Below are 56,729 nucleotides of genomic sequence, written 5' to 3' on the forward strand. Positions count from 1 at the left end.
ACAGGAGAAAGACCATGAGTATCGATCTTCCCGAAGTCATCGACGCCTATTTCAAGGCCGACAAGAAGGGCAATGCCCAGGCGATCTCTGAGTGCTTCACGCCGGACGCCGTGGTTGTCGACGAGGGCAATACCTATACCGGGCGCGACGCGATCCGGCAGTGGATGGCGAATGCCTCGACCAAGTACACCTACACGGTCGAACCCTTCGCGCTGGCGGAAGAGGGCGGGCGGTCCGTCGTCACCAGCCACCTCGTCGGCAACTTCCCCGGGAGTCCCGTGGACCTGCGCTATTTCTTCGCCCTGGAGGACGGGATGATCGCCGAACTGGAGATCGTGCCATGAACGCCTTCGTGACGCTTGAAGGCAAGCGCGCGCTCATCACCTCCGGCACACGCGGTGCCGGAGCCGCCACGGTGCGGCTCTTCGAGGACTTGGGCGCGCGGGTGCTGACGACGGCGCGGACACGGCCGCCGGAGATGCCGGAGGCGCAGTTCGTCGCAGCCGATCTCACCCGTCCCGACGGATGCGCTACAGTGGCCGAAGCGGTGCGCGACAGGCTCGGTGGCGTGGACGTGGTGGTGCACATGCTGGGCGGCTCCTTCGCCCCTGCGGGCGGTTACCGTGCGTTGGATGACGCGGAATGGCAGAGGGAGATCGACCTGAACCTGATGCCGGCAGTGCGGCTCGACCGCGCGCTACTGCCCGGCATGGAGGCACAGGGCTCGGGCGTAGTGATTCACGTCACGTCGATCCAGAGCCAGTTGCCATTGCCCGAGGCGACCACGGCCTATGCCGCAGCGAAGGCCGCGCTCTCGATCTACAGCAAGAGCCTCTCGAAGCAGGTCTCGCCTACGGGCGTGCGTGTGGCGCGGGTGTCGCCGGGTTGGATCGAGACCGAGTCCTCCGTGGAGCTGGCGAAGCGGCTTGCGGCGGAGCACGAGGTGGATGTCGAGCGAGGCAAGCAGATGATCATGGACTCGCTCGGCGGCGTGCCGATCGGGCGGCCGTCGAAGCCGGAGGAGATCGCGAACCTGATCGCCTTCATCGCTTCGGACCGCGCGGGCACCATCACCGGCACGGAATACGTGATTGACGGCGGAACCGTGCCAACGGCCTGAAATCCTCAGGGGACTGAGCAGCGATGGGTGAAACCAATAGTTATAGCTTTGCGGCCTGCCCACCGCGCTCAAAGCGGGGTTTGCGGAAACCGGTGATATCGGAATACTTTTCGGTGACGATACTCCAAGTTCGATGGATCGATTTCTGCAAAGCCAGGTGACTCGCCTGTTGAAGCGCACACCCGGAACGATGAAACCCGGTGTTTTACGAATGGGATGATCTGTTCAGAGAATCGTCGCAGACTGGAGAAGGTTGGATATGAGGCCCATCCCCTCCGCCATTACCCCCATTGCTAACCAGTGACACCACCCTGATGGGCACGGATTTTTGCGTGTTGTCGTAGGGGGGGGCGGAAACCGACCGAACCTCATAGACGCGCCGCTTGGCCGAAGCTGGGTTCAAAATGGCCCCCAGACTCAGTTCGAGCGAACCTCGTCCGTTCCGGTTCGGTACCGTTTTCCGTTATGTTTCAATAGTCTGCCTGCGACCTCCGCCAAAACCCAAAAGCGCGTTGCGAACGATATCCATGCCAACGGAGATCGAACACGCGGTAGGCGCATTGCTCAGGATCGCCGCGAAAACCCGGGCGGCGTTTGGGGTGCCTTTCAATGGAGCGGTTAGATCTGATCTGGACCCTTAGCTCGGCAAAGTGGCTTTGCGACGACGCCGAATTGCGGGCGCTTTTCGTATCAGAGGATATGGAACACGCGGAGGAATACGCGGCCCGCTACATGGATGATAATCTCAGGTGTCTGGATCAGCTGAACCCAGATGCGATATCGCGCTTGGTTGCCGCTGGCGAAAACGATTGGACGAACGCAGTGGCCAAACGCCGAGAAGCGGCTGGGCTCGCCGACACTATCGCAAATGGTTTTGCAAAGGCGGTTGAGAACCTCAGTCAGCAGCAGTCACTGCCTCATTCGCTCATAGAGGACGGGACCAGCGGTCGCATGTTTGTTCAAACGGCTTCAAAAGAAACACAAAGCAAGTTTCTCGTTGTCATGCCTAAATAGTAGCCTGGTCGCCCAGCCCCTTTCCCAAAGGCGATTAAGTAGAACAAGTGATGGCCGCCAATTGCATCGACTGATCCTCTGCGGGGTTTAGCATAGACACTGTGCGCCCGCCGAAAAGCGGTTATCCGGCAAGTGATACTTAGACGGCAGCAATGGGCCGATGTATCTTGCATCGGGAAGGCAGTTGCCTAATTCGCAAGGTCGATGCTCTTGACTTGGGGAAAGCAGAGGCTTTCATACCAAGCATGAATGACCTCTCAACACATTCGCTGGATGACCTCACAATTGACGAGTCCGCGCGGCCCAAAGCGCCGAAGGTTCCGGCAGCGACAGACATGCACCGCCGCCAAGGTCGACAGCTGGCGGCCATCCACCGTCACTATCTGATGGAGATGGCCCAAATTGGAGCGGTGTTGGCGCGTATTGAAGCGGGAGACGCTCCGCCCGAGAATCTGAGGCAGATCGTACTTTCACTCGACATGGCGGAGAATTTACGGGCCTTCGGAAACCTTTGCGGACGCGAGTGCCAGGTGCTCAAGTTCCACCACGACATTGAAGGTTCCGATATGTTCCCTCGGATCGAGGCGGCTGGTGGAGGGATGTTTCGAGAGGTCGTCGCCAAGCTGCTGTCAGAGCATGAGGTGGTCCACGAGTTGATCATCCGCCTCGGTCGCGCTGCGGACGCGCTAATGGAAGATCCGAAAGAGGCGAACTTCGTTCATGCCGCCACCACGTACCGAAAACTTGAGGAGGTCATACGCTCCCATTTTGGCTATGAGGAGACGGAATTGGCTGAGGCCATCGGATATTACCTCGGGTCGATTTGAATCCGGATCCGGAACAGCTGTGCATCGTCTGAAGTAGATGCAGTTTCGGAGCGCGTTCATCCGCGCTGCCGCCGCTCAACGGTCAGAAATGCTTCATGCAATATATATGGTAGCAATGACGGGCCGCACCGCAGCGCTGGGTGCCAGCGATGAAAGGCATCAACGGGACGCTCAGGTTTCGAAGGGCGAACACGGTTCGCAACTTTGCAGCAGCAGCTTGCTGCGCTTCTCGGACCTTTGATCACGAAGCAGAAGCTAACAATGCAGGCCAGTGAGGTGGCCGGGATCAAGTCTCGGCAAGATAACTCAGTCTTGCTGAGGAGCTTTCTGCGGTTCAGGCCCTTCGCAGTCACTCGCCTAGGTGACCGGCGCTGCAGTGCAGCTTCGCCAAACCGGCAATTCGTCCAAGGCGCAGCATTTTCGAAAGGTAAAAGGTTGGCGGTGAAGGACTTTGCTGCTGGTCGCCGCGGTGTCGCCAATGCCCGGTTTTAGGAAATCAGCGTTTCAACATGCTCGTTGGCGCAGTTGTCAGGCAGGTTGTGTGTGTGAAGAATTTGGGCTTAATTGATCAGCGAAATATTTTTGGGAGGAAATCAGATGAAAACGATACTGAAAACAGCGGTTGCGGCAATCGTTCTTACATCTGCCGCCATCACTACCGCGTCGGCCGAGACCCGCGTGACCTACAAGTCGGCGAAAACCGGCTCGTCCTATTACCAGATGGGCGTCGAACTGGCCGAAGCCATGAAGGCTGCTGGCGACATCTCTGTAACCATTGAGGAAAGCCAGGGTTCTGTCCAGAACGTGATGGAGGTGCGCGCACGCGGCGGTGACTATGTCTTTACCACCCCGCCCGCGCTCGTCGGCCTTGCCCAAGGTGGCAAGGCGATGTTCGAGGGCAAGGGCGATCCCGCCTTCGAAGACATTCGCGCACTTTTCCCGATCCCGTCGCTGACCATGCATTTCGTTATGTCTGCCGGGAGCGGTGTGACCGACATTGCTGATCTGGACGGTCAGACGATCCTGCTTGGCAAAGGCTCCTTCGGAGCCAGAGAGGGGGAGAAATATCTCGGGCTCTTCGGCGTGGCCGATAGTGTCGAGATCGCGGACGTCGAGCTTTCCAACGCGGTTTCCGCGCTGAAGAACGGCCAGATCGACGGCTTTGTAACCGCAGGGTCCTATCCTGCACCCAATGTGATCGAGGCAGCCGCCTCCAGCTCAGTTACGGTGCTGTCCATGACCGACGCGCAAATCGCCGAGACCAAGCGCACCAAGCTGACTATCCCTGCCGGTACCTACGCGGGTCAAGAGGCTGATATCAATACGACGTCGCTCCCCGTTGTGGCCTTCACGACGACGAAGATGGACGACGACACCGCTTACGCGCTGACCAAGACCTACTGGGAGAACAAGGCAAAGCTCGGCGAAACATCGCGTTGGTGGAACGGTGTGAATCCAGCCATGCTGAGCAACATCACCAGCAAGATCCATCCCGGTGCCGTGCGCTATTACCAGGAAGCAGGTATCGACCTAAGCGACGCGCATATGTAATGCGCGGGCGTCTTTTGCAGGTCGGGCATCGCGCCCGACCTGTGTTCCTTTAATCTAAGAGACCGTTGATGCCTAATATTTCCAATGGCCGGATTGGTGCGGCCCTTTGGCTGGTCCTGGCGGCTGCTCTGGTGACCTATCATCTTGCACTGATCTTCTCGGGTCTCGTGCCCAACCTGGTCAGCCGCCCGCTGCATATGGCATTCATCCTGCCCTTCGTGTTTATGCTGGGAAATAAGGGTCGTTGGGCCACAATCAGCGGCACGGTGCTGGCCGCTATGGGCATGGCCGCAGCGATATGGATCGCGATCAACCATGATCGGCTGGGAGATCAATACGGTTTTCTCGAAAGCAATACGCAAATCGCAATCGCAGTCACGCTGCTGGTGGTAACACTGGAAGCGGCCCGCCGTGCGATCGGCTGGCCGTTGCCGCTGGTTGCCGCAGCAGCGTTGCTCTACGGTCTTTTCGGTCAACACATCCCGGGTCAGTTCGGCCATTCTGGCACACCGATCGCAAGCTTCCTTGGCACAATGACGATTGCAGAGGGGGGCATCTTTGGGTCGCTCACCGGTGTCTCGGTTGGCGTTGTGGCAATCTTCGTGATCTTTGGCGCGGTTCTTAATGCGGGCGAGGCAGGCCAAGGTTTCATGAACGTGGCCGGCGCGGCAGCCGGGCGTCTGAAGGGAGGAGGGGCGAAGGTCTCCGTGATCTCCTCGGCCCTCTTCGGGTCGATCTCGGGTTCGGCTTCGGCCAATGTCGCCTCTACTGGGGCGATCACCCTGCCTGCGATGACCAAACTCGGCTACCCCAAGCGCCTTGCCGCCGCGGTCGAGGCAGTTGCCTCCTCTGGTGGACAAGTTATGCCGCCTCTGATGGGCGCGGGTGCCTTTGTGATGGTCGAACTGACGGGTGTGCCCTATACGTCGATCATGGCGGCGGCAGTCCTACCCGCGGTGCTTTACTTTTTCGCCGTCTGGGTGGGTATAAACGCCTACGCCACGCGCTTCGACCTCAAGGGGGTGGACGAGGCAGACCAACCAACGGGGCGCGACGTCGTCATCACCTCGCTGTTTTTCCTTGTGCCGTTCTCGGTCCTGCTTTGGGCCATGTTCGGGGCTGGATTCACGCCGCAATATGCTGCAGCACTTGCAATCGTGGCCGGGGCGTCGCTGCTCTTCTTCAATGCAGACTTCGATTTTCGCCCCGCTCAGATTGCCGAGAGGTTTCAGAGCGCGGTGATGAGTGCCGCCAGACAAGTATCAATGATTGCAGCCATAATTCTGTGCGCTTCGATCATCATCGGTGTGCTTGCGATCACGGGCCTTGGCGTCAAGATCACCTCCCTTATCCTCGAAGGATCGGGTGGCCTGCTTTGGCCGTCACTGCTTCTGACAGCGCTCGCATGCCTTCTGCTTGGGATGGAGGTGCCAACGACCGCAGCCTACGTCATTTGCGTTTCTGTTGCGGGTCCAGCACTGATCCAACTGGGGCTGGAACCCTTGCAGGCACATCTATTCGTCTTCTGGTTCGCTTTGCTATCGACGATAACGCCACCCGTCTGCGGTGCGGTATTTATCGCTGCTGGCATGATCGGGGAGAATTGGTTGAAAGTCGCCCTGACTGCCATGGCTCTTGGCGTCGGGCTCTATCTCATACCTCTGGGTATGATCGCTAACCCTGATATAATCCGACTGGCTCAAAATCCTGTTCTCGCGATCATAGCAATGCTGCGGCTCGCTTTCGGGTTGGCCCTCGTATCCTACGGTCTGATTAGTGCACGTAAGATTTTCAAGACAGCGGTGCTCGTCGGTGCCGGGTTGGCGGTTATCTTCTCTGGTATCTATATCTGAAGTCATTGCCTTGGTGCAGCTTCACGCTTACGTGGTTCCGGTTCAGTCAAAGCTGAAACGGCAAGTAGGCAATTTCTTGAAAGCTGTCGTTTGATCGAGCCGCAGCAGCCGTAGTTCTGGGCTCGAAGCGGTCCTTGGCGCCATGGCGGTCGGTTGTGACGCGCTTCTTGCGGTGATGGGAATGCATGCCCCCACACATATGGCTTACGCCCAGTGATCGGGCACTGGCATCATGAAACTTAAAGCAAGCTCCTGCCTCTGAGCCAAGTCCATCGCGTCGCCATAATCCGGAGAGCCGCGGATCACCTTGACGCTATGCCCCATCATTTCTCTGCCGACGTCCATTCGCTTAGTCACATCCAATATCCGACTTTCCCAGGTGTGGCGCACACCACCGATCATGTGCTGAACAGAGGACAGCAGGTCATTGCTTCGCAGGTAAGTGGTCATGGTGCCTGAATAGTTGTTTTTGCCTCGATGTCGCGGAAATTCATCCGCATGGCGCTTGGCAGCTGCAAGTGTGACACCAACCAGAGGAACCACGCACACGGATGCGCTGTTCTTGATCTCTCTGCGGGTTTCCCCTTCCTCAGAAGCCAGTTGCAGGTGCGGGACTGGATGATCGAGCACAATGGCACTGGCAGGGAGGGCGTGATTTTCGGACTGACGGCACCCCGTTTCGGTCGAGATCAATAGAATGTCTCGTGCTTCTGTGTTCGTCGCGTCAAAGGCCCGAGGCACAAACCACTTGTCGGTGATCGAATCCAGCGGAATTTCCAGCTTCCACGCGGTCTAGGATATCATCCAACGGCGCATCAAGCAGGTCTGAAATCGCGCAGGCGATAAGCGAAGCCTCTCGCCTGCGCGATTTTCTGGGCGGCGCGGCCATGTTGTTGCTCTGTCGTCAAAACGTCATGAAACCAATGGCGACTTTCGCGTGAAGTTCCCTCCGCAACCGGCTAAGACCGTCGGGAGACGCGGACAGGGAGCGGATGCACATGCGGCTGGATCAGGATATCGAAGAGGCCCTCATCACCATGGTGCGGGCGGCGGCGCGGGCAGAGATCATGCCTCGCTTTCGTAACCTTTCAGCCGGGGCGATCACCGCGAAATCCTCCGCCATCGATCTGGTTACAGTCGCCGATGTGGCTGCCGAAGCGCATATGACCCGCGCCGTGGCTCAGATCCTGCCCGGCGCCGTGGTCATCGGCGAGGAGGCCGTCAGCAAGGATGCGTCGGTGCTGGCACGGCTGCCAGACGCCGAAGTTGCGGTGATCCTCGATCCCATTGATGGCACCTGGAATTTTGCCAATGGCCTGGCGGTCTTTGGTGTCATCCTGTCGGTGGTGGTGCGGGGGCAGACCGTGTTCGGGCTGCTTTATGATCCGGTGATGGATGACTGGGTGCAGGCGAGCCTTGGCGGCGGCGCGTGGTTCGCAGCGCCAGACCGCACGCCAGAGCGATTGCAGGTCGCACCAGAGCGCCCCTTTGCCGAGGCGACCGGGTTCTTGCCGCATTACGTGTTCCCGCAGGCCGAGCAACCCCGTCTGGCCCAAGGCATGATCCGCGCGCGGCGGGTCAACTCGCTGTTCTGCTCCTGCCATGAATACCGCATGATGGCGCAGGGCAACGCGGATTTTGTGCAGAATGAGAGTCTGAATTGCTGGGATCACGCCGCCGGTGTTCTGGCGGTGCTGGAGGCCGGCGGCCATGCGCAGCTGGTCGACGGGCGTGACTACGCTCCGGCGATCTCTGAGGGACGGCTGACGGTCTCCACGGGCGCGCGCATGCGCAATGAGGTGATACAGGCCTTTGGTCTCGGCTGATGGCAGCGCCTCTTGGCCCGCAGGACTGCCGATACATCCCCGCAGCGGTCAAGATCGGCAAGGCGGTATTCTATGCGCAGGCGCAGATGTCGCTGGACGAAGCCTATGTCGGGGAAGTGATGGCGTGGGATGCCGAGGCGGGCATCGGGGCGTTTATCGCCAAATCCGAGATGCAGGAGTGGACGGGCAAGTGACGCGCTAAGAGGCGACTATTGTTGCGCGTTTCGGCTTTGTAGCCCCGCCATCACCACGTGTGACTCGCAATACCGTGCAAAATACCGTGATGATTCGGTATCTGGTTCGCTGACAGAGCGAAACAAACGCAAGATGCACCGCTTGTTTGTCCGCTCCGAGCCAACAATGCGCTTATGAGACAAATGGGCACTGCGATCTCAGCGTAAAACCGCCATGACGTCGCGGGGTTTCGCCTGTGGAAACAATCGACAATGTCAAAACGGGCATTTGGATAGTTTGATGTGAATTTGAGCCAAATTTACGTGATCTGTCGGGCAACCATCACCGGTGCGCGTGCGCAAATGTCGAAACAATAGATTGCTCCGCGGGGCGCCCTCGGGCGGTTGGCCTCTGGGTGCGAGGTCTATGCGCAATTTTAACTGTCTTTTAGACTATGTGTGCGGGGGCGGCCTCGTTATCCCTGACTTCCACCATGATGCGGCTCGGAGGTGATCTCAGTGTCGCGAGGGATAGATCGTCGAGTGTTCGGCGAGATCGAAGGAGAGCGCGGCATGGCCAGAGATTCAGATACCCGAGATCCAGAGACCGCGCCATGCAACGGGATGAACTGGCGCGATAGGGACCGAGGACAGGCGCGGATCTCGCCCTGCTTTACCCCTGGCACGTTGATTGCAACACCGCGTGGAGAGCGATTGGTCGAGAATTTGCAAGTCGGCGACCGAGTTATCACCCGCGACAACGGCATCCAGCAGATCCGCTGGATTGGCCACAACGCGATGGGGCGAGAGGGGCTGGCGCGGGCTTCCTATCTGCAGCCGATCCTGATCCGACAAGGTGCGCTTGGCAACGGTCTGCCCGAGCGCGACATGATGGTCAGTCCAAACCACCGGGTATTGGTGGCCAACGACAAGACCGCGCTTTATTTCGAGGACCGCGAGGTTCTGGTCGCCGCAAAGCACCTGACGGGCCTGATCGGTATTGATGCGGTTGAGACCACCGCGGTGACCTATATTCATTTCATGTTCACGCAGCATGAAGTTGTGCTGTCGGATGGCGCATGGACCGAGAGTTTTCAGCCCGGTGACCAGTCGCTGCGCGGATTGGACAATGCGCAGCGCAACGAGATATTCGAGCTCTTTCCCGACCTGCGACATGCTGAAGGTCAAGAGGCCTATCCCTCCGCCCGTCGGACCCTGAGGAAGCGCGAAGCCAAGATGCTGTTGCACTGAGTTACGGCATGCCCTCTGGTTATGTCTGTGTCCTGCCAGCGCGCCAGGCAGACCAGGCGTCCGGCGTATCCAGATCAATGAGCGCATGTTGCCCGGGCAGCGCGATCTCCGTCACGGTTTCACCTAGCAGCACGTGGCGCGCCCCTTCGTCGCCCTTCAGGGTTTGTAATGCGGAGAAGCAACGACGCGGGAACAGCACCGGGTGACCTGGGCGGGGGGCGCCTGAGTTATCCTGACCCGTTGCACGCAGGATCGGTCCGTCTGGCCCGCTGAAGTGGCGTGCAAGCTGCCGGAGGTCCGCCGTCGTCAGCTCTGGCATGTCAGCAGGCAGGATCATCACTCCGTCGATCATTGCGGGTAGCGCCCTGATCGCGGTGCGAATGGAGGCGCCCATGCCCTCGGCCGCGTCAGGCACCGGAATGCACTGAGCCGGGTCAATCAGCGCGGCGCGCGGATGGGTTAGGGCGGGAACCGTCACCCGGACGTCAAAACCAGTCGCCTGCGCTTGCTGCAGCAGATGAGACAGGAGCGGCTGGCCGGCGACCGTTTCCAGCAGCTTGTCACCACCCCGCATCCGGGAGGAGGCCCCGGCAGCGAGGAGGAGAATGGTGAGAGCGTGAGGCATGTATCGCGCACCTTGTGTTGAGCGGCGCCGGTCGGAGCCTCCGGCGGAGGTATTTTGGAAAAGATGAAGCGGGATGCCAAGGGGGTTGGTCAGCCTTTATGACCTATTGTTTCGCACGCGAAACATTGGGGCAGGGAGAGTTACCATAAAGTTGCACGCGCCCCGGGGGAGCGCGTGCGGTGGTCCGGCAACAGGGGGCGAGACAGGTCAGTCCTGTTGACCTGTTTTAAGGTTTCAGCCGCGCATACGGGCGCCATCGGCGTCAAACAGCGGCTCGGTAATCAGCCGTGCGGCGTGTTTCTGGCCGAGGATCTCAATCTCGACCTGCAGCCCGTCGGTGGCGCGCTCAACGGGGACAAACCCCAGCGCGATGGATTTCTGCGCATGGTGGCTGTAGCCACCCGAGGTGCAAAACCCCACCACTGCGCCGTCGAGCCAGATCGGCTCATAGGCCACAACATCGGCGTCATCGGCCTCGACCTCAAAGGCGCACAGCTTGCGCGCTGTACCTGCGTCCTGCTCAACCTCTGCAGCGGATCGCCCAATGAAATCAACTGGTTTCTTGAAGGATATAAAGCGGTCCAACCCGGTTTCCGCCGCCGTGTAGTCGGGAGAGAATTCCGATAACCAGGAGCCGAAGAACTTGTCCAGCCGCAGCGACATCATGGCGCGCATGCCGAAGGGTTTCATGCCGTGGGTTTGGCCCTCGCCCCAGAGCGTGTCCCACAGGGATCGCTGGCTCGGCAGGTCGCAATAGATTTCATAGCCAAGATCGCCCGTGTAGCTGACCCGTTGCACGACGCAATCCACCTTGCCAATGGTCATGCGGCGCACATCGAGGAACTTCAGGTCTACGGCATCGCGGGTGACGGCGGCGAGCACGTCCCTGGCGCGGGGGCCAGCGATCTGGAAGCCGTTGACCTGATCCGAGACATTGTCGACCGTCACGCCCTCGTCCAGGTTCTGCAGGAACCAGCGCATGTGATAGGCCTGCGCGCCATAGGAGGCGGTGAGCTGGAAGTCCTCCTCGCCGAGGCACGAAATGGTGAAATCCCCGATCAGGCGTCCCTTGGGCGAGAGCATCGGCGTCAGGCTGAGCCGACCCTGTTTTGGCACCCGGCCCGCCATGATGCGATCCAGCCAGGCGCGGGCACCGGCGCCTTTGACACGGTATTTGCCAAAGTTGTGAATCTCATTGATGCCAACGGCTTCGCGGACGGTCTTCACTTCGCGTGCGGTGGCCTCGAAGGCGTTGGAGCGCCGGAAGGAGGGGATCTCGTATCGCTCTTCTCCTTCGGCGGCAAAGTAGTTCGGGATCTCCATGCCGTAGTAGTGGCCCCAGACGGCGCCTAAGCCATCAAAGATGTCGTACATCGGCGTCGTTCGGAAAGGCCGTGCGGCCGGAAGCTCCTCGTTCGGATAGGCGATGGAGAAGCGTTTCTGATAGTTCTCGATCACCTTCGGGCGAGTGTAGCCGGGGGTGATCCAGTTGCCATAGCGGGCGACATCCATGGCGGCTGTGTCGCGTTCGCATTCGCCCTCGACCATCCACTGCGCCAGCATCAGCCCGACGCCACCGCCTTGAGAGAAGCCCGCCATCACGGCGCAGGCGGACCAGTAGTTGCGCACGCCGGGCACTGGGCCCACCAGCGGGTTGCCATCGGGGGCAAAGGTGAAGGGGCCGTGGATTACTGATTTGACACCGGCCTCGGCCAGGGCCGGGAAACGTTTGTAAGCAAATTCAATGCTCTCTTCGATCTTGTCAAAGTCGTCTGGCAGAAGTTCGTGACCAAAATCCCAGGGCGTGCCATCGACCGCCCATGGCCGGCAGGGTTGTTCGTAAAACCCGATGCAGAGGCCGCGACCTTCCTGTCGCAAGTAGCTTTCGCCCGCCGGGTCCATTACATGCGGATGCTCGCCGCCGCCGTCGATAATCTCGGCAATCATCGGCACCTCGTCGGTGACGATGTATTGGTGCTCCATCGGGTGCAGCGGAAAGTAGATCCCGGCCATCGCGCCCACTTCGCGGGCCCAGAGACCGCCTGCGTTGACGATATGCTCGGCGTGAACGGTGCCCTTGTCGGTGACCACATCCCAGCTTCCGTCGGGGCGCTGGTTGGTCTCGATCACCTTGCAATGGGTCTCGATGGTGGCACCGCCCATGCGTGCGGCCTTGGCGTAGGCGTGGGTGGTGCCAGAGGGGTCGAGGTGGCCATCCAGCGGATCGTAGAGCCCGCCTATGATGCCGTCGATATTGGTGACAGGGGCGATTTTCTTTATTTCTTCTGGGCTTACGATCTCTGTCTCAAGTCCCATGAAGCGATGCTTGGCGCGCTCCGCCTTCAGCATGTCGAAGCGTTCCTTGTTGTCCGCAAGGGTGACGCCGCCGACATGGTGCAGCCCGCAGGACATGCCGGTGATCTCCTCCAGCTCCTTGTAGAGCTTGATGGTATAGCCCTGAAGGGCGGCCATGTTGGTGTCGCCGTTCAGGGTGTGAAAGCCCCCGGCTGCATGCCAGGTGGAACCGGAGGTCAACTCGGAGCGCTCAATCAGCATCACGTCGGACCAGCCGAGCTTGGTCAGGTGGTAGAGGACGGAGCAGCCGACGACGCCGCCGCCGATGACGGCCACACGGGTGGTGGTTTTCATGAAGTCTGTCTCCCTGTCAGGTTCGCGATTTGCATCATTCTGGACACTTGTGCCCAGTAGTCCAGTCAAAATGCGACAGGGGATGTCGGAGGTGGGATGCAAACCGGGTGATCTCCCGCCCGCTTGTCCAGCCCCAACGGGATTGGCCCTCCGGTTGGGCGGAGCGCGGCGCGCGCCGCGCTGGTCGCTTCGGGCAAAGCCCGAAGCGAAACCCCTCTTTCGCGGGGTTTTGGATGACAGACAGATATCAGCTGTTCAGGGGGCGAATTTTCAGACCCGTGACGCGGTTGCCTTCACGCGCGGTGACTTCGAAACGGAAGCCATGAAAGGAAAACACCTGTCCCACTGTCGGGATCATCTGCGCCTCGTGGATCACAAGGCCTGCAACGGTGTTGGCCTCTTCGTCGGGCAGGTTCCATTCCATGGCCCGATTGAGGTCCCGGATAGTGGTGGCGCCTTCGACGATGAAATTGCCATCCCCCGTCTTGCGGGCAAAGCTCTGTTCGGCAGGGTCGAATTCATCGGTGATCTCGCCGACGATCTCCTCGAGAATGTCTTCGAGGGTGATCAGCCCTTGCAGGGAGCCATATTCATCCACCACCAGCGCGAAATGAGTGCGCATGCGCAGGAACTGGCGCATCTGATCGTCAAGCGTGGTGGTCTCTGGCACGAAATATGGCGGCTTGCTGACTTCGGTGATGTTGAAGTCACGCAGTGCGGAGGCGTCGCCATCCGGACCGCCGATCTTGGCATACATCTTGCGTAGCAGATCCTTCGCATGGACCACGCCGATGATGTTCTCCTGATTGGTGCGAAACAGCGGCAGACGGGTGTGTGAGGAGGTCAGGCATTGTTCCAGAATGGCCTCGGGGTCGGCTTCGGCATCGATCATTTCGATTTTAGAGCGATGTAGCATGATTTCCTCAACCAAGCGGTCGGAGAGATCCAGCGCGCCAAGGATACGATCGCGGTCTTCCTTTTCCACCACACCTTCGGAGTGGCCGATCTGCAGCGCACCGACGATTTCTTCGCGCACCGCCATGATGTGGCTGTCCGGGTCGATCTGCACCCCGAAGACGCGCAGCACACCGCGCACAAGCAGCCGCACCGCACCGACGATCGGTGCCAGGATCGTCACCAAGGTACCAATGACCGGCGCCACGGCTGCGGCGGCCTTTTCGGAGTTTGTGATGGCGTAGGTCTTTGGCAGCACCTCGGCAAAGACCAGAACGAGCATTGTCATCACGATGGTTGCCAACGCGACGCCACTCTCACCGAAGATCTTGGTGAACAGGGCGGTCGCCAGAGAGGCCGCCAGGATGTTGACAAGGTTGTTGCCCAGCAGGACAGACCCGATCAGTCGCTCGCTGTCCTCGGTGATCTGCAGCGCGCGTTGTGCTCCGCGCGCGCCCTTGTCAGCCTGACTGCGCAGCTTGCCGCGTGAGGCGGCGGTGAGTGCAGTTTCGGAACCGGAGAAAAAACCGGACAAGATCAGCAGCAGCACAATGCCGCCGGAGGTGATCCAGAATGAGCTGTCGAGTACGGAAGTTGCGCTGTCCATTGGGGTCCTGAGGGTCCTTCATTTTTGATGGTTATGCTGTGCGAGCGACGTTGGATCAAGCAGTCTGGGGTCGAAACCGGCATTTGCCTGCGCCGGAAGCGCCGGTTTGGGGCCTCGGCACCTGTCAGTCCGTGTCCGACGCTTTCTGTGCGAGCGGATGGTGTTGGTGCACCAGTTCTGCCAGTCGGGCATCGAGAACATGGGTGTAGATCTCGGTTGTTGCAATATCCGCATGGCCCAGAAGTGCCTGAATCGCACGCAAATCCGCACCATTGGCCAGCAGGTGTGTCGCAAAGGCATGGCGCAGCGTGTGCGGGGTCACTTTTTCGGGCGAGACGCCACCGGCCACTGCCAATTCCTTGATCAGAAGGTAGAAGCGATGCCGCGTCAGATGCCCGTCCTTACTCCGGGAGGGGAACAGGAAACGAGAGGGTTTGTGGCCTTCGGTTTCGCGTTTGTCCTCGATCCCGTCGCGGGTGCTGAGCCAGACAGCCAGGGCCGTGCGCGCCGGTGGTGACAGGGGCACCATGCGCTCCTTGCCGCCCTTGCCCAGAATCAGCAGCATGTTGGGATCACCACGTGCGGCCGACACCGGCAGCGAGACCAGTTCACTCACCCGCATGCCGGTGGCGTAGAGCAGCTCCATCAGGCAGGTGTTGCGCAACCGGTCGGCCTCTGTGCGCCCGGTCACACGGGCCGCTTGTAAAAGCAGGTCGACCTCCGCGATCTCAAGGGTCTTGGGCAGGGATTTGGCGCGGCCCGGGCCTTTGATTTGCAACGCGGGATTGTCCTCGCGCCAGCCTTCTTCAAAGGCAAACCGATAGATCTGCTTGACCGCAGAGAGGCGCCGGGCGCGGGTGGCGCGGCTCAGCCCTTCGGCGTCGCAGGAGATCAGGTAGGTCTCCACGTCGCCTTGCTGCATTCGGCTGAAATTCAGACCTTGCCCGGCCATCCATTGCGCCAGATTGCGCAGATCGCGCCCGTAGGCGAGCAGCGTATTGCGCGCCGCGCCCAACTCGGCGGCCTGAGCATCCAAGAAAGTGGAAATCCATTGGACGTCATCATCTGGTGCGCGCATCTGTTGTCACCCGCGCGGTAGAAGCAGGAGTTGGAGCGCGGCACGGCGTGCCGTGTCCTCAAGCCCCATATGGCGGAACGCGGCCAGAGACTGGGTCGCAGCCTCCAGATTGCCGTCGGCCCCATGCGAGAAGCTTTTCATCGTCACAAGGATGGCCTCGCCAAGACGACCCTGGTCGAGCAGCAGTTTCTGTGCCGCGGGCAGCGTGCTGTCAGAGGCAAAGCCGGTGGCGATGGCCTGTTCCTGCGACGTGTTGGCGAGTTCCGCCGCCGGCTGCCCTTCGGCCAGAGAGGCAAGGAAGCGGCTGTGCCTGCTGTCATTCGGGGGCGTGGCTGCGGCTGTTTCATAATCCGCAGAAAGCAGGCGCAGGCGCCAGGCGATCATGGCGGCCTTGCCGTCCAGTTTGATGTCCGCCAATCGCGGCGCAAAGAGATCGGCCATCGCCATTTCCAGCCCTGCAGCCTGAGCGGCGGCCCAGAAGGCCGGCAGCGTCTTTCGCACCGCGTCGGCGCTGCCGGTGGACAGGGCGGTGTCAAACCGCTGCACCGCGGCGACCCGGTCCCAGATACCGCCAGAGGCGGCCGGACGACGCGCGGTGAACAGTCCCAGCAACTGGTTCGGGTTCATCGCCCGGCTACGGGTCAGGCGTTCTGCGGCCTCAAGCTGGGCCTTCCATCCGGCGATGTCGCGCAGATCCGCGCTGGCAAAGGCGCGGGGCAGGGACCGTGTTGGCATCGGCTCTCCGATCGCCTCGAACATGCGAAATTCGAGCGGCGTCGGGGCGGAAGGGGACGGCAGCGGCGGCATGCCCTCATAGAGGTCCGGATTGAGGAAACGGTCCAGCAAGGCAATCTGTGTCTTGCCGAGCAAGGCCAGCGCATGGGCCGTTTCCAGCATCAGCGCAGCAGTGGGCCAGTCTCCGCGACGGGCGGCGCAGAAGATGCGCGCTGCATAGTCCTGCATCAGATAGGGATCCGCCGTGAGCGCGGCGCAGCTGCGCTCCTCATCGCCGTTCAGCAGCGTTACATCGAACCAACGGTCGAACCTTTGCGCATTCTCGGTCGGACCGGCCTCTTGCACCAGCGCCTGAGCCGGGTCCGTGGCGCCGATCTCACGCAGCCGGTCGAGGCGTGCAAGCAGGATCTGGTCGTCGTCACGAAAGGGCGGGCGCGCTTCGGTCAGAAGCAGTGTCATCAGCAGCGATTGCATCGCGGGCAGGTCGGAGACCGGAACCTCCCGGATCAGCGTCGCCAGCTGTTCCGGTGGGCTGCCTTGCCACAGGGTTGCCGGAAGTCCGGTGCGCGATTCCGGCACCAGCCCAATGGGCGGCAGCAACCGCTCCAGCGGGGTGACGGTGATGTCGGGGCCATGCGCGCTTTGCGCGACCGGGGGTTCCTGCAAGAGCGTCGGCGGAATATTGGCCACCGGAGGAGCAGCTTTCAGCCAGTCAATTGCGGTCAGCGGATCGCGTGCCAAAACCGGAGATGTCGTCAGCAGAAGACCGCCAAGGACCAATGCGGCAGTTTTAGTCGGCATTGAGCACCACGGGTTTGCGCACTTCTTCTGACGGAGCCGAAAAATCCGCACCAAACCAAGGGCCTACATAGGCGTATGCCACCAGCCCGATTGCCGCCAAAATGAGGAGGAAAGCCAAGTATTTTACCAAACGTGCCATGGGTGTCCCGGTGCCTGCTTCTTTGTCTGTTTTGAGAGTTTTATATATGGCCTTTTTGCCAATATCACGTCATTCACTGAAGAATGAGCGAAAAAGACCAAATCACCGATGCGACGGCAGAAAGTTGCGCGCCGGGAAAGTTGAAGAAGACCATCGTGCTGGTCGGGATGATGGGAGCCGGAAAGACCGCGGTCGGGCGGGCGCTGGCTGCACGGCTTGACGTGCCCTTCCTCGACAGTGATCACGAAATCGAATTTGCCGCCAATATGTCGATCCCGGAAATCTTTGCCCGCGATGGTGAACCGTTCTTCCGCGAGAAGGAATATCAGGTCATCTCCCGGCTTTTGCAGGAAGAATGCGGCGTGTTGTCCACCGGCGGCGGTGCCTTTCTGGCGGAGCGAAATCGGCGGGTCATGTCCGAATCCGGTGTCTCGATCTGTTTGCAGGCGGATCTGGATGTGCTGTGGAAACGGGTGAAGGGGCGCGACACGCGGCCCTTGCTGCGCTCGGCGGACCCGTATCAGACGCTCTCCGACCTCTATCATGCGCGCGTGCCGGTCTATGCACAGGCGGATCTGACGGTGAGTTCGGATGGGCAGGTCTCGATCGACAATATGGTGAGCCGGGTGCTGGAGGCCTTGAAGGCGCGCCCCGATGTGCTGGAGTTTGACTGATGGAAAAGATCGTTCACGTACCTTTGGACACCCGCGCCTATGACGTGGTGATCGGCCCCGATCTGGTGGCCGAGGTTGGCAAGCGTTTGGCGCCCCTGCTGACACGTCCAAAGGTTGCTGTGCTGACCGATGAGACCGTCGCGGCACTGCATCTTGAGGCTCTGCGCGCCGGGTTGGCTGCCGAAGGCATCGAGATGGAGGCGCTGGCTTTGCCGCCGGGCGAGGCCACCAAAGGCTGGCCGCAATTCTCCCGTGCGGTGGAGTGGCTGCTTGAGAAGAAGGTCGAACGCGGTGACATCGTGATCGCCTTTGGCGGTGGCGTGATCGGCGATCTGGCGGGCTTTGCGGCCGCGGTGTTGCGCCGGGGCGTGCGTTTTGTGCAGATCCCGACCTCCCTGCTGGCACAGGTGGACAGTTCGGTGGGGGGTAAGACCGGCATCAACGCGCCGCAGGGCAAGAACCTGATCGGCGCGTTCCATCAGCCGGCGATGGTGCTGGCCGATACCGCGATCCTCGGCACGCTGACCAAGCGCGATTTCCTCGCCGGTTATGGCGAGGTGGTGAAATACGGCCTGCTGGGCGATGCGGAGTTTTTTGACTGGTTGGAGGCCAATGCGCCCGCCATGGCTGAAGGTGACATGGCGCTGCGGGTCGAGGCTGTGGCGCGTTCAGTGCATATGAAGGCTGATATCGTGGTGCGTGATGAGACCGAGCAGGGGGACCGCGCGCTGTTGAACCTCGGTCACACGTTCTGCCACGCGCTGGAGGCGGCGACCGGCTACAGTGATCGGCTGATGCATGGCGAGGGTGTGGCGATCGGATGCGCGCTGGCGTTTGAGCTGTCCGCCCGTCTGGGACTGTGCAGCCAGGAAGACCCCAGCCGGGTGCGCGCGCATCTCAAGGCGATGGGCATGAAGACCGATCTGGCGGATATCCCCGGCGAACTGCCCTCTGCCGAAGAGCTGGTTGAGCTGATGGGGCAGGACAAGAAGGTCGTTGATGGTCAGCTGCGGTTCATCCTTGCCCGCGGCATTGGCGATGCCTTTGTGACGTCCGATGTGCCCGAGGACAAAGTTCTCGCGGTGCTGCAGGATGCATTGCGTCAGCGCGCATAAAGCGCAGCGGGGACGGCCAAAGCCTCTCTTGTGGCGAAGGCGGCTGAGGCGCGCCGGTCATGCAACCGAATGATGACATAAAAACACCCGGAGCGGTTCGCTCCGGGTGTTTTTGCTTTGCGCGCTGAGGGCTGACCTCAGAACGGGATTTCGTCGTCGTCGATGTTTTGCGAGGGGCCGCCCTGACCGCCGCCAAAGCCGCCGCCCTGGTTGCCGCCACCACCATAGCCGCCACCGCCGCCACCGTAGTCGCCGCCGCCCTGGCCGCCGCCACCGCCGCCAAAGCTGCCGCCACCTCCACCGCCGCCGCCTTCACCGCGACCGTCGAGCATGGTCAGCGTGCCGCCGATGCCCTGCAGAACAATCTCGGTCGAATAGCGGTCCTGGCCGTTCTGGTCCTGCCACTTGCGGGTTTGCAGCTGGCCTTCCACGAAGACTTTGGAGCCCTTGCGCAGATATTGCTCACACACGCGCACGAGGCCTTCGCTGAAGATGGCAACAGAGTGCCATTCGGTCTTTTCGCGGCGCTCGCCGGTGTTGCGGTCTTTCCAGGTCTCCGAGGTCGCGATGCGGAGGTTGCACACCTTGCCGCCATTCTGGAAGCTGCGCACTTCCGGATCGCGGCCAAGATTGCCGATGAGCATTACTTTGTTCAGGGATCCAGCCATGAGGGTCCTGTCCTTTGTTTCTTATCTGTTCAAGAGCGATTGCGACGGGTCGCCTGAACGGGATGTCGAATCCCGTCCGTTGCCTGCCGGCAAGAGTAACGACCCTATTCGCGCGATGAAAGGGCAGGAGCGCGTCTGGAGCGCCCGGAGCGCCTGCAAATTGCGCCTGACAGGGCAGTAAGATGTGGATATCTTCCATTTGGCCAAAAGTTGGCTATATTGCTCACAGCAAAAATTGACGAGTTCTCGAAACATCCCATGCGACGCATTTCGACTGCTGCCCTGATCCTGTCCGTCTTCGCCACGCAAGCGGTGGCCGCTGATCTGTTCAAGAGCAAGACCAAGCGCAAGATGTTTGCGGCGCAGACCAACTTCCTCGATACCCGTGGCGCCAGCCAGTACCGTGGTTCGGAGCGGTTGAAGCCCGACAGCCTGAAGGATGATGTGCTGCCAATCTACAGCGGCAGTTACCGTGGCGAATACCTAGAAGTGGCCCGCAGCGCTGCCCGTGATCACGGTGTTCCGGAAGATTTGTTCCTGCGTCTGGTACAGCAGGAGAGCAACTGGAATCCGGGGGCCGAATCTCACAAGGGCGCTCTGGGGCTTGCGCAGCTGATGCCGCAGACCGCGCGGCTGCTTGGGGTCGATCCGCTGATTCCGGCGGAGAATTTGCGCGGCGGTGCGCGCTATCTTGCGCAGCAATATCGCAAGTTCGGGTCCTGGCGACTGGCACTTGCGGCCTATAATGCCGGTCCCGACGCGGTGAAACGGCATGGCGGGGTGCCGCCCTACAAGGAAACCCAGAACTACGTGCGCAAGATTCTCGGCAGTTGAGCCGGTTTCCGCCGGTTCGGCCACTGCCAGCGGCGACTTCCAGCCGCCGTTAACCATTTGCCCCGCCACCTTCGTTAACGGGTCATTAATCTGCCTTAATCAGACGTGAATTTCTCTCTCAACACGGAGGGACGTAAAAGTGAGTGGGAAGACGTTTGAAGGACAGGTGGCGCGCATGGGCTGGGAACCCGGCGCACAGCCCCGTCCTGAGCTGGTGGATCAGATCCTAGACTACCACGGCCGCGGGATGCGGCGCGAGATCGGGCCGACGCTTTGGGGTGTGGCCTGTGGCGCCCTGATCGGCGTGTTGCTGAAGGGGATCGCCCTGGAGACTGCGCCGTGGGGGCCGGGCACCGGCACGATTGGCGCCGTGATCGCCGCATTGGCACAGGCTGGGTTTGCCGGAACACTGACGGTGGCGTTCTGGGGCGCATGGCGGGCCAGAACACGGCCTGAGATCCTGCAATTTGGCTCAATCAACCTGTTGACCTTGCTGGTGGTTTTCCTGGTCTGACGATCAGCGATCTGCTGCAAACAGAATACCCGCGGGTGGGACTGTGGGAGAGAGGAAAGGGCGTGGTCCAGAACAGGGCTGCGTCCTTTCTGCATCTGGAAATTGCGTGGTGACTGCGCTAGGCGGTGGGGGAAGAACCCGGAGAATATGAATGATGGTTTCGCGCTTTGTCGTCCGTCCTGCGGCCTGTCTGCTTCTTGCCACCGCCCCGGTGGCGGCGCAGCCCTATGCCACGCCAGAAGCGCTTGGCGAGGCCTTGTTCTTCGAAACCGACTTGTCGCTGAACCGCACCCAGTCCTGTGCCAGCTGCCACGAGCCCAATGCGGGTTTTGCTGACCCGCGTCGTGACGCGGAGGGGGCGTTTTCGCGGGGCGATGATGGCCTGTCGCTCGGTGCGCGCCACGCCCCCACGGCGGCCTATGCGATCCTGTCGCCTGCCTTTCATCAGAACGCTGACGGCGAATGGGTCGGTGGCCAGTTCTGGGACGGGCGCGCGTCGGATCTCGCGGCGCAGGCCGGGGGGCCAATTCTGAACCCGATCGAGCTGGGGCTGGCGCGTGAAGCGGATGCCATTGCCCGGCTGGCCGAGCATGAGGACTATGTGACCGCCTTTCGCGCCCTTTATAACGTGGATATCGCCACCGATGTCGATGCGGGATTTGAGGCCCTGACGAAAGCGCTCGCCGCGTTTGAGAGCAGCGAAGCGTTCCAGCCCTTTGACAGCAAGTATGACCGCTATCTGCGCGGCGAGGTCGAGCTGACCCAGACCGAAGAGCTGGGGCGGCTGTTGTTCTTTTCGCAGCAATTCACCAATTGCAATCAATGCCACCAGCTGCGCCGTAGCGCCATCGACCCGGCCGAGCCGTTTACGGACTTCAAGTATCACAATATCGGCGTGCCGGCGAACCTGCCGGGCCGTGAGGAAAACGGCGTAGACGCGGAGTGGGTAGACAATGGATTGCTGGACAATCCGCTGGTCGACGATCCGGCCCAGCGCGGCAAGTTCAAGACACCGACCCTGCGCAATGTCGCAGTGACCGGTCCATATATGCACAATGGGGTGTTTCAGGATCTGCGGACCGTTGTTGCGTTCTATAACAAGTACAACAGCAAGGCGGAGGCCGCGCAGACCAATCCGGAAACCGGAGCCCGCTGGGGGGCAGCGCCGGTGCCCGAAACCCTGTCGACCGAAGAGCTGACCCATGGGCCCGCATTGGATGACCGTCGGATAGATGCGCTTGTTGCCTTCCTCGAGACGCTGACCGATGCACGCTACGAGCCACTGCTCGAAGACTGATCGGCAGCCTATGTGGCAGTGCCGCGTTAAATTCCAAGAAAAAGCCACAAATTCGAACCAAGTGCTTTACCGCTGATTCACTTCTCTGACGCACATTCAGCCCATCGTTACAGAAGGGCGAACAACACATGCTGGTAGAAAACAGCCACACTCCCGATGCCTTGACCGAGGCATTCGCAACCGTCGACGGCCTTATGGCCACGGGCAAATTTGCGCGCTCTCTCAGCGTGATGCTGCCCTTTGTACAATCTGGTGAGCTGGATCTTGGCCTGCTGGAACGTACCGCAGACTGCTTTTTCGAGATGCGCGACTATGACAATGCGATCAAGGTCATGCGCCATGTGGTCGAAAGCTACCCCGAGGATGCGGCGGCCTGGGGCAAGCTGGGCCTCATGCTCCAAAGCAAGGGAGACCTGTCGGGCGCGACGCAGGCCTTTGAGGAGGTCCTGAAACGCACCCCCAATTCGGTGCCCGCTCTGACGGCCCTCAATGGGATTGAGACCTTCTCTGTCGACAGCCTTTATGCACAGAGAATTCTGGCGCTGTCCGAACGCGACGATCTGGACAGCAAACACCGTGCCCTGATCCATAACGCGCTGGCCCAGATCGCGCATGCCTCTGGCGAGGCGGACGTTGCGTTCACGCTGTTCCAGTCGGCCCGTCAGGAAGTGGCAGGCCCGTTTGCACCGGCGATCTTTGACGAAATGGTCGCCGAACAGGAGCAAATGTTCGAGCCGCGCCCGCCCTCTGAGGATGGCTCGATGCTGCCGAAATTCGTCTTTGTTGGCGGTATGCCGATGGCCGGAACCGGTCTGGTAGAGCGTATCCTGGCAAAGCATCCGGGCGTGTTCAGCGTTGGCGAGAACTCTGCGATGTCGCGCACCCATGGTGCCATTCGCATGCATCTGGCGAAGACGAACCGCCCGTGCAACTACTGGGACTGGATGGACCAGCTGAGCGCAGAAGAAATCGACATCTTCCGCCAGTATTACCTGGAGCGTGCTCTGGGTGGTCAGGTTGCCGGTGGCAAGACGATCGTGGATGCACATCCGCTGGGCTGTCTTGAGTTTGCGCTGGCACAGTTCCTGTTCCCGGAGGCAAAGTTCATCTTCATGTCGCGTCATCCGATGGATACGGCACTGGCCAATATCGCCTCGAACGTGCTGAACGGCAACGCGCTGGCCTCGCGTCCGGAGTGGATCGCCAATGTGATGCGCACGGTTTATGCGTCTGCCACCAACTATGCGGCAACGCTTGGTGATGCGATGCGCATGCAGTCCTACGCCGCGCTGGTCGAGGACCCCAAAGCGCAGATCAGCACGCTGCTGGAACATGCAGGTCTTGATTTCCAAGAAGCGTGCCTGTCGCCTGTCGCGCTCTGTGACCTTGATACCATTGGCAAAAAGCTTGGTCAGGAAGAACTGTCGCCGGATACGCAAGGTCAATGGCACGCCTATGAGGAGCACCTTCAGCCTGTGCTCGACGCGCTCGGCGGTGAACGTTGGGTTGAAGCTTGGGAAAGCTTTGACGCAACCCTGCGCTGAACGGCTCAGGACCATGCGTGGCGGAAGAATCCCCGCGCATGATCCGATGCGGATCGGCCATATGGAAAGGCCTCACCCGAGATGGGTGAGGCCTTTTGTTTCGAAGCTCAGTTGCCTGCGCCGCGTCGCCGCGGCGTTCGAGACATTATTCGGCTGCAATCTTGATGACGGGCTCCATGCTCTCGAGGATATCGTCGCTGAGGTGACATTTGATCTGATGCCCGCCCGCCAGCGTGCGGATCGGCGGCACCTCCTTGTCACAGAGCCCGTTTGGAACCTGAGACTTCCAGCGACAACGGGTCTGGAACGGACAGCCTGACGGCGGGTCCATCGCCGAAGGAATGTCCCCCTCCAGCACGATATGCGTTTTCTTGATCGAGGTGTCGGCAATCGGAACCGCCGACAACAAGGCTTCGGTATAGGGATGATAGGGGGGCGAGAATACCTGATCGGTATCGCCCAGCTCGACCACATGGCCGAGGTACATCACCATCACCCGGTCCGACAGGTAGCGCACGATCGACAGATCATGGGAAATGAACAAGAGAGTGGTCTTCTCATTGCGCTGGATTTCCATCAGCAGATCGGTCACCGCCGCCTGCACGGACACATCGAGCGCCGAGACGGGCTCATCCGCCACCACGATGCGTGCGCCACCGGCAAAGGCGCGGGCGATGCCCACCCGCTGTTTCTGACCGCCAGACAGCTGCCGCGGCATGCGATCTGCAAAGGCGCGGGGCAGTTTTACCAGATCCAGCAGTTCAAGCATGCGCTGTTTGCGCGCGCCATCGCTGTCGCCGATGCCAAATATCTCCAGCGCCCGAATGATCTGACGGCCCACGCTCATCGACGGGTTCAGCGTGTCAAAGGGGTTCTGGAATACCATCTGCACGTCGGCAATGGTGCTGGCATCACGGTTCTGGATCGGGATCTGTTCGATGTTGTGATTGTCCAACAGGATCTCGCCTTCGGTGGCCGTCTCCAGCCCCATCAGCACCTTGGCGAAGGTGGATTTGCCACAGCCTGACTCGCCGACGATGGCAAGGGTCTCGGATTCGCGGGCCTCAAAGCTCAGCGTTTCATTGGCCTTGACCACCTTCTTGGCACCACCACCAAACAGCGCGTTGGCGGCCACCTCGTAGTATTTCTTGAGGTTGTCCATCTTCAGAACGACCCGGCCCGGCTCGGTCTTGGCCTTTTGTTCACCCACGTCGATGGGGGCGTTCCAGTCGATTTCCTGAAACTTCAGACAGCGGGTGTGGTGGCGTTCGTTGTCCGGTACCGGCTCCATCAGAATGTCACCTGCATCACAGCGCCCGGCCTCGAAGTAATCGCAGCGTGGACCGAAGTTGCAGCCTGTGGGGCGTTCATGGGGCAGGGGGAAATTGCCAGGAATCGCCACCAGTGGGCGCGCGTTCTTGTCGGCACCGGGCAGCGGGATCGAGCGGAACAGCGCCTGCGTGTAGGGGTGACGCATGTCATCGAACACATCCTCGATCGAGCCACGCTCCACCGCCTCGCCGGAATACATCACGCAAATCCGGTCGCAAGTCTCCAGTACCAGGCCGAGGTTATGCGAGATGAACAGCATCGATGTGCCGTATTTCTTGCCCAGATCCTTGACCAGTTCGACCACGGCGGCCTCCACGGTCACGTCAAGCGCTGTGGTGGGCTCGTCGAGGATCAGCAACGACGGCTTCGACATCAAGGCCATGGCGATGACGATGCGTTGCTGCTGACCACCCGAGAGCTGATGCGGATAGGAGTTCAGCATCCGCTTGGGGTCAGGCAATTTCACATCTGTCACGACCTCAAGCGCCCGGGCATGGGCGTCTTTCTCGCTCAGGCCTTCGTGGATCATCGGCACTTCCATCAGCTGTTTGCCGATCTTCATCGCCGGGTTCAGGGAGGCCATTGGCTCCTGGTAGATCATCGCGATCTCATTGCCCCGCACGTCGCGCAGCTCTTCCGTACTCATCTCCGACAGATCACGACCCTTGAACTTGATCGACCCACCAACCACGCGTCCGTTCTTGCCCAGATCCTGCATCACGCCCAGCGCCACGGTGGATTTGCCACAGCCGGATTCGCCGACCAGACCCACCGCCTCTCCGGGTTGCACGGCGACAGAGAAATCCATCACAGCGGGAATTTCACGCAGGCGGGTGAAGAAGGAGATCGACAGCTTGTCAATCTCGAGGATCGGACCGTCATACTCTGCAAGTTTGCTCATCTTGGTCTCCCTGGTGGGCCGGTCGAAGTCTCACGTGCTTCTTTTTGCCCAATATATCTCGGGGTCCGGGGGCAGCGCCCCCGGCTATGATTGTCTCAGTCCTTGAGGCTTTCTTCGCGCAGGCCATCGGCCAGCAGGTTCAGCCCCAGCACCAGGCTCATCAGCGCCACAGCGGGCGGCAGGGCCGGATGCAGGTAGATCGACAACAGCTTGCGCCCATCATTGATGGTCGACCCCCAGTCAGGGCTTTCTGGCGGCAGGCCGAGGCCGAAAAAGCCGAGCGTACCCAACAGGATCGTGGTGTAGCCGATGCGCAGGCAGAAATCGACGATCAGCGGGCCGCGCACGTTGGGCAGGATCTCCCACAACATGATGTACCAGGCGCGCTCGCCGCGGGTCTGCGCGGCCGCCACATAGTCGCGGGTCTTGATGTCCATGGCGAGCCCCCGGACAATCCGGAACACGGTGGGCGAGTTCACGAAGACCACCGAGACAAACACCACCAGCACACCGCCGGGAATGTCAAAGAAGTCGAGCGGCCAGAAGTCGATCTTGCTGCCATTTTCATTGATCAACGACATATACAGCAGGAAGATCGGTACCAGTACGATCGCCAGCCACATGTAATCCTTGCCGGGCTGAGTGCGGAACCGCGAGTGGATCAGCACGCCGCAGAACACCATCGGGAAGGCAAAGAGCACCACGGCCATGAACTGCGGCAACCCCGTTGCCACGATTTCGGGTGTCACCAGCAGGTAGAACAGCAGGATCACCGGGAATGCGAGGATGAGGTTGGCGAGAAAGGACAGCAGCGTGTCGAGGCGACCGCCGTAATAGCCCGCCGGCAGACCGAGTGTGATCCCTACCATGAAGGCAAAAAGCGTGGCGAGCGGGGCGTATTTCAGCACCTCCCAGGCGCCCTTGACCATGCGAGAGAACACGTCGCGTGCCAGGTTGTCGCCGCCGAGCAGGTACCAGGCATATTCGCCTTCCTCGGCTCCGCGCAGGGGCGTGCCGGGCACCTTGTTCTTCATACCCGAGGCCTGTCCCAGCGGATCATGGGTGGCGATCAGGTCCATGGCGCCAAAGATGCCGGTGAATACCCAGAACATCACCAATCCAAAGCCGATCATCCCGATTGGGCTGTCGAAGAGTTTGCCATAAAGGCCAAGCCGCCGCTTGAATGTGATCGAAAGGGCGAAAAGCACCACCAGCGCAGTCCATGTGGGCAGCATCTGCCGCGACATGGCACCGACGATACCTGCGTTTGTGCCCAGGATCAGTCCAAGCAGCAAATAGGCAAGGGACAGGATGGCGACCACCAGAAAGGTAAGTTTGACGCCGAGGTTCGCCATTGCTTGCGGATTGCCCGCGAGGGTGAAGGAGCCATCAGCGTTGGCCACCTGCCGGGTGCCGGCACTGATGACGGATGTGATGATCCAGATTGCCAGCGCTGCGACCAGCAGCACGAGCGTGATCTGGTAGATCGGGTTAAGGAAGGCAAGAGCGCCAGTCCAGGTCAAGGGATCCATGAAATGCCTCCTGCCTTATGAGATACGAATGCGTGGGTTCAGGAACACATAGCCGATATCGGAAATCAGCTGCGTCAGCAGAACCACCACGACGGAAACAACAGAGACGGCGAGCAGCAGCTCGATGTCATTGTTGCTTGCGGCCTCGACCAATGCCCAGCCAAAGCCCTTGTAGTTAAACAGGCTTTCCACAATCACCACGCCGTTCAGCAGCCAGGGAAATTGCAGCATGATGACGGTGAAGGGGGCGATCAGCGCATTGCGCAGGGCGTGTTTCAGAACGATGTTGGGAAAGCTCACGCCCTTCAGTCGCGCGGTGCGGATGTATTGGGCTGTCATCACCTCGGTCATCGAGGCCCGGGTCATCCGCGCGATGTAGCCCATGCCGTAGAGCGCGATTGTCAGCACCGGCAGGAAGAAGTTCTCGAACGTGGGATTCTCCATCGCCGCCGTTGCGGTGCCCTTGAACCATTTCAGCCCCACGGTGGAGGAGGCAAAGACCGCGATGAAAATCACCCCGGAGACATATTCCGGCGTTGCGGTGGTCATGATCGAGAGCGTCGACAGCGACCGGTCAGTGGCAGAGCCTTCGCGCATGCCCGCAAGAACGCCAATGATCAGCGCCGAGGGGACCATCAGGATCAGCACCCACATCATCAGGTACCCGGTGTTGCCAAGCCTGGTTTCGATGATGTCACCGACACCTGTCTTGAAGCGGGTGGAATATCCCCAGTCACCCTGGATGATGCCACAATAGCGTGGTGCGGTGGCGGCCTCGTCCGGTGTTGCGGTGCCATCAATACATCGTCCGGTGACCTCACCGTCAGCTGTGCGGGTCCATCCGGGCATGACGCCAAGCCATTGGCCGTACTTCACGACAACAGGTTGCGCATAGCCATTTTTCTCCAGCCAGCTTGCGACGGCCTCGTCCGACATGCGGAAGTTGCCTTCGGTCTTGGCGAGCTTTTCAAGGTTTGGATAGAGATTTGTCAGAAAGAACACGATGAACGTCAGGCACAACGCCGTAATGATCATCACGCCTGAACGACGTAATATGAATAGTCCCATTTGATCCCCTGCAGACTGGCGGTCAGCTGGCCCTGATGCGTGCCGGAACTGGGTCTTCCGGATCGGGGGGGCCGTCTTATTGTTTGGTCTTATCGTTGATAGCTGGCCGCCCCCGGCACAGAGGTCGGGGGCAAGCCAAGAGGATGTGGCCGATCAGAGATCAGGCCGCCCAGCCCCATTTGTAGTGGTGATGCTCGTAGGAGATGTGCATGTCCGCACCGGTGACGCCTTCGCGCATGTGGCGGAACAGCGATTTCCAGTAAGGCTGAATGGTCACGCCTTCGTCCTGGATCAACTTTTCAGCCTTGGCGACGACTTCGCGACGCTTGTCGACATCGGCAATCGCCAACGCATCGGCCAGAAGCGCGTCGAACTCTTCGTTGGCCCAGCCGAACTCGTTCCAGGCCTCGCCGGAGCGGTAGGCCAGAGCCCAGATCTGCACGCCAAGCGGACGGTGGTTCCAGTTGGTGGAGCTGAACGGATACTTGGTCCAGTCGTTCCAGAAGGTGGAGCCGGGCAGAACAGTGCGCTTCACCTTGAAACCCGCGTCGCGCAGCTGCGCGGCCACGGCGTCGGTGGTATTCTTGCGCCAGTCGTCGTCGATGGAGATGATCTCGTGCTCGAAATCCATCATGCCGGCTTCTTCCATCAGGGCGCGGGCGCCTTCGACATCGACTTCCTGCTTGGGCAGTTCAGCATATTCCGGGTGCGCCGGGCCGACATGGTGGTGTTCGGCGACAACACCGCGGTTGCCATAGCCCAGTTCCAGGCAGACATCATTGTCGATCGCCATCTGCAAGGCCTTGCGCACGCGCTGATCGGCATAGGGCTTCTTGCCATCGATCTCGGCCAGCTGGTTGGGACGGATCACGATGGTGGACATGGTTACAACTTCGGACTTCACAAAACCCAGCGAGTCCATCACGTCGATGAATTCACCAACGGATTCGTAGAGCATGTCCACTTCTTCCGCTTCCAGCGCGGAGAGCCAAGAGGACGGGTCGGTGCCGAAGTCGATGTATTCGATGCTGTCCAATGCGGGACGACCAAAGACCTCTTCGCCCCACCAGGTATGGTCCTCGTTGCGGGTCAGGGTGCATTTTACGCCGACCTCGAGTTCGGAGATCAGATAGGGGCCGGTGCCGACCGCGTTCTGTGCATCATCCGCGCTAAAGCTGGCATGGGTGATCGCCGCCGGGTAGTCCGCCATGCCCGGAATGATCGAGATGTCGGAGTTTGGCAGCTTCAGCTTCACGGTGTGGCTGTCGACCACCTCGATCGCGCCCTCGATCGCTTGGTTGGTGTCGGGGTCGATCAGGGTGCCGAAACGACCGGCCATGGAGTTGCCTTCCATGCCCTTATCGCACCATCCGGCGATGTTGCGCGCGACGTCCTCGGCGGTGAAGTCATCGCCGTTGTTCCACTTCACGCCCTTGCGGACATTCAGGGTGTATTCATCGGCGCTGTCGTTGACTTCCCAGCTTTCCAGCAGCATCGGGGTGAAAGAGCCGTCGTTGTTGTACTCAACCAGATATTCCAGCGTGCCGCGGCTCTCGTTGCCGATTTCGGACCAGTCATAGGTGCGCGGATCCTTCAGGCCGCGGACGTTCATCTGCACCCGGATGGTGCCGCCTTCCTGCATGTCGCCCGCAGCGCGCGCGGGGGCGGTCAGGCCGATCATCCCATAAGCGGCTACAGCCGAGACGCCCAGAGCGGTGGCACGGGTCAGGAATTCACGCCGGGACAGCTTGCCAGACTTAAGTTCCTGCGCGTGCATCTCTGCCGCCCAATGGGTGGTCGAGCTCTTGAGTGTGGTGGTGGTCATCGATGTCTCCCTGTTCTAGACATGTGTTGGGCGGGCGTCCGCGCGAGTGTGGCCCCCATGCGCCGGCAATGCTGTGTCGTGCTGAGGTGTTTGAATTGTCACAATGTTTCTCCAACCCCTCTATACGGCATCAGTTGAGCCATGAGGTCAATGCACAGTATCGGCACTCAAGAGCAAAAATGCGACATTTTCTACGTCGTTTTTGTGAAATCGACAGGACTGTACAGCGCGCGGGTTAAGCGGCGAGATTTCAGTGACGCATGGCCTGAGGGCCGGGGTCCTTCCGCGCAAGCTTGCGCAGGGTGCTAGGCGTTTCGCCGGTGTGCTGAGTGATGAAGCGCGTGAAATATGCAGCGCTCCCAAAGCCCAAACTCTGTGCAATGTCGCGCATTGGCAATGTGGTCCGGATCAGCAAACTACGTGCGGCGTGCAATTGGCGTTCCGTCAACAGCGCCGCAGCGGTCTTGCCGGTTTCCTGTCGGCAGACGCGGGTCAGATGCGTTGGCGTCACGTCAAGCTCGGCCGCGTGTCCGGCCATGTTGAAGGCCCCTTCGGCATCCTGAGCCAGCCTGGCGCAGAACGCTCGGCACAGACGACGTGCAGCATGCGCCCTGTTGTTTTCGGGCGCCTTCGCCCAGAGCCGCTGTAGCTGGATGCCGACAAGATCTGCGTAGCTGCAAATCGCGCGTGCGGCATGATCGTCATCAAGCTGCTGTTCGCGCAGCATTGCGTCGAAAAACGCAGTAAGGCGCGCTTGCTCTTGCATGTCATTTATGCGGATCTGCATTGGCGTTTCGGGCAACCCGCAGGGCATGGTCTCGTCGATGCGCAACACCTGACCAAAGCTCTGACGACCAATTTCAAGAGAGAACAAGGTGCGAGCGGGTATACAAAGCACCGTGTGCGATCCGAAACCGCGACAGTGTCCATCCAGCAATGCACGCCCCTGACCGCGTGTGACCCACACCAGCAGGTGACAGTCGCGCTCATGCGCCAGTTCGATCTGCCATGCGCCGCCGGACAGAAGCCGTAGCAGAGGGCTGACGTCCAGTGGACCAGAAGCGTTTGGGTCAAAAGGCATGGCGGAGCTGACTGTACTTTTTGCGTAGTTGATCAGACGACAGTGACTCGCGCCGATGATTCGATCAATTTTATTGCAAGGTTTACCGGCATTCCGGCGGTGGCCCTCCGTTTTGTGGGATTTTAGACCCGTTTTTACGATTCAGGGCTGACTTTTGCCCATTTCGACATGCGTGACCGAAACCAACTGCGCTGCCGTTTGGCGTATTGCCGGGTGGCGATCGAGGCTTGCTCCTCGGCCTCCGACAGGCTGAGCGTGCCAGAGAGATAGGCCATCAGCTCCGGCACGCCGATCGCCTTGCAGGAGGGAAGCGCCGGATCGTAGCGGTCCAGCATCGCGCGCGCTTCATCCAGCGCCCCCTGATCGAGCATCTGGGCGAAACGGCGACGGATGCGCGCTTCGAGCCACTCCTTGTCTGTCTCCATCACCAGTCCGGTGCAGGCGGTACGCGGCAGCAGGGGCGGCGGCGTATCATCCTGCCAGTCGGCGAGAGGACGGCCCGTGGCCCGCAACACTTCCCAAGCCCGCTGCACACGGGCGCGGTTTTGCATGTCGATGCGGTCAGCGGTCCTCGGGTCCAGGTCCTTGCTCAGGTCCTCAAGGCTTAGGCGATCCCCTTCGGTGCGGATCTGCGGTGGGGTGGCGGGGATCTCCGCCAGTCCTTCGGTCAGCGCGAGAAAGTAAAGACCGGTCCCCCCGACGATAATGGGGCGCTTGGGGCCCGTTAAGAGCGGGGCCACCTCACGGAGCCAATGTCCGGCAGAGTAGGGGGCATCATAGGCCAGATGGCCATATAGCATGTGCGGTGCCCGGGATTCGTCCGCCGGCGACGGGCGTGCGGTCACCACGCGCCAACAGTCGTAGATCTGACTGGCATCCGCATTGATGATCACCCCGCCATCCCGTTCGGCGATCTCAAGCGCCAGTGCGGATTTGCCCGATGCGGTGGGACCGGCAATCAGCACAGGTAATTCGCTGGAGATTTTATCTAGGTCCATCAATGTCTTCCGCTGCGTAGTTGGTTCGGGGCAGGGCCGCCAGAGGCCGGATCGGCAATAATCCGGCCGTTCGGATTGATCCTTGGCCGCTTTTGCTTCATTTTGCCGCGAGATTTAACCCCGACATATTGCGGAGCGCAACATGCCCCAGAGCTCAGATCAACCGGACGTCTCGACGGCCGCAGGCTATAACCGTGTGATGTTGAAGATTTCCGGCGAGGCCCTCATGGGGACGCAGGGCTTCGGCCTGCATCCGCCAACCGTGCGCAGAATCGCCCAGGAAGTGAAATCCGTGCATGATCTCGGCGTCGAGATCTGCATGGTCATCGGCGGCGGCAACATCTTCCGCGGCCTGTCCGGGTCGGCGCAGGGGATGGAGCGTACCACTGCAGACTACATGGGAATGCTGGCCACCGTGATGAACGCGCTGGGGATGCAGTCGGCGCTGGAGGATGAAGGTGTCTTCACCCGTGTCATCTCGGCCATTCGGATGGATGAGGTTGCAGAACCCTACATTCGCCGCCGTGCCGTGCGCCACCTGGAGAAAAAGCGGGTCTGCATCTTTGCCGCAGGCACGGGCAATCCCTATTTCACCACCGACACCGCCGCGACTCTGCGTGCCAACGAGATGAACTGCGAAGCCATCTTCATGGGCAAGAACGGTGTTGATGGTGTCTATGACATGGACCCCAAGACCAACCCGGAAGCCAAACGCTACGACAGCATCAGCTATGATGATGTGCTCGCCAAACGGCTCAAGGTCATGGATGCCTCGGCCATCGCGCTGGCGCGGGACAACAGCCTGCCGCTGATCGTCTTTAGCCTTGATGAACCGGGCGGGTTTCGCGGCGTTTTGGCCGGAGAAGGCACCTATACCAAGGTTCACGGCTGAACCGCGTGAGGGGCTTTGGGGCAGGGCGCGGGTCGGTGTTGCGATGCGCGTTCTGCCTGCAAAATTGCGTTCAACTGCCGGTTTCGCGGGTATTTACCCACTGAGATCGCTATACAATACACATATGATGGCGTAATAGCCGTCCTCAAGACCGCCTCAAGCAAGGGGAGAGCAGCATGTCTGAAAACTTCGAACTCGACACCGACGATCTGAAGCGCCGCATGGACGGTGCCCTGGCCAACCTGAAAACCGAATTTGCATCTTTGCGGACCGGGCGCGCCTCTGGTTCCATGCTGGAACCGGTGATGGTGGATGCCTATGGCTCGATGACACCGATCAACCAGGTGGGCACCGTGAACGTGCCGGAACCTCGCATGGTCACCATCAACGTCTGGGACAAAGGCCTGGTCAACAAGGTGGAAAAAGCGATCCGCGAAAGCGGGCTTGGCATTAATCCGCAGCTCAATGGCACCATCATCATGCTGCCGATTCCGGAGCTGAACGAGGAACGTCGCCGTGAACTGACCAAGGTGGCGGGCCAGTATACCGAACACGCCCGTGTGTCGATCCGCAACGTGCGCCGCGACGGCATGGATCAGATCAAGAAAGCCAAAGCCGATGGCATGTCCGAGGATGACCAGAAGTTCTGGGAGGCCGAGGTGCAGGAACTGACCGACAAGATGATCAAGGTCATCGACGACGCGTTGGAAACCAAACAAGCCGAAATCATGCAGGTCTGATCAGCCATTATGTCACTCGGGACGAACCGCGGAGCCCCGGCCAAGGCCGGAACAGACACAGCGTCACCGGGCTCCGGTGGCGGCCCGAGGCATGTGGCGATCATCATGGATGGCAATGGCCGTTGGGCGCAGATGCGCGGGCGGCCACGGTTGTTCGGCCACCACGCAGGCGCCCGACGGGTGCGCGAGGTTGTCGAGTGCTGCCCGGGCCTTGGCGTCAAGTACCTGACGATATTTGCCTTCTCGACCGAGAACTGGAAACGCACACAGGTGGAGGTCGCGGGCCTCATGAGCCTGTTTCGCCGCTATATCTCCAAGGAGATGAAAGCGCTGGCCGCCAAAAATGTCAGGGTGCGGTTTATTGGTGACCGGGTCAAACTCGATGCCAAGCTGATCCAGCTGATGGATGCGCTGGAACGAGAGACCGCGGGCAACGATGGCACGCACCTGACCATCGCCCTGAACTACGGTGGACGCGACGAGGTCGCCCGCGCCACCAAACGGCTGGCGCAGGATGTGGCGAGCGGCAAGCTGGATCCCGAAAGCGTGGATCAGGAAACCCTGCCGCGGTACCTTGACACCCATGTGCTGCCGGACCCCGATTTGGTGATCCGGACCTCGGGCGAGGCGCGGATCTCGAATTTCCTGCTGTGGCAGTCTGCCTATGCCGAGTATGAGTTCATCGATACGCTCTGGCCCGATTTCACTGCCGAGGAACTGGGGCGGTTGTGCAGCAGTTATGGCCGTCGGGACCGTCGGTTCGGCGCGGTCAAGACATGAGCGCTCAGGGCTCTTCGCCAGGTCCCAAAGCGGGGCGCTGGTCCGATCTCGGCGCACGCACGCTCTCTGCCATAGTGTTGCTTGGCTTGGGGGGCGCATCCATTCATTTTGGTGGCGTGGCCTTTGCGGTCTTCGTCTCTGTCGCTGTTGGGGCAGTGTTCTGGGAAATGCTGCGGATGTACGACGCTGACCTGTCGCTCTCCGCCATCGGTTGCGGGGCGGTTGCCGCGCTGACGGTGTTCGTATCCTCCTTTCTGCCGCTTGTGGTGACGCCTCTTGTTCTGGCCTTTCCGCTGGTGTTTGGCGCCTGGATACTCGAACGCCAGCGTCGGTCCTTTCTGGCAATGGCGGGGTGGGTGCTGTTTGGCGGGTTTGGCCTGATCTGGCTACGAGAGGCTTACGGTGTCAGCTGGACCTTCTGGCTCATCTGCGTGGTGGTTGCGACGGATGTGGCGGGATACTTCGTTGGCAAGCATTTTGGCGGGCGCAAGTTCTGGCCTGCCGTCAGCCCTAAGAAAACATGGTCCGGTACAGCGGGGGGCTGGGCCGCTGCTGCGGTGGTCGGGCTGCTGTTTGCGCTTCTGGCGGGACTGCCTGCAAACCTCATCTGGATCTCCGCCGGTGTTGCCATGGCGAGCCAGGCCGGCGATATCGCCGAAAGCGCGCTGAAGCGACGTTTGAATGTCAAGGACTCCAGTCAGCTCATTCCAGGACATGGCGGCGTCTTTGATCGCTTTGACGGTATGCTGGGCGCGGGCGCCCTGTGTTTCCTGATCGCCATCACCTGGGGGTGACCCCCTGATCGCGTCCAGCGCGTTGGACGGATGAAAAACGAGTTTCTGATGCGAAAAATATCTATTTTCGGGGCAACCGGCTCCATCGGGCAGAACACCATTGATCTGATCCGACGTGATCCCGAGGCCTATGACATCGTGGCACTGAGCGGCGGGCACAATATTGCGCAGCTTGCGCGCGATGCTATTGAGCTACGCGCCGAGGTTGCCATTACCGCGCACGACCACCGGTTGCCAGAGCTGCGCGCGGCGCTTGCGGGCAGTGATGTCGAAGCGGCGGCCGGCGCAGATTCGCTGGTGGAGGCCGCAAGCCGTCCCGCCGACTGGATCATGTCGGCGATCGTCGGGGCGGCCGGGCTTGCACCGGGGCTACGGGCGCTGGAACAGGGCAGCACGCTGGCGCTCGCCAACAAGGAATCACTGGTGTGTGCCGGACGGCTGTTGATGAAAACCGCAGAAGCGCACGGTGCCCGTATCCTTCCCGTCGACAGCGAGCATTCCGCAGTGTTTCAGGCGCTTGTCGGCGAGCGGATCGACGAGGTCGAGCGGATCATCATCACCGCTTCCGGTGGCGCATTCCGAGACTGGCCGCTTGCAGATCTGAGGACCGCGACACTGGCGCAGGCGTCGTCCCACCCCAATTGGGACATGGGGCAACGGATCACCGTGGACAGTGCATCCATGTTCAACAAGGCGCTGGAAGTCATTGAAACGAGAGAGTTCTTTGGCGTAGCGCCTGAGCAGATCGAGGTGCTGGTGCATCCGCAATCACTGGTGCATGCGCTGGTCGGTTTCCGAGATGGCGCCTTGATGAGCCATCTTGGTGCCCCCGACATGCGGCATGCCATCGGGTATGCGCTGCATTGGCCTGAGCGCCGGTCACTGCCCGTGGCCCGGCTGGATCTGGCCTCCATCGGCAAGCTGGAGTTTCGCGCGCCGGATCTGGCGCGGTATCCGGCGCTGCGTCTGGCGCAGGAGGTGATGCGGCGCGGTGGTCTGTGCGGTGCGGCCTTCAATGGCGCCAAAGAACGCGCGCTTGATCACTTTATCGCGGGTCACATTGGCTTTCTGGACATGGCCGACATAACTGAGCAGGTATTGGCGTCGCTGGAGGCCGAGGCGGGTCTTATTGACGCCTCAATGACACTTGAAAACGTCACCCGAGTTGATGGTTTGTCGCGTGATGCGGTGGATCAGGTTGTGACGCAACGAACAGGATAGAGTTTTGGACGCAGTATCTCTGGTCTCGCAACTGGGCGGGTTCCTCTACACGGTCGGCAGTTTCGTCGTGGTGCTTTCGATCATTGTGGCCGTGCACGAATATGGCCATTACATCGTCGGGCGTTGGTGCGGCATCCATCCGGAGGTGTTCTCACTTGGCTTTGGTCCGGTGCTGGCCAGCCGTGTCGATAAACGTGGCACCCGCTGGCAGTTGGCCGCGTTCCCACTTGGCGGGTTTGTGAAGTTCCTCGGGGATGCGGATGCCGCCTCGGGTAAGGATGCGGGAGCGATTTCCGCAGCCGAGACCGATCCGGAATTGCTGCGCAAGACCATGCATGGTGCCCCGCTCTGGGCGCGGGCTGCGACAGTGGCGGCAGGGCCGATCTTTAACTTCATTCTGGCGATTGTCATCTTTACCGGCGTGAACCTCAGCCGAGGTCAGATGCAGGAACCGCTTGCCGTGGGGTCGATCAAGGATCTTCCGGCAGAGGGCTATACGCTTGAGCCCGGAGACGAAATCCTGGCGGTCGCTGGCATCGAGACGCCGGATTTTTCGGACGGTGTGGCATGGCGCGCGTTTGAGGGCAGCGTGCCTGTTGAAAAGATACTGGATTATCGCGTGGCGCGCGATGGCAACGAGATGGTGGCGCGCGGCCCTTATCTGATGCCGAGCATCGTGACCGGTGTGGCCCCACGCAGCGCCGCATCTGATGCAGGTCTGCGCGAAGGCGACGTTATTGTCGCCGTGGATGACGGGGAAATCTTCGCGTTCTCGCAACTGAAGGAACGGGTCGAGGAGGGTGAAGGCGCGCCGCTGTCTCTCACGGTCTGGAACGCAGGTGAGACGCGGGAGCTGATCCTCAGCCCGCGCCGCACGGACGAGCCAACCGCAGACGGTGGTTTTCAGACCAATTGGCGGATCGGCATTGCCGGTGGGCTGGCGTTTGAACCGGCCCGCGAATCCGTGTCGCCTTGGTTGGCGGTCGGGCAGGGGGCGGCTCAGGTCTGGCGCATGATCGAGCAATCTCTGTCCGGGTTGAAGCATATGATCACTGGTCAGATCAGCACCTGCAACCTCTCCGGCCCGGTTGCCATCGCCGAGATGTCGGGCACGTTGGCGAGCCAGGGCGCGGTGAACTTCATCTGGCTCATCGCGGCACTGTCTACGGGGATTGGTCTCTTGAACCTGTTTCCGGTTCCGGTGCTAGACGGCGGACATCTGGTGTTCTTCGCCTATGAGGCCATCACGGGCCGCCCGCCCAATGACCGGGCCATGCAGGTTCTGATGATGATCGGTCTGACGATGATCCTTGGGTTGATGTTGTTCTCCGTCAGCAACGATCTGCTGTTCTGCTGAGCGCGCAAATGATCAGGCAGGGGGGCATGTGGATGGCGCATCTGCCCCTTTGCTGCCCCGATCTTGCCACAAATCCGAACTAGCATTGGATCGTGAGTGATTCCGGCCCGCGGGTCGGAGGATTGAGCGATGGGGAACAATCATGCAAACGCTACAGCAGTCCTGTGCCGGGCTTGGCCTGTTGGCCCGCCTCAATGCAGACCGGGTCTTGTTCATCGGGGCCATCTCCGCTGCGATGGCGGTTGGAACGTGGATCGCCTCTGTTTTTTGAGACGGTAGGAAACGCGACATATTTTCCGGGGCTTACATGGCCTCCTTGTGTGAGAAAAGCAGCGGTCGTCGCCCCGCTGCTTTTCTTGTTTTTGACAACCGCGTGTAAACCCGGTACGCACTTTTCAAGCTGCTATAATAATTGGGTTTAAACTGATGATCTGGGGGAAAAACGCGGCATCTGCCCGTGATGCGCGCCGGGAGAGTGAAATGTCCGTTTCTAATAAAGGTTTTCTCGGGTCCACCGCACTTTCCGCGGTACTTGCCTTCGGGATTGGCTTGGCGCCAATGTCCCTGCAGGCTCAGGACTATCGGTTCACGAATGTTCGTGTCGAAGGCAACCAGCGAATACAAAGCTCGACCATCGTTGCCTATACGGGCCTTGGTCGCGGCGAAACGGTCAGCGCCGGTGCCTTGAATGATGCCTATCGAGGCGTGTTTGACAGTGGTCTGTTCGAGGCGGTGGAGCTTGTCCCCCGCGGCAACACTCTGGTCATCAAGGTGGTGGAATATCCGACCATCAGCCGGATCAATTTCGAAGGCAACAAGCGCCTGAAAGACGATGCGCTGTCCGAGGTGATTGAATCCTCGCCGCGTCGTGTGTTCAGCGCCGATCAGGCCGAGCGGGACGCCGGAGCGATCGCTGACCTGTACCGCGCTCAGGGGCGTTTGGCCTCCAGAGTGACACCGCGCATCATCCGCCGGAACGACAACCGCGTCGACCTGGTGTTCGAGATTTCCGAAGGCGATACCGTCGAGGTGGAGCGCGTCTCCTTCGTGGGCAACCGCGCCTTCTCTGACCGGCGTTTGCGTCGAGTTCTGGAGACCAAGCAGGCGACCTTCCTGCGCGCTCTCATCAACCGTGACACGCTGATCGAAGACCGGATCCAGTTTGACCGTCAGGTGCTGACCGATTTCTACCGGTCGCGTGGTTATGTCGATTTCCAGGTCAACAGCGTCAACGCTGAGGTGACGAAGGAACGCGATGCGGCCTTCCTTGTTGTGGACGTGACCGAAGGGCAAAAGTTCGAGTTCGGCGACATCACCGTGACCAGCGAGTTTGCCAATGCCGATCCGGATGTCTATCGCAGCAAGCTGCGCCTGAAGCGTGGGGTAACATACTCGCCTCTGGTGATCGAGAATGCCATCGAAACGCTCGAACAATTGGCCGTGCGCCAAGGGATCGACTTCCTGCGGGTCGAGCCGCGCGTCACCCGCAATGACCGCGACCTGACGCTGGATGTGGAGTTTGCGATGGTGCGAGGCCCACGGATCTTTGTCGAACGCATCGACATTGAGGGCAATACAACCACGCTTGACCGGGTGATCCGTCGTCAGTTCAAAATCGTCGAGGGCGATCCTCTCAATCAACGTGAGATCCGCAACAGTGCGGAGCGTATCCGTGCGCTTGGGTTCTTTGCTCAATCCGAAGTGGACGTGCGGCAGGGCAGCACACCGAATGATGTCATCGTGGATGTCGACGTTGAAGAGCAGCCTACTGGGTCGTTCACGCTGGGCGGGTCCTACTCGGTGGATGATGGTATCGGGGTCGCGATTGGGATATCCGAGAAGAACTTCCTCGGTCGAGGTCAGCAGCTGTCATTCAATATTTCCACAGCTCAGGATACCGAAGAGTATAAGTTGCGGTTCGTAGAGCCGAAGCTTTTGGGCCGGGATCTGCAATTCGCTATTGATCTGGGTCTGAGCGAAACGGAATCCAGCTACTCGGAATACGACACATCCTCTGTGATTTTCCGTCCCTCGATTACCTTTGATGCCAGTGATACGACGTCGCTGCAGCTGCGCTATGCGCTTGACCTCGACGAGATGGAATCGCGTGGCCTCGATAGCAACGGCAATGATCGGGCGGGTCCGGTGCTGCAAGCTGACATCGCAGAAGGCAAACGCACCACCAGCTCTATCGGTGCGACGTTTACCTATGATAGCCGCCGCACCGGTTTGAACCCGACAGCGGGATTCCTGATCGAAAGTGGCCTCGACTATGCCGGCCTCGGCGGGGATAACGAGTATATCCGTGCGACCAGCAAGATTGTCGCGCAGAAATTGGTGTTCAACGAAGAAATCACCCTGCGTGCCACCGTTGAGACCGGATATCTCGGTTGGCTTGGCGACAACAAGAGCCGGACCATCGACCGTTTCCTGCTGTCATCGGACACGCTGCGTGGCTTTGAGCCGGGCGGGGTTGGCCCTCGGGATATGTCTGGAAGCTATGACGATGCGCTTGGGGGGAACCTCTACGCTGTTGCACGCTTCGATGCCGAGTTCCCCTTGGGTCTGCCTGAAGAGCTGGGGATCCGTGGTGGTCTATTCTATGACGTTGGCAACCTCTGGGGGCTTGATGACTCGAACGCCGCAGCCGGTAGCAATGTCGTTGGGCGCGGTGGATCGTTCCGTCATGTGGTCGGGTTCTCGGTATTGTGGACAACTGGTCTGGGGCCACTCCGGTTCAACTTCTCCAAGGCGCTGTCCAAGGAAGAGTTCGACAAAGAGCGGAATTTCGACCTGACCATTCAGGCACGGTTCTGACACCTTGCGACGGACCCTCGTAGTTCGAATGTTCTGGGCAGCCGGGCTTATGGCCGGGCTGTCCTTTTCCGTCGGGGCATCGGCGCAGAGTTTGACGCCCGGCATTGGACTTGGTGGCTTTTCTCCGGAACAGAACCTCGGCATTCCAAGCAGTCTGTTGTTGACCATCCACTCTGATCGGTTGTTCTCCGAAAGTGCGTATGGCCAGCGCATCGCGCGGGAGATGGAAGGTCAAAGTGCGGTGCTGATGGCCGAAAACCGCCGGATCGAAGCCGAGCTGCGCGCCGAAGAACTGGACCTGACAGAACGCCGGTCCACCACCGACCCTGATGCCTTTCGTGCGTTGGCCAAAGCCTTTGATGAGAAGGTGCAGGAGACCCGCCGAACCCAGGAGGCCAAGTTTCTGGAGATCACGACGTCGCGCGAAGAGGCGCGACGAGAGTTCCGCGAAACCTCTATCCCCATTCTGGAACAAATCATGACGGAAACCGGCGCAGCGGCCATTCTGGAGCAATCCAGTGTGCTGCTCAGCGCGGAGGCCATCGACGTGACAGACCTGGCGATCGCGCGTGTCGACGCTATCCTTGGCGAAGGGGACGACGCGGAGGCCACCGGGACCAACCCGCCCTAAGCTTGCCCCGTTCGGGCAGGCTTGCTAGGACAAATATCTGAAAAAACCAATGGAAGCTGACCCATGAGTGCTGACGCAAATCCCGACCTCAAGAGCGCCGACATCGGCCTGATCCAACAGATCCTGCCGCATCGCTATCCGTTCCTGCTGGTGGACAAGGTCGTCGATATCGACGGGTATCAGTCAGCGCGCGGCATCAAAAACGTCACGATGAACGAACCGCATTTCCAGGGCCACTTCCCGGGAACGCCGATCATGCCAGGTGTCACCATTGTCGAGGCGATGGCACAGACCTCCGGTGTGATGCTGGGCGTGGGGATGGATCAGATCGGCAGCGATATGCTGATCTATTTCATGAACATCGACAAATGCAAATTCCGCCGCAAGGTTGTACCCGGTGATGTGCTGGAAATGCACGTGGAAACCCTGCGCGGCAAGCCCGGCGGCAAGATCTTCAAATTCTCGGGTCGCGCGACCGTTGAGGGTGAGCTGGCTGCCGAAGCCGAGTTCACAGCCATGGTTGACCGCGACGGAAAGGACGGCTGATGACCACTATCCACCCCAGCGCCATTATCGAGGATGGTGCCACTGTCGGCGAAGGCTGCGAAATCGGCCCCTTCTGCATCGTCGGCGCTGAGGTGGTACTGGGCGACCGCGTGGTTCTGAAGTCCCATGTGGTGATCACCGGCGACACCGAAATCGGCGAGGACACCGTGGTGTTCTCCTTCTCGGTGTTGGGGGAGATCCCGCAGGATCTGAAGTTCAAGGGCGAGAAATGCCGCACCGTGATCGGCAAACGCAACCGCTTCCGCGAGCATGTGACCGTGAATGCCGGCACCGACGGCGGCGGCGGTGTGACCCGGATCGGGGATGACGGGCTGTTCATGGCGGGCTGTCACATCGCCCATGACGCGCAGGTCGGCGACCGGGTGATCGTGGTGAACTCCGCTGCGGTGGCGGGCCATTGCGTGCTTGAAGACGACGTGATCATCGGCGGTCTGTCCGGCATCCATCAATTTGTGCGGATCGGACGCGGCGCCATCATCGGCGCGGTCACCATGGTGACCAATGATGTCATTCCCTACGGGCTTGTTCAGGCCTCGCGCGGCGAGCTGGACGGGCTGAACCTTGTGGGGCTGAAACGCCGGGGCGTCAACCGGGCGGATATCACCGCGCTGCGCGCCGCGTTCCAGATGCTGGCGCAGGGCGAGGGCACCTTCTCCGAGCGTGCACGCCGCCTGGGCGAAGAGAACGACAGCGAATATGTGCAGGAAATCGTCGCCTTCATCACCGGTGAGAGCGACCGTCATTTCCTGACCCCCGGCGGCTGAGAGAGGCACCAACCATGATTGCACTGATTGCCGGTCGCGGGGCATTGCCCGCGGAACTGATTGCACGTCTGCCGGAGCGCCCTCTGATTTGCGCCATGGCGGGATCGGAACCTGACACGGTGGAGGCGGAGATTACCTTTCGCCTCGAACAGCTGGGCAGTTTTCTGGAACAGTTGAAGGCGGAAAACGTCACGGAGATCTGCCTTGCGGGCGCGGTGACGCGGCCCCAGATCGACCCGTCGGCGATTGATGCGGCAACCCTGCCGCTGGTACCAGTGCTGCAGGCGGCGATTGCCGCCGGTGACGATGGCGCGCTGCGGGCGGTGATCGCCATCCTCGAAGAGAGCGGTTTTGCCGTGAAGGGCGCGCATGAGATCGCACCGGACCTGCTGATGGACGAAGGCGTCCCCACGCAGGTCAAGCCCGGCGAGATCGACAAGGCCGACGCCGAGCGTGCCTCGGTGATTGCCTTTGGCCTCAGCGCCGCTGATATCGGACAGGCCTGCGCGGTGCGCGCCGGTCAGGCCATCGCCATCGAGACGCTGTTTGGCACCGACTGGATGCTGGCCAGCCTCGCGACGCGACCGGACGGGCAGGGTGGTTTGTTCTACAAGGCCCCGAAGGCCGGGCAGGACCGCCGTGCAGATCTGCCGACCATTGGCCCGGCGACGGTGGAGGGCGCCGCCATGGCTGGCCTCAACGGTATCGTTCTGGAGGCGGAAGGCGTCATCGTCCTCGACCGCGAGGAGGTGATTGCCGCCTGTGACCGCCGGGGCATGTTCCTCTGGCTGCGGCAGGTCTGATCACATGAGCCTGCGGGTGTTCATCCTCGCCGGGGAACCCTCTGGCGACAGGTTGGGCGCGGCGCTCATGCGCGGGCTTAAGGAACTGGCGCCGGGGGTGACATTTGAAGGCGTCGGCGGCAGCCAGATGCAGGCCGAGGGGCTCCGCTCGCAGTTCCCGATGGAAGAACTCTCCGTCATGGGCATTGCCGAGGTGCTGCCGAAGTATTTCGACCTCAAACGTCGCATTCAGGAGACCGCCGATGCGGTGGTCGCACTGCGGCCGGATGTGATGATCACCATCGACAGCCCGGATTTTTCCCTGCGCGTTGCAAAGCTGGTGAAAGACGCAAGCGACATCCGTACCGTGCACTACGTTGCGCCTTCCGTCTGGGCCTGGCGTCCGGGGCGCGCGGCGAAGATGGCGAAGGTCATCGACCATGTGCTCGCGCTGCTGCCGTTCGAGCCACCCTTTATGGAAGCCGCGGGGATGGAGTGCGATTTTGTCGGCCATCCGGTGGTGGCGGAGCCAAAGGCGACTGAAGCGGAGATCGCGGATTTTCGCGCCGCGCATGATCTTGGCGATGCGCCGGTGCTGCTGGCCCTGCCGGGATCGCGCCGCTCCGAGGTGGGGCGGTTGGCGGATGTATTTGGCACTGCCTTGCAGCAGTTTCACGCCTCCCACCCGGACCATAGGATCGTGGTGCCTGCGGCGGCGCATGTGGCGCCCTTGGTGCGTGAAAAACTTGCCGATTGGCCTGCTGGCTGCCTCGTGCTGGACCCTGCAGCATATACCACAGAGGAGTTTGCCGCCCACAAACGCGCCGCCTTTGCCACTGCAGGGTTGGCGCTAGCGGCCTCGGGCACGGTTTCGCTGGAACTGGCGGCGGCCCGCACGCCGATGGTTATCGCCTACCGTTTCAACTGGCTGACCTGGCAGATCATGAAGCGCATGGCGCTGATCGACACTGTGACGCTCGTCAATCTGGTCAGTGACACCCGCGTGGTACCGGAATGCCTCGGGCCCGACTGCACAGCAGAGAAGATCGCCACCCAGCTGGACGCCGTGCTTGCGGCGCCTGAGGCGCAGTTCGACGCCATGCGCCTCACGATGGAGAGGGTCGGTGAAGGCGGCGATGCGCCCGGTGTGCGGGCCGCCCGTGCTGTGCTGGCCCGGCTGCCGGGCTAAGCCGCGTCACGCGCCCCTATCAGGTGAATTCCCGCAAGATTGATCCGCCCGCGACGTGGATCGCGGGCGTGAACAGGGGCTTCAGGCGCCGCGCCAGATCCAGCCGCCGCCGAAGATGCGGCTGCCATTGGGATCATAGAACACGCAGGCCTGACCGGGCGAAATGCCTTCCTCGGCGGCGAAGAGTTCCACCTCCGCCTCGGTCTCCGAGATCGGTCGGATGATCGCATCGCGCGGTGGGCGGGTCGACCTGACCTTGACGCTCAGATGCCATTCGTCGCGACTTGTGAAGGGCTCATCGCCCAGCCAGTTGATCTCACGTACGGGCACGCGGCGGGTCGCCAGCATCTCCTTGGGGCCAACGATGACCTGCTTTTGGTCCACATCCAGCTTCACCACATAAAGCGGCTCGCTCAAGCCGCCGATGCCAAGGCCGCGGCGCTGGCCGATAGTGTAGTGGATGACGCCATTGTGCTCGCCCAGTACACGACCATCTGCATGCACGATTTGCCCGGGCTCCGCCGCGCCGGGGCGCAATTTCTCGATCACCGAGGCATAGTCGCCGTTGGGCACAAAGCAGATGTCCTGGCTGTCCGGCTTGTCGGCCACCGACAGACCGTATTGCGCCGCCATCTCGCGGGTGGCGTCCTTGGAGGGCAGGTGTCCCAGCGGAAAGCGCAGGAAATCCAGCTGCTCCGGCGTGGTGGAGAACAGGAAATAGCTCTGATCCCGGTTGGCATCCGCGGCGGAGTGCAGCTCCGGCCCGTTGGCGCCCGTCTTGCGCTGGATATAGTGACCGGTGGCCATGCAGTCGGCCTCCAGATCCTTGGCGGTTTCCAACAGATCCTTGAACTTCACGCGCTCATTGCAGCGGATGCAGGGCACCGGCGTCGCGCCGGCCAGATAGCTGTCGGCGAACTCGTCGATCACTGCATCCTTAAAAATGTTCTCATAATCGAGCACGTAATGCGGAAAGCCACGTTCCTCCGCCACGCGGCGGGCGTCGTGAATATCGATTCCCGCGCAGCAGGCGCCTTTCTTGGCCAGCGCTGCCCCGTGATCATAAAGCTGCAGCGTCACACCGACCACATCATAGCCCTGTTCGGACAGGTAGGCCGCCACCACGGAGCTGTCGACACCGCCTGACATGGCGACAACGACGCGGGTGTCCGCGGGCGATTTTGCAAAACCTAGCGAGTTCACTGGGGTCTCGTTGTCCAGTGCCATGATGTGCTCCTTAAGGGGTTCGGGTGCGGATCGGGAAAGCATCGAAGAATATATGAAAATGCTACGTATTCTCAAGGGGCGCATTTCACTCATCGTTAAGAGCTGCCCGCCATTTTGCACATATAAGCAGAATACGCATCCTAGTAAGGGCATAGCGATGTTTTTAAAGAAAGTTGATGGCCCCCGTGCGGTCACATTACCGGACGGCACCGTCATGACACGGGCGGACTTGCCGCCTCAAACCACAAAACGCTGGGTGGCATCGCGCAAGGCTGCGGTCGTACGCGGGGTTTTGTACGGATTGATTCCCCAGACCGAAGCACTACGTCTTTACAATCTAAGCGAGGATGAATTCCGAAGCTGGGTTGCTGCGGTTGCAGACCACGGGGAAGAGGCCCTGAAAACCACCCGACTGAAGGAGTATCGTGACCCCTGAGTCGCAAACCGCCGTGTTAACTTTAAGGTTTTGCGGAAATTAACCATCATGGTAACGGGACATTAACCTTTTCCCAGCAAGGTTAACGCAACCTGAGGACAACAGAGTACAGGCGGAGACCCAATATGCGCATTCTTCTGGTCGAGGATGATCCCACGACAGCGAAAAGCATCGAGCTGATGCTGACTCATGCAAACCTAAATGTTTACACGACTGACCTCGGCGAAGAGGGCATCGATCTGGCAAAGCTATACGACTATGACCTGATCCTGCTGGATCTGGGCCTGCCGGACATGAACGGTCATGAGGTTCTGCGTCAGCTGCGCTTGTCGCGCATTGAGACCCCGATCCTGATCCTCTCCGGCGCGGATGACACGGAAAACAAGATCAAGGGTTTTGGCTTTGGTGCGGATGATTATCTGACCAAACCGTTCCATCGCGAGGAACTGGTTGCGCGGATCCACGCGATTATCCGCCGCTCGAAAGGGCATTCCCAGTCCATTATCAAGACCGGGAAGATCTCCGTTAACCTTGATGCCAAGACCGTGGACGTGGAAGGCAAATCTGTCCATCTCACTGGTAAGGAATACCAGATGCTGGAGCTTTTGTCGCTTCGCAAAGGCACGACCCTCACCAAGGAGATGTTCCTGAACCATCTCTATGGCGGTATGGATGAGCCAGAACTGAAGATCATCGACGTGTTCATCTGCAAACTGCGCAAGAAGCTCAGCACGGCGACAGACGGCGAAAATTATATCGAAACCGTCTGGGGGCGCGGCTATGTGCTGCGCGATCCGCAAGAGGATCTGTCCACCGGTGGTCCGAGGATCGCGATCGGCGCCTGAGCACGGCACGGCACTTAACGCACAACAGTTTCTAGAACTCCGCCGGGCTGAGCATCCCGGCGGAGTTTTTTCGTGTGACTTCGGGCACTGGACCTCTCGGGTATCGGCGACTATCACCAAGGCAAGACAAATATCCGAGGGGCGTTGCCAGTATGACAGATCAGGATCCCCGGTCGATGGATGCGGCCGACGCGCGTGTGGAATTCGAGGCGCTGCAAACGCAGATCGAGGCTGCGGATGTCGCGTATCACCAAAAGGACGCACCGACGTTGTCGGATGCCGAGTACGATCAACTGAAACGCCGCTATCTGGCATTGGCCGACGCGTTTCCAGAGTTAGCGGCCGAGGGCACGCGCGTTGATGCGGTTGGCGCGCCGGCGGCCTCGGGTTTTGGTAAGATCACCCATTCGGTGCGGATGATGTCTTTGGGGAATGCCTTTGAAGATCAGGATGTTGAGGATTTTGCCACTGGTCTGCGCCGCTACCTCGGGCTGAGCGCGGAGGCCCCTCTGGCATTTACGGCGGAGCCCAAGATTGATGGCCTGTCCCTCTCCCTGCGCTACGAGCAGGGGCAGCTGGTGCAGGCAGCCACGCGCGGCGACGGTGCGGTGGGTGAAAACGTGACCGAGAACGCGCGCACCATCGCCGATATTCCGCATCAGATCTCCGGCGCGCCAGAGGTGATGGAGGTGCGCGGCGAGGTCTACATGAGCCACGCGGATTTTGAGGCTTTGAACGCCCGGCACACTGAAACTGGCGGCAAGATCTTTGCCAATCCGCGCAATGCCGCTGCCGGGTCATTGCGGCAGCTGGATCCGGAAATCACCCGCGCGCGGCCCTTGCGGTTCTTTGCCTATAGCTGGGGTGAGCTGTCCGAGCCTCTTGCGACAACGCAAAGTGAGGCCATCGCACGGTTCGAGGCGCTTGGGTTCCAGACCAACCCGCTGACCCGCCGCTGCGACAGTATTGCGGAGCTGCTGGAGCACTATCATTCCATCGAGGAACAACGTGCCGATCTTGGCTATGACATCGATGGTGTCGTCTACAAGGTCGATGATCTGGCCCTGCAGGAGCGTCTGGGCTTCCGCTCCACCACACCCCGCTGGGCCATCGCGCACAAGTTTCCGGCAGAGCTCGCCTGGACCCGGCTGGAGGGGATCGACATTCAGGTTGGGCGTACTGGTGCCCTTAGCCCCGTGGCGCGGTTGCAGCCGGTCACGGTGGGCGGGGTCGTGGTCTCCAATGCGACGCTGCACAATGAAGACTACATCATTGGTCTGGACTCCAAGGGCGCGCAGATACGCGAGGGCAAGGACATCCGTATCGGCGATTGGGTGCAGATCTATCGTGCCGGTGATGTGATTCCGAAAGTGGCCGATGTGGATTTGACTCGCAGGCCAGAGGGAACGGAGCCGTATGTGTTCCCGACCACATGCCCGCGCTGCGGCAGTCCTGCGGTGCGCGAGGAAGGTGATGCGGTCCGTAGATGCAGTGGCGGTGTGATCTGCCCGGCGCAAGCCGTGGAAAAACTCAAGCACTTCGTCTCTCGTGCAGCCTTCGACATCGAGGGGCTGGGCGCCAAGCAGGTTGAGCAATTTCATACAGATGAGTGGGTGAAAGAACCCGCAAACATCTTTGAGCTGCAAGAGAATTATGGCAATGGCCTGCAGCAACTGAAGAACCGGGAAGGCTGGGGCGAGAAATCGGCCACTGCTCTGTTTGCGGCGATCAATGACAAACGCCGGATTGAATTTGCGCGGCTGATCTTTGGCCTTGGTATCCGCCACGTCGGCGAGGTTGCCGCCAAGGATGTCGCGCTGCATTTCCGCACCTGGCAGGCGCTGGCGGAGGCCGCTGATTTGGCGCGCCCAGCGGCCTTGGCCCATCGTGCGGCGGATGAGGCGGAGCTGGTGGAGCGGCAGGAGGCCCAGGCGGCAGAGCGCCGCGCCAAGATCACAGATGCCCGCAATGCGGCCATCGCGGCCTGCGCGGTTGCGCCGGATTCGCAAGCGGCCTGGGATGATCTCATCAGCGTCGACGGGCTTGGCCCCACGGTCGCGCTGTCGCTGTCTGATGCCTTTGCCAACTCGGAGGAGCGCGCGGCCTTTGATCGTCTGGTGGCGCATCTCGATATCATCGAACCCGATGCCCCGGCGGAAGACAGCCCGGTGGCGGGCAAGACCGTGGTATTCACCGGCTCTCTGGAAAAGATGACCCGGGCCGAGGCCAAGGCGCGGGCCGAAGCGTTGGGGGCGAAGGTCTCCGGTTCGGTATCCAAGAAAACCGATATCCTCGTGGCGGGACCGGGGGCGGGTTCCAAGGCGGCCAAAGCCAAGGACCTCGGCATCCAGACGCTGGACGAGGACGAATGGCTGGAACTGATCGGGTAGGCGTGAGCAGAACATGAGCGGTCGTCCGGAACAGCTGTTCCCCCTTTTTGCGGAATTGGAGACATTGCAAGGTGTCGGTCCCAAAACGGCTGAGCATTTTGCACAACTGCGGATCTCCGCACCGCGGGATCTGCTGTACACTTTGCCCTATAGCGTGGTGGATCGACGGCGGCGTGAAAGCATCCGGGGGCTCGAGCTGCCAACAACGGCCACGGTCGAGGTGACAGTTGGTCGTCACCGCCCCGCGCGCAACAAGGGGGGCGCCTATCGGATCGACGTGACGGATCAGGACACCGAGTTTCAGCTGGTGTTTTTCCATGGCCGAAGCCGGTATCTGACGGCGCAACTGCCGGAAGGGTCGCGCCGCGTGGTCTCTGGCAAGCTGGAACTGTTCGACGGCATGGCGCAGCTGGTCCACCCGGACCACATGCTGCCCGTGGAGGAGGCGGGGGAGATTCCGGATTTCGAACCGGTCTATCCGCTGACTCATGGGATCACCCAGAAGACCATGTTCAAGGCGGTTCAGAGTGCGATGTCGCGCATGCCGGAGCTGCCGGAATGGATGGATGGTGGCTACAAGGCGAAACAGGGCTGGGAGCACTGGCATGCAGCGGTTGCCGCGGCGCATACACCGGGTGGCGCGGAGGACCTTGAACCGGTTGCCCCCGCCCGGGCGCGCCTGGCCTATGACGAGCTGTTTGCGCATCAATTGACGCTGGCGATCGCCCGCTCCGTGGAGCGGGAGCAGCCGGGGCGTAGCTCCGTCCCCACCGGGAGACTGCAAAGCAAGGTGCTCTCGGCGCTACCCTACAGGCCCACGGGCGCACAGGGGCGCGCCATCGAGGAAATCACGGCGGATATGGCCTCCGCCCGGCGCATGAACCGGTTGCTGCAGGGCGATGTGGGCGCGGGCAAGACACTGGTGGCCTTCATGGCGCTTCTGGTTGCGGTCGAGGCCGGCGGGCAAGGCGTGATGATGGCGCCGACGGAAATCCTTGCGCGTCAACATCTTGAGGGGTTGCAACCGCTTGCCAATGACGCAGGCGTAGTGCTGGAAATCCTCACGGGACGGGACAAGGGCAAGGACCGCCGCGCCAAGGTCGAGGCCTTGCAACGGGGCGACATTCAGATCCTGGTGGGAACCCATGCGGTGTTCCAGCAGGATGTCGGTTTTGCCGATCTGAGGCTGGTGGTCGTTGACGAACAACACCGCTTTGGCGTGCGGCAACGGATGGAGCTGGCGGAGAAGGGCAAGCGCGCTGATGTGCTGGTGATGACCGCAACGCCGATCCCGCGCTCGCTGGCGTTGACCCAATACGGCGATATGGAAGTTTCCATCCTCGACGAGAAACCGCCGGGGCGCAAACCGATCAAGACCGCGATCCTGAGCACCGAACGCATGTCCGAGGTGGTCGATCACCTACGCCGCGCCATTGCCGAGGGGCGGCAGTGTTACTGGGTCTGCCCCTTGGTCGAGGAATCCGAGGTGATGGATCTGACCGCAGCGGATGAGCGGTTCAAACACCTGCGCGCTGTGCTGGGCGAGGATGTGGTGGGGCTGGTGCATGGGCAGATGCCCCCGGCAGAAAAGGATGCTGCCATGGCGGCCTTTCAGGAGGGCCGCACGCGGGTTCTGGTCGCAACCACTGTAATTGAGGTCGGGGTCAACGTGCCCAATGCCTCCATCATGGTGATCGAGCGGGCCGAGATCTTTGGTCTGGCGCAGTTGCACCAGCTGCGCGGCCGCGTGGGCCGTGGCACCGCCGAGTCCACATGTCTTTTGATGTATCAGCCGCCGCTCACCGAGGGCGGGCGCAAACGGTTGGAGGTCCTGCGCCAGAGCGAGGACGGATTTGTCATCGCCGAAACCGATTTGCAGATGCGCGGGGCGGGGGATGTCATCGGCACTGCTCAATCTGGTCTGCCGAGGTTCCGCATTGCGGATCTGGAGCGGCAAGCGGATCTGATGGCGGTCGCCCAGAGCGATGCCCGTGCCCTGATGACCTCCGATCCTGATCTGACCAGCGACCGCGGGCGTGCGGCGCGGACCCTGCTGTGGCTGTTGCGGCAGGATGAAGCTATCCGCCTGATTTCCGTGGGTTAATTCCTGCCATCAGCGGCTTGTTCTCTTGTGTGTTCCACTTTGTTCGCAAATGTTCTCAAAAAGTTCTTTACACGACTCGCGTGAAATGGGAACAAAGGAGCAACAAAGGCGTCGTGAACGCAGACAGAGGTCGAGGAGGTTTCCAGATGGTCACACAGTTCAAATCCGCATTGCGCAATTCCCAGTCTACCCTGTTGCAGGATGCTCTGGGGGCCGCGTCGCTGGTTGTGATGTTGGTTGTCGGGCTTCACCTGCCTGGTCTGATCTGAACCACGCCTTTCTTGTTTTTGTAGCTATTTCTCTGTTTTTGCCTGTGCTTTCATGCCGGGCGCACCAGCCTCAAGTCTTGCAAAGGCCGACTGCCTGTTCGGTCCGCACTAGAGTGTGAACTCCGGTGCTTGGTGTGTCCCGGGTCCCGCATGAAAGCGCTATGACTTGCCGCCGCCATCTGCCCGGATGTGCGGCGGTTTTTTTTGTCTCGGACAGATGATCAGGATGGCGCAATTGCAGTTTCTGCTCCGGAGGGAGCAAAAACCGCGGGCTGAAATCAGGCGCAGTTGGCCTTCTGCGCTGTTTGCATCGCTTCCAACGTAGCCTCGAGCGCCAGCATGATCGAAGCATGGCGGTTCTTGAACTCCCGCGCCGGGATCAGCACCTCCAACCCCTCAAAGGGTGCCTCGGGGGCAGGGCCGGTCTCGGTGAGCATGGCTTTCAGCTGATCGCGGGCGGTTTCGACCTCATCCCGGCTGCGGCCGATGATGGCCTGACCAACCACGGACGCAGCAGCCTGTCCCAGCGCGCAGGCTTTGACGTCCTGGGCAAAGCGCGCAATCTTGCCATCGTCGAGCGCCACATCCACCGTCACGGTTGAGCCACACAGCGGAGAGCGGCGTTTGACCGTGGCATCGGGATCATCCAGCCGCCCCTGATGCGGGATCTCTGCCGCCAGGGCGAGGATCTTGGTTGAATAAAGCTTGATCAGGTCGGTTTCGCCGGACATGTGCAGTTCCTGGGTTTCCCTAAGGCCGTGTTCCCCATACATAGGGTCGCGCCCCTGAGATGCAAAAGGTTTTTGACATGCAAGATCCGGTGAAATTTTCGCCCGAAACACTGACATTTAATGAGGCCGGCCTGCTGCCGTGCATCGCACAGGATGTCGAGAGCGGCGAGATTCTGATGATGGCCTGGATGAATGCGGAGAGCGTGGAAAAAACGCTTGAGACCGGCCGTGTCACCTATTGGTCGCGGTCGCGCCAATCATTCTGGATCAAGGGCGAGAGCTCCGGCCATGTGCAGGAACTGGTGGAGCTGCGGGTGGACTGTGATCGTGATGCATTGCTGGCGCTTGTCCGCCAAACCGGACCGGCGTGCCACACCAACCGCCGCAGCTGTTTTTACACCGCCGTACGGGATGGGGATGAGGTTGAGATCATGACGCCAATGGCCTGAGAAGGCTAGGGTTTTGGTGTCAGCCCAAGGCGAGCGCGAATGTCCTGCGGGCTGGCGCCATCCTCGCGATACTTGGCAATAGCGCGGGCATCGTCGCGTTTTGCCAGGCGTTTGCCCGCGTCGTCGCGGATCAGGCGATGATGGTGATAGCGCGGCACAGGCAGGTTCAGCAGCGCCTGCAGAACCACATGGATCTGGGTGCTTTCAAACAGATCGGCGCCGCGCACAACATCTGTGATTTCCTGGTCGGCATCATCCACCACCACTGACAAGTGATAGGAACTGCCCATGTGGCGGCGCACCAGAATGATGTCGCCGACGGCAGTGACCAGATGCTCTGGGTCAAGTGAGATTTGCCCCCCAAGCTCTTCTGATGTTTCGGTAAATCCAAGTTTTGGCAGGTGCTTCAACGCGGCCTTCATATCGAGGCGGATCACGTCGTCCGGAGTGGATTCCGACATGCTGCGATCACGGCAGCGGCCCGGGTAGATCCGCCCGTCGGGACCAAATTGCGGCACGCCTTCCTGTGGCGCACCGGCGGCGGCCTCGATATCGGCACGGTTGCAGCGGCAAGGATAGGTGACACCAAGCGCGGAGAGCTGCGCCAGCGCCGCGCGATACCGCGGCAATCTATCAGACTGCCGCATCACGGCGTGCGACCAGCTGAGACCGAGCCAGGACAGATCTTCATAGATCTTCTGTTCCCAAACGATGCGCGCGCGGGACTGGTCGATATCCTCGATCCGAAGCAGGAAACGCCCGTCGTGCCGCGCCGCCAAGTCAGCCGCCAAGAGGGCGGAATAGGCATGTCCCAGATGGAGTGGCCCGGTTGGAGATGGGGCAAAGCGGGTTGTGAATGTCACGATTTCTCAATCACATAGACGTAGGCGTTCAAGTTTAGCCCCGTCAGGCGCGGGCCGTATTCCTTGAATAGCAACTGCGCCGTGCGTCAATCAAGCCATTCGTTCATTGCGCCTATGTCGCTCGGGTCCGCAAGCGCGTGGTCGCGCAGCGAACCCGGTGCAATGCCGGGACCATGAGGTCGTCTATCAAAAGGTGTTGAGCCAGTCCTGCCACGCGGCTTTGGCGCGGTCGGTATAGGCCTTGTAGCGATCCTTGCGGCCGCGACGCCCGCCTTTCAATCCGTCCACGGGGCGAAACAGGCCGAAGTTCACATTCATCGGCTGAAAGGTCTTGGCCTCGGCGCCACCTGTGATGTGGTGGATCAGCGCGCCCATGGCGCTGTCCTGCGGCACCTGCGGCACTTCCTGGCCGAGGATTTCCGCTGCAGCGAGACGCCCGGCGAGCAGCCCCATAGCGGCGCTTTCCACATAGCCCTCGACCCCGGTCACCTGACCGGCAAAGCGGATATTCGGTTTGGACTTCAGGCGCATCTCGTGATCGAGCAACGTCGGGGAGTTCAGGAATGTATTGCGGTGGATGCCGCCAAGACGCGCAAAACTGGCATTCTCCAAGCCGGGAATCATCCGGAAAACATCCGCTTGCGCGCCGTATTTCATCTTGGTCTGGAAGCCGACGATATTGAACAGAGTCCCCAGTGCATTGTCGCGACGCAGCTGTACAACCGCATGTGCCTTGATCTCCGGCTGATGCGGATTGGTCAGGCCCACGGGCTTCATCGGGCCATGGCGCAGGGTCTCGCGACCGCGTTCGGCCATCACCTCGATCGGCAGGCAGCCGTCAAAGTACCCGGCGGTCTCGCCTTCATGGAACTCGGTCTTGTCGGCGGCCAGCAGCGCGTCGATGAAGGCTTCGTATTGGTCCTTGTCCATCGGGCAGTTGAGGTAGGCGGTGCGCTCTTCCTCGGTCTCGCCCTTGTCATAGCGCGATTGCATCCAGGCCTTCGACATGTCGATGCTCTCAGCGTAGATGATCGGCGCAATGGCATCAAAGAAAGCCAGACGCTCGGCACCGGTCTCTTGCTGGATGGCCTCTCCGAGGGTGGGTGAGGTTAGCGGGCCGGTGGCAAAGATCCAGTGCCCTTCGGCGGGCAGCTCGGTGATTTCGTCGTAAGAGACGCGCACATTGGGCAGGGCTTTGAGCTTTGCTGTCACGGTTTCGGCAAAGGGATCGCGGTCCACGGCCAGCGCGCCACCAGCGGGCAGGCGGTGTTCCTCTGCCGTGGCCATGATCAGGCCATTGGCCGCGCGCATTTCCCAATGCAACAGCCCGACGGCGTTCTGTTCGTCATCGTCCGAGCGGAAGGAGTTGGAACAGACCATCTCGCCCAGATTGCCTGTCTGATGGGCAAAGGTTTCGACCTTGGGACGCATCTCGTGGATCACCACGTTGATGCCCATGTGCGCCGCCTGCCAGGCAGCCTCGGATCCGGCCATTCCGCCGCCGACGATGTGAAGCTCTTGTGTCATGGGATGGCAAATAGGGCAGCTTACCTGCGGGCGCAATATCAGCTGTTGGTGTTCGAGGCGCGGAGGCAGAAATAATTAGGGCCGCAGCTTCGTGGACGTCATATCCGGGTGAGAGATCCGGTAGGAGGGACGGTCCGAAGCAGCGGCCCAAATTGCGGCAAGCGCGTTGGCTTGCCCAACTCTTGCCACTTTCTTGCCTTCATTAGAAGCCTCAACACGGAAACAATAAACCGCAGTTCGTAAACAAAGGCTGAATTTTCCGAAAATTTTAGGAAAAAGCGTTCTTTGCGCCCCCCCCTGACGGCCAGCCCGACGCTCTGAGTGCCGCGGCGTTCTAAGAAAATCCGCTTGTGAGGAGGCCCGCTGCGTGCACAGTGACGAGAAGACAGAGGGGAGACGCGCGGATGCAGCTGGTTTTTGAGACACCGCAACTGATGACCTATCTGGAGGAGGTGTTTCCGCAGATCAACGGCGAGTTCAGCGTTGATGCACTGCGCCCGGGTGAGATCACCATGCGGCTGAATGTGCAGGAGCGGCATCTGCGTCCCGGGGGCACGGTGTCGGGCCCGTCGATGTTCGCGCTGGCGGATGTCGCGGTTTATGCGCTGGTGCTGGCGCATTTGGGCGGCGAGGCGCTGGCGGTGACGACCAATGCCTCGTTCGATTTCATGCGCAAGCCGGAGGGCGGTCGCGATCTGCTGGGCCAGGCGCGGCTTTTGAAGCTGGGGCGCACCCTGGCGGTGGGGGATGTGCTGCTGTTTTCCGAAG

At 60.7% G+C, this 56,729-nt stretch carries 52 protein-coding genes and 1 pseudogene (1 of these 53 cut by a window edge); 35 read left to right on the forward strand and 18 right to left on the reverse strand.

The window, feature by feature from the left end; genetic code table 11:
- Positions 1-14 precede the first annotated feature (14 nt).
- The 6 genes from CLV89_RS12415 (at position 15) to CLV89_RS12445 (ending at position 6,365) form a co-directional block, all read left to right on the forward strand.
- A complete protein-coding gene (locus CLV89_RS12415) occupies positions 15-344 on the forward strand; it encodes a nuclear transport factor 2 family protein (RefSeq protein WP_106163992.1) in 330 nt (109 codons plus the stop codon).
- Positions 341-1,120 (forward strand): SDR family oxidoreductase, encoded by a 780-nt coding sequence (locus tag CLV89_RS12420; protein WP_106163993.1) that lies wholly within the window; start codon positions 341-343, stop codon positions 1,118-1,120. Before CLV89_RS12415 ends, CLV89_RS12420 begins: the two co-directional genes overlap by 4 nt.
- Positions 1,121-1,729: 609 nt before the next feature.
- Positions 1,730-2,134 (forward strand): hypothetical protein, encoded by a 405-nt coding sequence (locus CLV89_RS12425; protein WP_106163994.1) that lies wholly within the window; start codon positions 1,730-1,732, stop codon positions 2,132-2,134.
- A gap of 245 nt (positions 2,135-2,379) precedes the next feature.
- Complete coding sequence (locus CLV89_RS12430) at positions 2,380-2,961, forward strand: hemerythrin domain-containing protein (protein WP_165798129.1); 582 nt, start codon at positions 2,380-2,382, stop codon at positions 2,959-2,961.
- 597 nt (positions 2,962-3,558) lie between these two features.
- Positions 3,559-4,512 (forward strand): TAXI family TRAP transporter solute-binding subunit, encoded by a 954-nt coding sequence (locus CLV89_RS12440; protein ID WP_106163997.1) that lies wholly within the window; start codon positions 3,559-3,561, stop codon positions 4,510-4,512.
- 68 nt (positions 4,513-4,580) lie between these two features.
- Complete coding sequence (locus tag CLV89_RS12445) at positions 4,581-6,365, forward strand: TRAP transporter permease (protein ID WP_106163998.1); 1,785 nt, start codon at positions 4,581-4,583, stop codon at positions 6,363-6,365.
- A gap of 204 nt (positions 6,366-6,569) precedes the next feature.
- Here CLV89_RS12445 and CLV89_RS22395 read toward each other — a convergent pair whose 3' ends face one another.
- Positions 6,570-7,058: a hypothetical protein gene (locus CLV89_RS22395; protein WP_133166720.1), complete on the reverse strand. Its 489-nt coding sequence runs from the start codon at positions 7,056-7,058 to the stop codon at positions 6,570-6,572.
- Positions 7,059-7,363: 305 nt separating this feature from the next.
- Here CLV89_RS22395 and CLV89_RS12460 point away from each other — a divergent pair, with 305 nt between their 5' ends.
- From CLV89_RS12460 to CLV89_RS12470, 3 genes and pseudogenes are all read left to right on the forward strand, one after another.
- Positions 7,364-8,191 (forward strand): inositol monophosphatase family protein, encoded by an 828-nt coding sequence (locus CLV89_RS12460; RefSeq protein ID WP_106164123.1) that lies wholly within the window; start codon positions 7,364-7,366, stop codon positions 8,189-8,191.
- Complete coding sequence (locus CLV89_RS12465) at positions 8,191-8,385, forward strand: hypothetical protein (RefSeq protein WP_106164001.1); 195 nt, start codon at positions 8,191-8,193, stop codon at positions 8,383-8,385. The genes CLV89_RS12460 and CLV89_RS12465 overlap by 1 nt, the downstream gene beginning before the upstream one ends.
- Before the next feature lie 639 nt (positions 8,386-9,024).
- Positions 9,025-9,615: pseudogene (locus tag CLV89_RS12470) on the forward strand (Hint domain-containing protein); the annotation flags it as partial.
- 19 nt (positions 9,616-9,634) lie between these two features.
- Here the strand turns inward: CLV89_RS12470 and CLV89_RS12475 are convergent.
- The 6 genes from CLV89_RS12475 to CLV89_RS22635 all read right to left on the reverse strand — a co-directional run bounded on the left by CLV89_RS12475 (position 9,635) and on the right by CLV89_RS22635 (position 17,203).
- Entirely contained in the window at positions 9,635-10,240 is a 606-nt protein-coding gene (locus tag CLV89_RS12475) for a nucleotidyltransferase family protein (RefSeq protein WP_106164002.1), read from the reverse strand.
- Positions 10,241-10,474: 234 nt separating this feature from the next.
- Entirely contained in the window at positions 10,475-12,889 is a 2,415-nt protein-coding gene (locus CLV89_RS12480) for a GcvT family protein (RefSeq protein WP_106164003.1), read from the reverse strand.
- Between the two features lie 247 nt (positions 12,890-13,136).
- Entirely contained in the window at positions 13,137-14,450 is a 1,314-nt protein-coding gene (locus CLV89_RS12485; RefSeq protein ID WP_106164004.1) for an HlyC/CorC family transporter, read from the reverse strand.
- Between the two features lie 124 nt (positions 14,451-14,574).
- Entirely contained in the window at positions 14,575-15,528 is a 954-nt protein-coding gene (locus CLV89_RS12490) for a tyrosine recombinase (protein WP_106164005.1), read from the reverse strand.
- Between the two features lie 6 nt (positions 15,529-15,534).
- A complete protein-coding gene (locus CLV89_RS12495) occupies positions 15,535-17,064 on the reverse strand; it encodes a hypothetical protein (protein WP_106164006.1) in 1,530 nt (509 codons plus the stop codon).
- Positions 17,054-17,203, reverse strand: coding sequence for a hypothetical protein (locus CLV89_RS22635; RefSeq protein WP_165798130.1), 150 nt, complete (start codon positions 17,201-17,203; stop codon positions 17,054-17,056). Before CLV89_RS22635 ends, CLV89_RS12495 begins: the two co-directional genes overlap by 11 nt.
- Positions 17,204-17,286: 83 nt before the next feature.
- Between CLV89_RS22635 and CLV89_RS12500 the strand changes: the two genes are divergently transcribed.
- Together CLV89_RS12500 and aroB are read left to right on the forward strand one after the other, a co-directional pair.
- Positions 17,287-17,877 carry a shikimate kinase gene (locus CLV89_RS12500; RefSeq protein ID WP_106164007.1) on the forward strand — a complete coding sequence of 197 codons (591 nt, stop codon included), beginning with the start codon at positions 17,287-17,289 and terminating at the stop codon, positions 17,875-17,877.
- Positions 17,877-18,992, forward strand: a complete 1,116-nt coding sequence (aroB, locus tag CLV89_RS12505; protein ID WP_106164008.1) for a 3-dehydroquinate synthase — start codon at positions 17,877-17,879, stop codon at positions 18,990-18,992. The genes CLV89_RS12500 and aroB overlap by 1 nt, the downstream gene beginning before the upstream one ends.
- A 137-nt stretch (positions 18,993-19,129) precedes the next feature.
- Here the strand turns inward: aroB and ssb are convergent, their stop codons facing one another.
- Positions 19,130-19,660, reverse strand: a complete 531-nt coding sequence (gene ssb / locus CLV89_RS12510) for a single-stranded DNA-binding protein (RefSeq protein ID WP_106164009.1) — start codon at positions 19,658-19,660, stop codon at positions 19,130-19,132.
- Positions 19,661-19,918: 258 nt separating this feature from the next.
- Here ssb and CLV89_RS12520 point away from each other — a divergent pair, with 258 nt between their 5' ends.
- The 4 genes from CLV89_RS12520 (at position 19,919) to CLV89_RS12535 (ending at position 23,849) form a co-directional block, all read left to right on the forward strand.
- Positions 19,919-20,494 carry a lytic transglycosylase domain-containing protein gene (locus CLV89_RS12520; RefSeq protein WP_106164011.1) on the forward strand — a complete coding sequence of 192 codons (576 nt, stop codon included), beginning with the start codon at positions 19,919-19,921 and terminating at the stop codon, positions 20,492-20,494.
- A 139-nt stretch (positions 20,495-20,633) separates the two neighbouring features.
- Positions 20,634-21,008: a hypothetical protein gene (locus CLV89_RS12525; protein WP_106164012.1), complete on the forward strand. Its 375-nt coding sequence runs from the start codon at positions 20,634-20,636 to the stop codon at positions 21,006-21,008.
- A gap of 151 nt (positions 21,009-21,159) precedes the next feature.
- Complete coding sequence (locus CLV89_RS12530; protein WP_243394996.1) at positions 21,160-22,305, forward strand: cytochrome-c peroxidase; 1,146 nt, start codon at positions 21,160-21,162, stop codon at positions 22,303-22,305.
- Positions 22,306-22,433: 128 nt separating this feature from the next.
- Positions 22,434-23,849, forward strand: a complete 1,416-nt coding sequence (locus CLV89_RS12535) for a tetratricopeptide repeat-containing sulfotransferase family protein (RefSeq protein ID WP_106164013.1) — start codon at positions 22,434-22,436, stop codon at positions 23,847-23,849.
- Positions 23,850-23,994: 145 nt separating this feature from the next.
- On the opposite strand, the gene CLV89_RS12540 is transcribed toward CLV89_RS12535, so the two are convergent.
- The 6 genes from CLV89_RS12540 to miaA form a co-directional block, all read right to left on the reverse strand.
- Entirely contained in the window at positions 23,995-26,082 is a 2,088-nt protein-coding gene (locus CLV89_RS12540; protein ID WP_106164014.1) for a dipeptide ABC transporter ATP-binding protein, read from the reverse strand.
- A gap of 95 nt (positions 26,083-26,177) precedes the next feature.
- Positions 26,178-27,614 (reverse strand): ABC transporter permease, encoded by a 1,437-nt coding sequence (locus tag CLV89_RS12545; protein WP_106164015.1) that lies wholly within the window; start codon positions 27,612-27,614, stop codon positions 26,178-26,180.
- Positions 27,615-27,629: 15 nt separating this feature from the next.
- Positions 27,630-28,682: an ABC transporter permease gene (locus tag CLV89_RS12550; protein ID WP_106164016.1), complete on the reverse strand. Its 1,053-nt coding sequence runs from the start codon at positions 28,680-28,682 to the stop codon at positions 27,630-27,632.
- Positions 28,683-28,842: 160 nt separating this feature from the next.
- Positions 28,843-30,507 (reverse strand): ABC transporter substrate-binding protein, encoded by a 1,665-nt coding sequence (locus tag CLV89_RS12555; RefSeq protein ID WP_106164017.1) that lies wholly within the window; start codon positions 30,505-30,507, stop codon positions 28,843-28,845.
- A 250-nt stretch (positions 30,508-30,757) separates the two neighbouring features.
- Positions 30,758-31,588 carry a helix-turn-helix transcriptional regulator gene (locus tag CLV89_RS12560; RefSeq protein WP_106164018.1) on the reverse strand — a complete coding sequence of 277 codons (831 nt, stop codon included), beginning with the start codon at positions 31,586-31,588 and terminating at the stop codon, positions 30,758-30,760.
- 134 nt (positions 31,589-31,722) lie between these two features.
- Positions 31,723-32,586, reverse strand: coding sequence for a tRNA (adenosine(37)-N6)-dimethylallyltransferase MiaA (gene miaA / locus CLV89_RS12565; protein ID WP_106164019.1), 864 nt, complete (start codon positions 32,584-32,586; stop codon positions 31,723-31,725).
- Positions 32,587-32,728: 142 nt separating this feature from the next.
- On the opposite strand from miaA, the gene pyrH reads away from it, so the two are divergent.
- The 13 genes from pyrH to lpxB all read left to right on the forward strand — a co-directional run bounded on the left by pyrH (position 32,729) and on the right by lpxB (position 45,120).
- Positions 32,729-33,478, forward strand: a complete 750-nt coding sequence (gene pyrH / locus CLV89_RS12570; RefSeq protein WP_106164020.1) for a UMP kinase — start codon at positions 32,729-32,731, stop codon at positions 33,476-33,478.
- Between the two features lie 176 nt (positions 33,479-33,654).
- On the forward strand, positions 33,655-34,218 hold the full coding sequence (gene frr / locus CLV89_RS12575; protein WP_106164021.1) for a ribosome recycling factor: 564 nt from the start codon (positions 33,655-33,657) through the stop codon (positions 34,216-34,218).
- A gap of 9 nt (positions 34,219-34,227) precedes the next feature.
- Positions 34,228-34,998, forward strand: coding sequence for an isoprenyl transferase (locus CLV89_RS12580; protein WP_207796924.1), 771 nt, complete (start codon positions 34,228-34,230; stop codon positions 34,996-34,998).
- Positions 34,995-35,792, forward strand: a complete 798-nt coding sequence (locus tag CLV89_RS12585) for a phosphatidate cytidylyltransferase (protein WP_106164023.1) — start codon at positions 34,995-34,997, stop codon at positions 35,790-35,792. Before CLV89_RS12580 ends, CLV89_RS12585 begins: the two co-directional genes overlap by 4 nt.
- A gap of 48 nt (positions 35,793-35,840) precedes the next feature.
- Entirely contained in the window at positions 35,841-37,013 is a 1,173-nt protein-coding gene (dxr, locus tag CLV89_RS12590) for a 1-deoxy-D-xylulose-5-phosphate reductoisomerase (protein ID WP_106164126.1), read from the forward strand.
- Positions 37,014-37,017: 4 nt separating this feature from the next.
- Positions 37,018-38,370, forward strand: a complete 1,353-nt coding sequence (gene rseP / locus CLV89_RS12595; RefSeq protein ID WP_106164024.1) for an RIP metalloprotease RseP — start codon at positions 37,018-37,020, stop codon at positions 38,368-38,370.
- Between the two features lie 142 nt (positions 38,371-38,512).
- On the forward strand, positions 38,513-38,641 hold the full coding sequence (locus tag CLV89_RS23145; RefSeq protein ID WP_279327910.1) for a hypothetical protein: 129 nt from the start codon (positions 38,513-38,515) through the stop codon (positions 38,639-38,641).
- A 209-nt stretch (positions 38,642-38,850) separates the two neighbouring features.
- Entirely contained in the window at positions 38,851-41,187 is a 2,337-nt protein-coding gene (bamA, locus tag CLV89_RS12600; RefSeq protein ID WP_106164025.1) for an outer membrane protein assembly factor BamA, read from the forward strand.
- Positions 41,188-41,236: 49 nt separating this feature from the next.
- Positions 41,237-41,818: an OmpH family outer membrane protein gene (locus tag CLV89_RS12605; protein ID WP_207796929.1), complete on the forward strand. Its 582-nt coding sequence runs from the start codon at positions 41,237-41,239 to the stop codon at positions 41,816-41,818.
- Between the two features lie 63 nt (positions 41,819-41,881).
- Complete coding sequence (fabZ, locus tag CLV89_RS12610; protein ID WP_106164027.1) at positions 41,882-42,364, forward strand: 3-hydroxyacyl-ACP dehydratase FabZ; 483 nt, start codon at positions 41,882-41,884, stop codon at positions 42,362-42,364.
- Positions 42,364-43,149, forward strand: coding sequence for an acyl-ACP--UDP-N-acetylglucosamine O-acyltransferase (gene lpxA / locus CLV89_RS12615; protein ID WP_106164028.1), 786 nt, complete (start codon positions 42,364-42,366; stop codon positions 43,147-43,149). The genes fabZ and lpxA overlap by 1 nt, the downstream gene beginning before the upstream one ends.
- Positions 43,150-43,163: 14 nt before the next feature.
- The gene (locus CLV89_RS12620; RefSeq protein ID WP_106164029.1) at positions 43,164-43,952 is read left to right on the forward strand and encodes an LpxI family protein; all 789 of its coding nucleotides are present in this window, start codon (positions 43,164-43,166) and stop codon (positions 43,950-43,952) included.
- Between the two features lie 4 nt (positions 43,953-43,956).
- Complete coding sequence (gene lpxB / locus CLV89_RS12625; RefSeq protein WP_106164030.1) at positions 43,957-45,120, forward strand: lipid-A-disaccharide synthase; 1,164 nt, start codon at positions 43,957-43,959, stop codon at positions 45,118-45,120.
- Between the two features lie 81 nt (positions 45,121-45,201).
- On the opposite strand, the gene mnmA is transcribed toward lpxB, so the two are convergent.
- Complete coding sequence (mnmA, locus tag CLV89_RS12630; protein ID WP_106164031.1) at positions 45,202-46,347, reverse strand: tRNA 2-thiouridine(34) synthase MnmA; 1,146 nt, start codon at positions 46,345-46,347, stop codon at positions 45,202-45,204.
- A gap of 157 nt (positions 46,348-46,504) precedes the next feature.
- Here mnmA and sciP point away from each other — a divergent pair, with 157 nt between their 5' ends.
- The 5 genes from sciP to CLV89_RS23150 all read left to right on the forward strand — a co-directional run bounded on the left by sciP (position 46,505) and on the right by CLV89_RS23150 (position 52,391).
- Entirely contained in the window at positions 46,505-46,783 is a 279-nt protein-coding gene (sciP, locus tag CLV89_RS12635) for a CtrA inhibitor SciP (RefSeq protein WP_106164127.1), read from the forward strand.
- Positions 46,784-46,908: 125 nt separating this feature from the next.
- A complete protein-coding gene (ctrA, locus tag CLV89_RS12640; RefSeq protein WP_106164032.1) occupies positions 46,909-47,628 on the forward strand; it encodes a response regulator transcription factor CtrA in 720 nt (239 codons plus the stop codon).
- 176 nt (positions 47,629-47,804) lie between these two features.
- Positions 47,805-50,018, forward strand: a complete 2,214-nt coding sequence (gene ligA / locus CLV89_RS12645) for an NAD-dependent DNA ligase LigA (RefSeq protein ID WP_106164033.1) — start codon at positions 47,805-47,807, stop codon at positions 50,016-50,018.
- A 13-nt stretch (positions 50,019-50,031) separates the two neighbouring features.
- Positions 50,032-52,122, forward strand: coding sequence for an ATP-dependent DNA helicase RecG (gene recG, locus CLV89_RS12650; RefSeq protein ID WP_106164034.1), 2,091 nt, complete (start codon positions 50,032-50,034; stop codon positions 52,120-52,122).
- A gap of 146 nt (positions 52,123-52,268) precedes the next feature.
- The gene (locus CLV89_RS23150) at positions 52,269-52,391 is read left to right on the forward strand and encodes a hypothetical protein (protein WP_279327911.1); all 123 of its coding nucleotides are present in this window, start codon (positions 52,269-52,271) and stop codon (positions 52,389-52,391) included.
- Positions 52,392-52,669: 278 nt separating this feature from the next.
- Here CLV89_RS23150 and CLV89_RS12655 read toward each other — a convergent pair whose 3' ends face one another.
- Entirely contained in the window at positions 52,670-53,122 is a 453-nt protein-coding gene (locus tag CLV89_RS12655) for an iron-sulfur cluster assembly scaffold protein (RefSeq protein ID WP_106164035.1), read from the reverse strand.
- Positions 53,123-53,181: 59 nt separating this feature from the next.
- Between CLV89_RS12655 and hisI the strand changes: the two genes are divergently transcribed.
- Positions 53,182-53,571 (forward strand): phosphoribosyl-AMP cyclohydrolase, encoded by a 390-nt coding sequence (hisI, locus tag CLV89_RS12660; RefSeq protein WP_106164036.1) that lies wholly within the window; start codon positions 53,182-53,184, stop codon positions 53,569-53,571.
- 5 nt (positions 53,572-53,576) lie between these two features.
- Here the strand turns inward: hisI and gluQRS are convergent, their stop codons facing one another.
- Together gluQRS and trmFO are read right to left on the reverse strand one after the other, a co-directional pair.
- Positions 53,577-54,434, reverse strand: a complete 858-nt coding sequence (gene gluQRS / locus CLV89_RS12665; protein ID WP_106164037.1) for a tRNA glutamyl-Q(34) synthetase GluQRS — start codon at positions 54,432-54,434, stop codon at positions 53,577-53,579.
- Positions 54,435-54,620: 186 nt separating this feature from the next.
- The gene (gene trmFO, locus CLV89_RS12675; RefSeq protein ID WP_106164038.1) at positions 54,621-55,961 is read right to left on the reverse strand and encodes a methylenetetrahydrofolate--tRNA-(uracil(54)-C(5))-methyltransferase (FADH(2)-oxidizing) TrmFO; all 1,341 of its coding nucleotides are present in this window, start codon (positions 55,959-55,961) and stop codon (positions 54,621-54,623) included.
- 404 nt (positions 55,962-56,365) lie between these two features.
- On the opposite strand from trmFO, the gene CLV89_RS12680 reads away from it, so the two are divergent.
- A protein-coding gene (locus CLV89_RS12680) for a PaaI family thioesterase (protein ID WP_106164039.1) crosses the window boundary here: on the forward strand, positions 56,366-56,729 show its 5' portion. It continues 59 nt past the right edge of the window; the window shows 364 of its 423 coding nt (coding positions 1-364); its start codon is at positions 56,366-56,368; its stop codon lies off the right edge, out of view.

The organism is Tritonibacter scottomollicae (assembly GCF_003003215.1).
Taxonomy (GTDB): domain Bacteria; phylum Pseudomonadota; class Alphaproteobacteria; order Rhodobacterales; family Rhodobacteraceae; genus Epibacterium; species Epibacterium scottomollicae.

Excerpts from the sequence above, each read along its gene's own strand:
- hisI (WP_106164036.1), top strand. The coding sequence starts at position 53,182 with ATGCAAAAGGTTTTTGACATGCAAGATCCGGTGAAATTTTCGCCCGAA.
- CLV89_RS12420 (WP_106163993.1), top strand. The coding sequence starts at position 341 with ATGAACGCCTTCGTGACGCTTGAAGGCAAGCGCGCGCTCATCACCTCC.
- CLV89_RS23145 (WP_279327910.1), top strand. The coding sequence starts at position 38,513 with ATGCAAACGCTACAGCAGTCCTGTGCCGGGCTTGGCCTGTTGGCCCGC.
- CLV89_RS12495 (WP_106164006.1), bottom strand. The coding sequence starts at position 17,064 with ATGCCGACTAAAACTGCCGCATTGGTCCTTGGCGGTCTTCTGCTGACG.
- CLV89_RS12490 (WP_106164005.1), bottom strand. The coding sequence starts at position 15,528 with ATGCGCGCACCAGATGATGACGTCCAATGGATTTCCACTTTCTTGGAT.
- CLV89_RS12540 (WP_106164014.1), bottom strand. The coding sequence starts at position 26,082 with ATGAGCAAACTTGCAGAGTATGACGGTCCGATCCTCGAGATTGACAAG.
- lpxA (WP_106164028.1), top strand. The coding sequence starts at position 42,364 with ATGACCACTATCCACCCCAGCGCCATTATCGAGGATGGTGCCACTGTC.
- CLV89_RS12480 (WP_106164003.1), bottom strand. The coding sequence starts at position 12,889 with ATGAAAACCACCACCCGTGTGGCCGTCATCGGCGGCGGCGTCGTCGGC.
- sciP (WP_106164127.1), top strand. The coding sequence starts at position 46,505 with ATGTTTTTAAAGAAAGTTGATGGCCCCCGTGCGGTCACATTACCGGAC.
- bamA (WP_106164025.1), top strand. The coding sequence starts at position 38,851 with ATGTCCGTTTCTAATAAAGGTTTTCTCGGGTCCACCGCACTTTCCGCG.
- CLV89_RS12550 (WP_106164016.1), bottom strand. The coding sequence starts at position 28,682 with ATGGGACTATTCATATTACGTCGTTCAGGCGTGATGATCATTACGGCG.
- frr (WP_106164021.1), top strand. The coding sequence starts at position 33,655 with ATGTCTGAAAACTTCGAACTCGACACCGACGATCTGAAGCGCCGCATG.
- CLV89_RS12620 (WP_106164029.1), top strand. The coding sequence starts at position 43,164 with ATGATTGCACTGATTGCCGGTCGCGGGGCATTGCCCGCGGAACTGATT.
- CLV89_RS12530 (WP_243394996.1), top strand. The coding sequence starts at position 21,160 with ATGATGGTTTCGCGCTTTGTCGTCCGTCCTGCGGCCTGTCTGCTTCTT.
- CLV89_RS12485 (WP_106164004.1), bottom strand. The coding sequence starts at position 14,450 with ATGGACAGCGCAACTTCCGTACTCGACAGCTCATTCTGGATCACCTCC.
- CLV89_RS23150 (WP_279327911.1), top strand. The coding sequence starts at position 52,269 with ATGGTCACACAGTTCAAATCCGCATTGCGCAATTCCCAGTCTACCCTG.
- CLV89_RS12545 (WP_106164015.1), bottom strand. The coding sequence starts at position 27,614 with ATGGATCCCTTGACCTGGACTGGCGCTCTTGCCTTCCTTAACCCGATC.
- trmFO (WP_106164038.1), bottom strand. The coding sequence starts at position 55,961 with ATGACACAAGAGCTTCACATCGTCGGCGGCGGAATGGCCGGATCCGAG.
- CLV89_RS12555 (WP_106164017.1), bottom strand. The coding sequence starts at position 30,507 with ATGACCACCACCACACTCAAGAGCTCGACCACCCATTGGGCGGCAGAG.
- CLV89_RS12440 (WP_106163997.1), top strand. The coding sequence starts at position 3,559 with ATGAAAACGATACTGAAAACAGCGGTTGCGGCAATCGTTCTTACATCT.
- CLV89_RS12535 (WP_106164013.1), top strand. The coding sequence starts at position 22,434 with ATGCTGGTAGAAAACAGCCACACTCCCGATGCCTTGACCGAGGCATTC.
- CLV89_RS12500 (WP_106164007.1), top strand. The coding sequence starts at position 17,287 with ATGAGCGAAAAAGACCAAATCACCGATGCGACGGCAGAAAGTTGCGCG.
- ligA (WP_106164033.1), top strand. The coding sequence starts at position 47,805 with ATGGATGCGGCCGACGCGCGTGTGGAATTCGAGGCGCTGCAAACGCAG.
- fabZ (WP_106164027.1), top strand. The coding sequence starts at position 41,882 with ATGAGTGCTGACGCAAATCCCGACCTCAAGAGCGCCGACATCGGCCTG.
- pyrH (WP_106164020.1), top strand. The coding sequence starts at position 32,729 with ATGCCCCAGAGCTCAGATCAACCGGACGTCTCGACGGCCGCAGGCTAT.
- dxr (WP_106164126.1), top strand. The coding sequence starts at position 35,841 with ATGCGAAAAATATCTATTTTCGGGGCAACCGGCTCCATCGGGCAGAAC.
- CLV89_RS12605 (WP_207796929.1), top strand. The coding sequence starts at position 41,237 with ATGGCCGGGCTGTCCTTTTCCGTCGGGGCATCGGCGCAGAGTTTGACG.
- ssb (WP_106164009.1), bottom strand. The coding sequence starts at position 19,660 with ATGGCTGGATCCCTGAACAAAGTAATGCTCATCGGCAATCTTGGCCGC.
- CLV89_RS12460 (WP_106164123.1), top strand. The coding sequence starts at position 7,364 with ATGCGGCTGGATCAGGATATCGAAGAGGCCCTCATCACCATGGTGCGG.
- aroB (WP_106164008.1), top strand. The coding sequence starts at position 17,877 with ATGGAAAAGATCGTTCACGTACCTTTGGACACCCGCGCCTATGACGTG.
- miaA (WP_106164019.1), bottom strand. The coding sequence starts at position 32,586 with ATGGACCTAGATAAAATCTCCAGCGAATTACCTGTGCTGATTGCCGGT.
- CLV89_RS12475 (WP_106164002.1), bottom strand. The coding sequence starts at position 10,240 with ATGCCTCACGCTCTCACCATTCTCCTCCTCGCTGCCGGGGCCTCCTCC.
- CLV89_RS12430 (WP_165798129.1), top strand. The coding sequence starts at position 2,380 with ATGAATGACCTCTCAACACATTCGCTGGATGACCTCACAATTGACGAG.
- CLV89_RS12465 (WP_106164001.1), top strand. The coding sequence starts at position 8,191 with ATGGCAGCGCCTCTTGGCCCGCAGGACTGCCGATACATCCCCGCAGCG.
- CLV89_RS12445 (WP_106163998.1), top strand. The coding sequence starts at position 4,581 with ATGCCTAATATTTCCAATGGCCGGATTGGTGCGGCCCTTTGGCTGGTC.
- lpxB (WP_106164030.1), top strand. The coding sequence starts at position 43,957 with ATGAGCCTGCGGGTGTTCATCCTCGCCGGGGAACCCTCTGGCGACAGG.
- CLV89_RS12580 (WP_207796924.1), top strand. The coding sequence starts at position 34,228 with ATGTCACTCGGGACGAACCGCGGAGCCCCGGCCAAGGCCGGAACAGAC.
- CLV89_RS12520 (WP_106164011.1), top strand. The coding sequence starts at position 19,919 with ATGCGACGCATTTCGACTGCTGCCCTGATCCTGTCCGTCTTCGCCACG.
- recG (WP_106164034.1), top strand. The coding sequence starts at position 50,032 with ATGAGCGGTCGTCCGGAACAGCTGTTCCCCCTTTTTGCGGAATTGGAG.
- mnmA (WP_106164031.1), bottom strand. The coding sequence starts at position 46,347 with ATGGCACTGGACAACGAGACCCCAGTGAACTCGCTAGGTTTTGCAAAA.
- CLV89_RS22635 (WP_165798130.1), bottom strand. The coding sequence starts at position 17,203 with ATGGCACGTTTGGTAAAATACTTGGCTTTCCTCCTCATTTTGGCGGCA.
- CLV89_RS12585 (WP_106164023.1), top strand. The coding sequence starts at position 34,995 with ATGAGCGCTCAGGGCTCTTCGCCAGGTCCCAAAGCGGGGCGCTGGTCC.
- CLV89_RS12655 (WP_106164035.1), bottom strand. The coding sequence starts at position 53,122 with ATGTCCGGCGAAACCGACCTGATCAAGCTTTATTCAACCAAGATCCTC.
- ctrA (WP_106164032.1), top strand. The coding sequence starts at position 46,909 with ATGCGCATTCTTCTGGTCGAGGATGATCCCACGACAGCGAAAAGCATC.
- CLV89_RS12415 (WP_106163992.1), top strand. The coding sequence starts at position 15 with ATGAGTATCGATCTTCCCGAAGTCATCGACGCCTATTTCAAGGCCGAC.
- CLV89_RS12560 (WP_106164018.1), bottom strand. The coding sequence starts at position 31,588 with ATGCCTTTTGACCCAAACGCTTCTGGTCCACTGGACGTCAGCCCTCTG.
- CLV89_RS12425 (WP_106163994.1), top strand. The coding sequence starts at position 1,730 with ATGGAGCGGTTAGATCTGATCTGGACCCTTAGCTCGGCAAAGTGGCTT.